Source organism: Paraburkholderia sediminicola (assembly GCF_046030555.1).
GTDB lineage: Bacteria > Pseudomonadota > Gammaproteobacteria > Burkholderiales > Burkholderiaceae > Paraburkholderia > Paraburkholderia sediminicola_E.
Genome location: NZ_JAQQCH010000022.1, coordinates 56327 through 113997, shown reverse-complemented (window position 1 = coordinate 113997; position 57671 = coordinate 56327). Strand labels below are relative to the sequence as shown.

At 60.1% G+C, this 57671-nt stretch carries 53 protein-coding genes (2 of these 53 running past the window's edge); 32 read left to right on the top strand and 21 right to left on the bottom strand.

Annotated features, from left to right (window positions below):
• Positions 1-1069, top strand: the 3' portion of a protein-coding gene (locus PQQ52_RS26880) for an acetyl/propionyl/methylcrotonyl-CoA carboxylase subunit alpha (protein WP_408218125.1). 944 nt of this gene lie to the left of the window's left edge; only the last 1069 of its 2013 coding nucleotides appear in the window; its start codon lies off the left edge, out of view; it ends in the stop codon at positions 1067-1069.
• Positions 1070-1078: 9 nt separating this feature from the next.
• Here the strand turns inward: PQQ52_RS26880 and PQQ52_RS26875 are convergent, their stop codons facing one another.
• The 4 genes from PQQ52_RS26875 to PQQ52_RS26860 form a co-directional block, all read right to left on the bottom strand.
• Positions 1079-1870, bottom strand: a complete 792-nt coding sequence (locus PQQ52_RS26875; protein WP_408218123.1) for a phosphate/phosphite/phosphonate ABC transporter substrate-binding protein — start codon at positions 1868-1870, stop codon at positions 1079-1081.
• 19 nt (positions 1871-1889) lie between these two features.
• On the bottom strand, positions 1890-2168 hold the full coding sequence (locus tag PQQ52_RS26870; RefSeq protein ID WP_408218147.1) for a hypothetical protein: 279 nt from the start codon (positions 2166-2168) through the stop codon (positions 1890-1892).
• A 183-nt stretch (positions 2169-2351) separates the two neighbouring features.
• The gene (locus tag PQQ52_RS26865) at positions 2352-4523 is read right to left on the bottom strand and encodes a 2Fe-2S iron-sulfur cluster-binding protein (protein WP_408218120.1); all 2172 of its coding nucleotides are present in this window, start codon (positions 4521-4523) and stop codon (positions 2352-2354) included.
• A 39-nt stretch (positions 4524-4562) separates the two neighbouring features.
• Complete coding sequence (locus PQQ52_RS26860) at positions 4563-5204, bottom strand: glutathione S-transferase family protein (protein ID WP_408218117.1); 642 nt, start codon at positions 5202-5204, stop codon at positions 4563-4565.
• Between the two features lie 128 nt (positions 5205-5332).
• Here PQQ52_RS26860 and PQQ52_RS26855 point away from each other — a divergent pair, with 128 nt between their 5' ends.
• Both PQQ52_RS26855 and PQQ52_RS26850 read left to right on the top strand, forming a co-directional pair.
• Positions 5333-6247 (top strand): LysR family transcriptional regulator, encoded by a 915-nt coding sequence (locus PQQ52_RS26855; protein WP_408218115.1) that lies wholly within the window; start codon positions 5333-5335, stop codon positions 6245-6247.
• 352 nt (positions 6248-6599) lie between these two features.
• A complete protein-coding gene (locus tag PQQ52_RS26850; protein ID WP_408218113.1) occupies positions 6600-7391 on the top strand; it encodes an SDR family NAD(P)-dependent oxidoreductase in 792 nt (263 codons plus the stop codon).
• Positions 7392-7469: 78 nt separating this feature from the next.
• On the opposite strand, the gene PQQ52_RS26845 is transcribed toward PQQ52_RS26850, so the two are convergent.
• From PQQ52_RS26845 to PQQ52_RS26825, 5 genes are all read right to left on the bottom strand, one after another.
• On the bottom strand, positions 7470-8558 hold the full coding sequence (locus PQQ52_RS26845) for a fatty acid desaturase (protein ID WP_408218110.1): 1089 nt from the start codon (positions 8556-8558) through the stop codon (positions 7470-7472).
• 212 nt (positions 8559-8770) lie between these two features.
• Positions 8771-9547: a CDP-diacylglycerol diphosphatase gene (locus PQQ52_RS26840; protein ID WP_408218107.1), complete on the bottom strand. Its 777-nt coding sequence runs from the start codon at positions 9545-9547 to the stop codon at positions 8771-8773.
• Between the two features lie 67 nt (positions 9548-9614).
• Entirely contained in the window at positions 9615-11069 is a 1455-nt protein-coding gene (gene iaaH, locus PQQ52_RS26835; protein ID WP_408218104.1) for an indoleacetamide hydrolase, read from the bottom strand.
• A gap of 244 nt (positions 11070-11313) precedes the next feature.
• Positions 11314-11529, bottom strand: a complete 216-nt coding sequence (locus tag PQQ52_RS26830; RefSeq protein ID WP_408218102.1) for a DUF6566 family protein — start codon at positions 11527-11529, stop codon at positions 11314-11316.
• Positions 11530-11884: 355 nt separating this feature from the next.
• On the bottom strand, positions 11885-12544 hold the full coding sequence (locus PQQ52_RS26825; protein ID WP_408218099.1) for an NADPH-dependent FMN reductase: 660 nt from the start codon (positions 12542-12544) through the stop codon (positions 11885-11887).
• A 461-nt stretch (positions 12545-13005) separates the two neighbouring features.
• On the opposite strand from PQQ52_RS26825, the gene PQQ52_RS26820 reads away from it, so the two are divergent.
• Together PQQ52_RS26820 and PQQ52_RS26815 are read left to right on the top strand one after the other, a co-directional pair.
• A complete protein-coding gene (locus PQQ52_RS26820; RefSeq protein WP_408218096.1) occupies positions 13006-13686 on the top strand; it encodes a J domain-containing protein in 681 nt (226 codons plus the stop codon).
• Positions 13687-13899: 213 nt separating this feature from the next.
• Positions 13900-14400 (top strand): arsenate-mycothiol transferase ArsC, encoded by a 501-nt coding sequence (locus PQQ52_RS26815; RefSeq protein WP_408218093.1) that lies wholly within the window; start codon positions 13900-13902, stop codon positions 14398-14400.
• Positions 14401-14459: 59 nt separating this feature from the next.
• Here the strand turns inward: PQQ52_RS26815 and PQQ52_RS26810 are convergent, their stop codons facing one another.
• From PQQ52_RS26810 to PQQ52_RS26795, 4 genes are all read right to left on the bottom strand, one after another.
• Entirely contained in the window at positions 14460-14738 is a 279-nt protein-coding gene (locus tag PQQ52_RS26810) for a hypothetical protein (RefSeq protein ID WP_408218090.1), read from the bottom strand.
• A 45-nt stretch (positions 14739-14783) separates the two neighbouring features.
• Complete coding sequence (locus PQQ52_RS26805) at positions 14784-15338, bottom strand: fasciclin domain-containing protein (RefSeq protein WP_408218089.1); 555 nt, start codon at positions 15336-15338, stop codon at positions 14784-14786.
• A 214-nt stretch (positions 15339-15552) separates the two neighbouring features.
• Positions 15553-15879 (bottom strand): H-NS histone family protein, encoded by a 327-nt coding sequence (locus tag PQQ52_RS26800; protein ID WP_408218087.1) that lies wholly within the window; start codon positions 15877-15879, stop codon positions 15553-15555.
• A 164-nt stretch (positions 15880-16043) separates the two neighbouring features.
• Entirely contained in the window at positions 16044-16202 is a 159-nt protein-coding gene (locus tag PQQ52_RS26795; protein ID WP_408218085.1) for a hypothetical protein, read from the bottom strand.
• Positions 16203-16575: 373 nt separating this feature from the next.
• Between PQQ52_RS26795 and PQQ52_RS26790 the strand changes: the two genes are divergently transcribed.
• The gene (locus tag PQQ52_RS26790) at positions 16576-16935 is read left to right on the top strand and encodes a hypothetical protein (protein ID WP_408218082.1); all 360 of its coding nucleotides are present in this window, start codon (positions 16576-16578) and stop codon (positions 16933-16935) included.
• Positions 16936-17282: 347 nt separating this feature from the next.
• Positions 17283-18530 (top strand): MFS transporter, encoded by a 1248-nt coding sequence (locus PQQ52_RS26785; protein WP_408218079.1) that lies wholly within the window; start codon positions 17283-17285, stop codon positions 18528-18530.
• A gap of 39 nt (positions 18531-18569) precedes the next feature.
• Here the strand turns inward: PQQ52_RS26785 and PQQ52_RS26780 are convergent, their stop codons facing one another.
• From PQQ52_RS26780 to PQQ52_RS26770, 3 genes are all read right to left on the bottom strand, one after another.
• Positions 18570-19727 carry an FAD-binding oxidoreductase gene (locus tag PQQ52_RS26780; protein WP_408218077.1) on the bottom strand — a complete coding sequence of 386 codons (1158 nt, stop codon included), beginning with the start codon at positions 19725-19727 and terminating at the stop codon, positions 18570-18572.
• Between the two features lie 9 nt (positions 19728-19736).
• Positions 19737-20993: an aromatic ring-hydroxylating oxygenase subunit alpha gene (locus tag PQQ52_RS26775; RefSeq protein ID WP_408218075.1), complete on the bottom strand. Its 1257-nt coding sequence runs from the start codon at positions 20991-20993 to the stop codon at positions 19737-19739.
• A gap of 130 nt (positions 20994-21123) precedes the next feature.
• Complete coding sequence (locus PQQ52_RS26770) at positions 21124-22068, bottom strand: LysR substrate-binding domain-containing protein (protein ID WP_408218072.1); 945 nt, start codon at positions 22066-22068, stop codon at positions 21124-21126.
• Positions 22069-22320: 252 nt separating this feature from the next.
• On the opposite strand from PQQ52_RS26770, the gene PQQ52_RS26765 reads away from it, so the two are divergent.
• Together PQQ52_RS26765 and PQQ52_RS26760 are read left to right on the top strand one after the other, a co-directional pair.
• A complete protein-coding gene (locus PQQ52_RS26765) occupies positions 22321-23169 on the top strand; it encodes an N-formylglutamate amidohydrolase (protein ID WP_408218069.1) in 849 nt (282 codons plus the stop codon).
• Between the two features lie 71 nt (positions 23170-23240).
• Positions 23241-24242, top strand: a complete 1002-nt coding sequence (locus PQQ52_RS26760; protein ID WP_408218066.1) for a LysR family transcriptional regulator — start codon at positions 23241-23243, stop codon at positions 24240-24242.
• 14 nt (positions 24243-24256) lie between these two features.
• Here PQQ52_RS26760 and PQQ52_RS26755 read toward each other — a convergent pair whose 3' ends face one another.
• Positions 24257-25138, bottom strand: coding sequence for a TetR family transcriptional regulator C-terminal domain-containing protein (locus PQQ52_RS26755; RefSeq protein ID WP_408218063.1), 882 nt, complete (start codon positions 25136-25138; stop codon positions 24257-24259).
• 584 nt (positions 25139-25722) lie between these two features.
• Here PQQ52_RS26755 and pruA point away from each other — a divergent pair.
• The 14 genes from pruA (at position 25723) to PQQ52_RS26685 (ending at position 43962) form a co-directional block, all read left to right on the top strand.
• Complete coding sequence (gene pruA, locus PQQ52_RS26750) at positions 25723-27333, top strand: L-glutamate gamma-semialdehyde dehydrogenase (RefSeq protein ID WP_408218061.1); 1611 nt, start codon at positions 25723-25725, stop codon at positions 27331-27333.
• A 34-nt stretch (positions 27334-27367) separates the two neighbouring features.
• Positions 27368-28444: an ABC transporter ATP-binding protein gene (locus PQQ52_RS26745; RefSeq protein WP_408218058.1), complete on the top strand. Its 1077-nt coding sequence runs from the start codon at positions 27368-27370 to the stop codon at positions 28442-28444.
• 64 nt (positions 28445-28508) lie between these two features.
• Positions 28509-29573, top strand: coding sequence for an ABC transporter substrate-binding protein (locus tag PQQ52_RS26740; protein ID WP_408218055.1), 1065 nt, complete (start codon positions 28509-28511; stop codon positions 29571-29573).
• A gap of 49 nt (positions 29574-29622) precedes the next feature.
• The gene (locus tag PQQ52_RS26735; protein WP_408218052.1) at positions 29623-30906 is read left to right on the top strand and encodes an ABC transporter permease; all 1284 of its coding nucleotides are present in this window, start codon (positions 29623-29625) and stop codon (positions 30904-30906) included.
• A gap of 4 nt (positions 30907-30910) precedes the next feature.
• Complete coding sequence (locus PQQ52_RS26730; protein ID WP_408218049.1) at positions 30911-31747, top strand: ABC transporter permease; 837 nt, start codon at positions 30911-30913, stop codon at positions 31745-31747.
• Positions 31748-31818: 71 nt separating this feature from the next.
• A complete protein-coding gene (putA, locus tag PQQ52_RS26725) occupies positions 31819-35559 on the top strand; it encodes a bifunctional proline dehydrogenase/L-glutamate gamma-semialdehyde dehydrogenase PutA (RefSeq protein ID WP_408218046.1) in 3741 nt (1246 codons plus the stop codon).
• Positions 35560-35613: 54 nt separating this feature from the next.
• Complete coding sequence (locus tag PQQ52_RS26720) at positions 35614-36015, top strand: cupin domain-containing protein (RefSeq protein ID WP_408218043.1); 402 nt, start codon at positions 35614-35616, stop codon at positions 36013-36015.
• Between the two features lie 383 nt (positions 36016-36398).
• The gene (gene dapA, locus PQQ52_RS26715) at positions 36399-37298 is read left to right on the top strand and encodes a 4-hydroxy-tetrahydrodipicolinate synthase (RefSeq protein WP_408218040.1); all 900 of its coding nucleotides are present in this window, start codon (positions 36399-36401) and stop codon (positions 37296-37298) included.
• A 28-nt stretch (positions 37299-37326) separates the two neighbouring features.
• Positions 37327-38397, top strand: coding sequence for an ABC transporter substrate-binding protein (locus tag PQQ52_RS26710; RefSeq protein WP_408218037.1), 1071 nt, complete (start codon positions 37327-37329; stop codon positions 38395-38397).
• Between the two features lie 58 nt (positions 38398-38455).
• On the top strand, positions 38456-39292 hold the full coding sequence (locus PQQ52_RS26705) for an ABC transporter permease (protein ID WP_408218034.1): 837 nt from the start codon (positions 38456-38458) through the stop codon (positions 39290-39292).
• On the top strand, positions 39289-40143 hold the full coding sequence (locus tag PQQ52_RS26700; protein WP_408218031.1) for an ABC transporter permease: 855 nt from the start codon (positions 39289-39291) through the stop codon (positions 40141-40143). The genes PQQ52_RS26705 and PQQ52_RS26700 overlap by 4 nt, the downstream gene beginning before the upstream one ends.
• A 14-nt stretch (positions 40144-40157) precedes the next feature.
• Positions 40158-41339: an ABC transporter ATP-binding protein gene (locus tag PQQ52_RS26695; RefSeq protein ID WP_408218029.1), complete on the top strand. Its 1182-nt coding sequence runs from the start codon at positions 40158-40160 to the stop codon at positions 41337-41339.
• A 7-nt stretch (positions 41340-41346) separates the two neighbouring features.
• The gene (locus PQQ52_RS26690) at positions 41347-42798 is read left to right on the top strand and encodes an FAD-binding oxidoreductase (RefSeq protein ID WP_408218026.1); all 1452 of its coding nucleotides are present in this window, start codon (positions 41347-41349) and stop codon (positions 42796-42798) included.
• Positions 42799-43962: an alpha-hydroxy acid oxidase gene (locus PQQ52_RS26685; protein ID WP_408218023.1), complete on the top strand. Its 1164-nt coding sequence runs from the start codon at positions 42799-42801 to the stop codon at positions 43960-43962.
• 145 nt (positions 43963-44107) lie between these two features.
• On the opposite strand, the gene PQQ52_RS26680 is transcribed toward PQQ52_RS26685, so the two are convergent.
• The 3 genes from PQQ52_RS26680 to PQQ52_RS26670 form a co-directional block, all read right to left on the bottom strand.
• On the bottom strand, positions 44108-45037 hold the full coding sequence (locus tag PQQ52_RS26680; RefSeq protein WP_408218020.1) for an electron transfer flavoprotein subunit alpha/FixB family protein: 930 nt from the start codon (positions 45035-45037) through the stop codon (positions 44108-44110).
• Positions 45038-45787, bottom strand: coding sequence for an electron transfer flavoprotein subunit beta/FixA family protein (locus tag PQQ52_RS26675; RefSeq protein WP_408218018.1), 750 nt, complete (start codon positions 45785-45787; stop codon positions 45038-45040).
• Positions 45788-45920: 133 nt separating this feature from the next.
• Entirely contained in the window at positions 45921-47108 is a 1188-nt protein-coding gene (locus PQQ52_RS26670; protein WP_408218015.1) for an NAD(P)/FAD-dependent oxidoreductase, read from the bottom strand.
• Between the two features lie 304 nt (positions 47109-47412).
• On the opposite strand from PQQ52_RS26670, the gene PQQ52_RS26665 reads away from it, so the two are divergent.
• From PQQ52_RS26665 to lra1, 4 genes are all read left to right on the top strand, one after another.
• The gene (locus tag PQQ52_RS26665; protein ID WP_408218012.1) at positions 47413-48165 is read left to right on the top strand and encodes an SDR family NAD(P)-dependent oxidoreductase; all 753 of its coding nucleotides are present in this window, start codon (positions 47413-47415) and stop codon (positions 48163-48165) included.
• Positions 48166-48260: 95 nt separating this feature from the next.
• Positions 48261-49589 (top strand): MFS transporter, encoded by a 1329-nt coding sequence (locus PQQ52_RS26660; RefSeq protein ID WP_408218009.1) that lies wholly within the window; start codon positions 48261-48263, stop codon positions 49587-49589.
• Positions 49590-49638: 49 nt separating this feature from the next.
• A complete protein-coding gene (gene rhmD, locus PQQ52_RS26655) occupies positions 49639-50817 on the top strand; it encodes an L-rhamnonate dehydratase (RefSeq protein WP_408218006.1) in 1179 nt (392 codons plus the stop codon).
• Positions 50818-50907: 90 nt separating this feature from the next.
• The gene (lra1, locus tag PQQ52_RS26650) at positions 50908-51690 is read left to right on the top strand and encodes an L-rhamnose 1-dehydrogenase Lra1 (RefSeq protein WP_408218003.1); all 783 of its coding nucleotides are present in this window, start codon (positions 50908-50910) and stop codon (positions 51688-51690) included.
• 29 nt (positions 51691-51719) lie between these two features.
• Here the strand turns inward: lra1 and PQQ52_RS26645 are convergent, their stop codons facing one another.
• A complete protein-coding gene (locus PQQ52_RS26645) occupies positions 51720-52718 on the bottom strand; it encodes a LysR family transcriptional regulator (protein WP_408218001.1) in 999 nt (332 codons plus the stop codon).
• A 140-nt stretch (positions 52719-52858) separates the two neighbouring features.
• Between PQQ52_RS26645 and rhaM the strand changes: the two genes are divergently transcribed.
• The 5 genes in view from rhaM to PQQ52_RS26620 are tightly spaced (at most 49 nt apart) and all read left to right on the top strand, a layout consistent with a single transcriptional unit that may run on beyond the window.
• Positions 52859-53182, top strand: a complete 324-nt coding sequence (rhaM, locus tag PQQ52_RS26640; protein ID WP_408217998.1) for an L-rhamnose mutarotase — start codon at positions 52859-52861, stop codon at positions 53180-53182.
• A 39-nt stretch (positions 53183-53221) separates the two neighbouring features.
• Positions 53222-54115 carry an amidohydrolase family protein gene (locus tag PQQ52_RS26635; protein WP_408217995.1) on the top strand — a complete coding sequence of 298 codons (894 nt, stop codon included), beginning with the start codon at positions 53222-53224 and terminating at the stop codon, positions 54113-54115.
• Positions 54116-54164: 49 nt separating this feature from the next.
• Complete coding sequence (locus PQQ52_RS26630; protein ID WP_408217992.1) at positions 54165-55694, top strand: sugar ABC transporter ATP-binding protein; 1530 nt, start codon at positions 54165-54167, stop codon at positions 55692-55694.
• Positions 55691-56749 (top strand): ABC transporter permease, encoded by a 1059-nt coding sequence (locus PQQ52_RS26625; protein WP_408217989.1) that lies wholly within the window; start codon positions 55691-55693, stop codon positions 56747-56749. The genes PQQ52_RS26630 and PQQ52_RS26625 overlap by 4 nt, the downstream gene beginning before the upstream one ends.
• Positions 56742-57671, top strand: the 5' portion of a protein-coding gene (locus PQQ52_RS26620) for an ABC transporter permease (protein ID WP_408217986.1). It continues 87 nt past the right edge of the window; only the first 930 of its 1017 coding nucleotides appear in the window; the start codon lies at positions 56742-56744; its stop codon lies beyond the right edge, outside the window. Before PQQ52_RS26625 ends, PQQ52_RS26620 begins: the two co-directional genes overlap by 8 nt.

Genomic DNA, 57671 nt, shown 5'->3' with positions numbered 1-57671 from the left:
CGCCGCTGACGAACCGCTGCCGCTCACGCAGCAACAGCTGAAAATCGACGGCCATGCGATCGAGGCGCGACTCTACGCCGAGCATCCGGCGCGTGGCTTCCTGCCGTCCACCGGCACGCTCAAGCATTTGCGCATGCCTGAAGGTGTTGAATTCTCCATCGGCGAGCCGGGCCGCAAAGCGCCGGTACGCATTGACAGCGGCGTGCGCGAAGGCGACACCATCACGCCGTTCTACGATCCGATGATCGCCAAGCTGATCGTCCACGGCGCGACGCGTGAAGAGGCGCTCGCGCGTCTGAATCGCGCGCTGCGTGCCTGTGAAGTTGTCGGTCCGCACACCAACGTCGAGTTCCTGCAACGCATCGTCACGAGCGAACCGTTTGCGACCGGCGATCTCGATACGGGTTTGATCGAGCGTCATCACGATGCCTTGTTCGCGCCCGCGAAAAAACCGTTCAAGGAAGCGTTGGCACTCGCCTGCGCTGCGTTGCTGACGCGCGAAGGTGGTACCGCCCATGGCGCGTCGCCGTGGGACGCACTGTCGCACTGGCGCCTGAACAGCGGCTACACGCAGACGCTCGGCTGGCGTGACGTTGATAACGAAAGCGCCTTCACCGTCACGTTCGCGCGTGACAGCGCCACGCAAACGCTCGAACACGACGGCGTGCGCGAGGACTTCACATGGTCGAGCGGCACAGGCCAGCACGAATACCGCGCGACGATCGGCGATGTGCGGGTAACAGGGCGCGTTTTCATCGAAGGCGATACGTTCCACGTATTCTGCCTCGGCGAGGCGCTGGCGTTCGAGTGGCAGAACCTGCTCGCGCATGCCGCGGATGTTGAAGGCGGCGAAGGTCGTTTGACCGCGCCGATGCCGGGCAAGGTGATTGCCGTGCTGGTCGAACCGGGCACGGTGGTGGAGAAGGGCACGCCGCTGATCGTCATGGAAGCGATGAAGATGGAGCACACGATCGGCGCGCCTGCGGCAGGCACGGTGTCGGAGGTGCTGTATGCAGTCGGTGATCAGGTCGCCGATGGGGCGCAGCTTCTCGTGCTGGACGTGGGGTAATCGCGAAGCTTAAGCGAGGCGCGCGTAGCCTAAGGCGCGCGCTTCGTTTTCGAGTTGCCCGATCCGTTCGTATTCGGTCAGCGGCAACGCGGAAAAGCCCTTCAAACGCAGGCGTTTGGCGCGCTCGGGTTGTGCAAGGTGCGCTTCGTTCAGTGCTTCGCGCAGCGTCTCGATCATCTCGGGCGGCACGCTGTTGGAGGCGATCAAAGGCAAACCCGGCGATGCTGCCGTCACACCGATTTGCCGAACTTTTTGCGCCAGTTCCGGCAACTCATCGCAGACAAAAGCGAACGTCACGCAGTCGATTGCCGCGACGTCCGCGCGATTTTCAGCCACCGCCCGCAACGATCCGAGATGCGAACCGGTGCGCAGGACCGTGCTGAAAAACGCTCCTTCGCGCGCAAGCGGCGCCACCGCATGGCGAAACACGTTCATGCCGCTATTTGAATCGTCCTGATTGTAGGCAGCACGTGCGCCACGGCACGCCGCAAGCGAATCGAATGGCGCCTCGGTTCGCGTGACCACGACGCTCGAATAATCCGCGCCTTCGCAGCCTGGTGCATCGAATCGCGGCGTTGCGATCAACTGAACGTGGTCGTTTAAACCATGCATCAAGGGATAACCGCAGGTTTGCGAGAGCAGTACGTCAGGGCGCCGCCAGAAGGTATGCAGTTCCTCGTCCGGTTCGACGATGCGGCACGCCGGATTCACCATGCGCAAGACGTCGCCCAGAAACGCCCGCCACGCGGTGACAAGCGCGGGCGTCACGTTGTACATCGGCAGGGCGGCGGTCCAGGTCATGGACGCAATTCTGGCATATCTAATGTCTGACCATTCGGAATTCGTCGAGCCCCAACCGTACGGGTTCGGTTTCTCTGAAAGGCCATTTGCACTCCACCACCTTCAATATCTCCAGTTGCGCGTCTTCGAACGCGACAAGGAGGTCACCGCGCCGTTTGCTCGCCGCGCCGCAATAGCTCATCAGGGCCTCGGCGCTGACCTCGAAGATCTGCAGCCGATCGTCAAAGCAGACCCGGAATGCGACGGTCGCGCATTCCGTGACACAGGGCCTGAATCCTTCATCGACATATACCGACATGGCAACCTCCCGCCGCATGCGTGAGTCGTCAGGATGACCGGCTGCAGGCTTTCTGTCTGTGGGAAAACCGGCATTCGGTCTGAAAATGCCCGGCGCGAGTTTTAGCTTGCCGGTCGGAAACAGAACGCATTTGTGTGGAAGCATGCGTAATCGGATTACGCGGCGGGATGTCGGATCCGTCTTTCAGAGTTCTAGTGACAGAGCGTCCGTTGCGGCAACCTCATCGGCAACCGGTCGCGCCATGCAGATGAGCGCATGGTCTTCGTCGACGGTGGCATCGGTGGCTTCCTGGTAAGCGACGCGGCCGTTCAACACGCGCGTGGAGCATGTGCCGCACATTCCCGAGCGACAACTCGACTGTGCAACGATGCCACATGCCTCCGCGAATTCGAGCAGCGTGCCGTCCTTCGGTCGCCATTGAACGGTGCGCTGCGATCGCGCGAACGTGACGGGTATGCCGACTACATCGTTTTCCGCTGCGTTTTCGGACCCCGAGTCTCGCGTGTCCTCCTTAAGTGCCGGTGAGTTCGCAGGCGTGCGTTTGACGGTTGCCGGTCCAAACGCCTCGAAGCGGATTCTGTTATCGGCGACGTCGAGCGCGCGCAATCCTTCATACAGTTCACGCATGAACGACCCGGGACCACACAGATAGAAGTCGTAGTCGTCGAAGGGAAGTGCGCGCTTGATTTCCGCCACGCTCACGCGACCGGCCAACGTGCCCGGAGGCGCGTGGGTGGCCGGGTCGGTGGCGCTGTCGAACAGGTGCATCGAGATCGCGGGATGGCGCGCCGCGAGTTCCCGCAAGTGCGCACTGAACGGCCGCTCGCCGTCGCTGCGCGCGCCATGGATGAAATGCAGCGGCCTGGGCTGCGTCTGCGGCTCGCGCGCTGCGATTGCGTGATGCAGCATCGTGATCATCGGCGTGATGCCGATGCCCGCGGAAATGAACACGGCCGGGCGCGGGCTGGCTGAATCGTAGGTGAATGCGCCTCGCGGTGTCATCGCATCGACCTGCATGCCGGCGGCGAAGCGCTCATGCAGCCAGGTGGAGCCGACGCCGTCGCGCTTTACGGTGATCCGGTACTGCTGCCGGTTGCTCGCGTCAGACAGCGTGTAGGTGCGCATGAGCGGTTTGTCCACGCCGTCGACCGGCACGCGGATCGGCAGGTACTGGCCGGGCTCATAGTCCGGCAATGGCGCGCCGTCCGTTGATTCAAAATAGAACGAGCGGATCGTGGGCGTTTCTTCGTGCACGGCAACGATCCTGAGCTTCTTCCACGGCGACTGGCGCGCCGCAGCAGGCGATGAAGCAGGCGATGAAGCAGGCGATGAAGCGGGCGATGAAGCAGGCGATGAAGCAGGCGATGCGGCGGCCAATGAAGCGGGCCTCACGAACTGCGGGGCATACGCGACGTCAGACCAGCGAAACGGCAACGCCTCGCGGCTGCGCCGCACTTCCGTAATACGAAAGCGCACGAGGCGCTCGGCCAGAGGAAAGTCGGCCAGGTCCGCGCCGTCCCAGACGATCTCGGCGAGGGCGGCGACATAGAGCAGATCGCCGCTCGCGAAGTCCACGAACAGCAAACCCGCGCGTGGATCGTGAAGCAGATTGCCCAGTGTGTTGAAGAAGCGGTTGCCGCTGAAATCGGGTGTTGTCAGAGTAGTGGCGTCATCAATGCGGACGAAACCCGGCATGCCGCCGCGATGTGAAACGTCGGCGCCGCGAGCCGGGCCGGCTTCTTCGCTGACGTTCGCGCTGGCGATAAAAAAAGTATCCGCGTTGGCCAGCATTGCGCGGTCCGCGTCGCTGAGTTCGGTCGTGATCTCAACGGGTGTCCGCGTGCTCGTTTCGCCGCGCGCAACGAAGCTCGGCGTACGGCTCTGAATATACTTCGCGCAGTTGCCGAAGCTTTGCATGACTTCGAGCATGACCGTATCGCCATCTACCGACGACACGACACCGTTGACGCGATTGCGCCGGCGAGTCTGCGCTTGCAGACCCAGGCCACCGATCATCATGCCAGGCTGCCAGTGTCCGGCCAGCGGATCGCCCGGTAAAACGCCGCCGTCGATCCGCAAGGTGCGTGCATCAGGGGACGACACAAACCCGGGTTCGGCCGCGCGCAGGGTCGCCCACGGCTGCCCGTTTGCGTCGAGACCGCCGAACACCATGAACGGCTGCTCGGAGAAAAACTGCCGATGCTGATCCGGCATATAGCGGCGAATGCCTCGACGACCGCTCGACTCCGCCTCCTCGCTCACGCCTGCATGTCGCTGCGCCATGCGCTCGGCGGCGTGAAAGGGCGAGTCGGCGGCGCCCCAACCGCGTGGCGTGCTGGGAGAGTGTTGAGACATGACGGGCTCGGGTTGTTGCTGCGTGCGTTTTGTCTTCGCTCAGTCGGCAAGCCGTCCTGCTTTTGTCGCCGGCATCGGAATGAAGCGCGGCAGCGCTTCGACACGACGAAGCCATGCCCGGATGTTCGGGTACGGTTCGAGCGATACGCCGCCTTCCGGCGCATGGGCGATGTAGGTGTGCGCGGCGATATCGGCAATGCTCACGTGGTCTCCCGCAGCGAACGGTTTGCGGGCCAGTTCCGCGTCGAGCACGTCGAACAGCTTGAGGGCAATCTTCTGCGCGGTGTCGAGATTGAGGGGCGCGCCGAATACCGTCACCAGCCGCGCGGCGCACGGCCCGTAAGCGATCTGCCCGGCCGCGAGCGAAAGCCATCGTTGCACGGCGGCCGCGCCCAGCGCGTCTTCCGGCAGCCATGACGGGTCGCCATAACGTTTCGCCAGATAGACAAGGATGGCATTGGAATCGAACAGTACCGTGTCGCCATCTTCGATTGTCGGCACCTGACCGAACGGGTTGAGCTTCAGGTATTCGGGGCGGCGATTGTCACCGGCACGCATGTCCAGTTCGATCAATTCAAACGGCAGATCGAGTAGCGTCAGGAACAGCTTGACGCGGTGTCCGTGCCCCGAGAGCAGTGTGGTGTGAAGGCGGATCGGTTGGGCGGGTTTAGCGGCAGACATCGAAAGCTCCTGAATCGGGAAAAGCCGACATCCGTCGGCTGGAATGAGGTAAGCCTACCGTCCCGCGGCCCCGCGCAGAAGACTGCTAAGCTAGAAAACATAATCAATCAAAGATGGACAATCGGAAAATGGCAGATATACGGGATGTCAATCTGAACCGCCTTGCAATTTTTATTGCAGTGGTGGAAGCGGGCTCTTTTACCGCGGCCGCGGTGCGTCTCGGACTCACGAAAACCATGGTCAGCACGCATCTTCAGCGGCTCGAGCGCGAGATTGGCGCGGGCCTGCTGGTCCGAACGACGAGGCGGCTCAGCGTGACCGAAAGCGGGCGGACCTTCTACGAGGCGAGTTGCAAGATATTGCGGGCGGCCGAGGAAGCGCTATCGGCCGTGTCGGGCGAATCGGCGCCGCTGCGAGGCACCTTGCGCGTGAGTGCGCCGATTGATTATGGATCGCTGGTGGTGGCGCCGGCGCTCGTCGAGATGCGCAGCGCGTATCCGGAGCTCGATATCGAACTGGTCTGCAACGACCACTATGTGGATCTGATCGCGGAAGGCATCGACGTAGCGATTCGTCTGGGACAACTTGCCGACTCGGGCTATCGGGCTGTGAAAATTGGCGGTTTCGTCAAATGGATCGTCGCGAGTCCGGTATTCATTGATACGTGGGGCAAGCCAAAGACGCCGGCAGCGCTCGCTGCTATGCCGCATATCGCGCTGTCGGTCCTGCCGCATCCGTTGACGCTGGATTTGCAGCGTGTGAAAGGCGCAAAACAAAGCGTACGGTGCGAAAACGCGATGCTGGTGAATGCGGCCGATGCAGCCCGTGCGGCGACGCTCGCGGGCGGTGGCTTCGGATTGCTGACTGATTTCTCGATCTCGGAAGACGTGGCGGCGGGCCGGCTGGTTCGTCTGTTGCCCGATTGGTCGGGCAAGCCCAAGGGCATACACGCGGTGTTTCCGCCCACCCGTTATCCGACGGCAAAGGTACGCGCGTTGATTGACGTGATCAGGAGAAGGCTTGAACCGCAGGTGTTCGGTTAACGCAGGACAGATTTTCGCTTGCTGGATGTAAGGCGGGAATGGTCGGCTTCAGTGTGTGGGCCTTAAGTCAACGGACTTGCCTCTAGCCGGTACGCCTGTTCGTGCGATTTCGATACGCCACCGTGCAAATCCTGAAGCACGCCCGGACGAGCCGCGACACCATGGTCGCAGTCAGCCCGAGGCCGTCGACACACGTGCCTGCACGCCTCGTCTGTCCGATTGACGATCAAGGCGCGGCAAACGGACCAGGCAAGCGGACTATTGTCGCTCCCGTTATCCGTGACGATGTACAGTTAATGGTCCGTCAATCTACTGTTACCTGGATAGTAGCGGGCAGGAAAACGGAGGCGTGATGGGTGAGCTAACAGGGAAGGGCGCGGTCGTCACCGGAGGCGGGCGCGGTATCGGGCTGGCATGTGCACGGTTGATTGCGCATCGCGGTGGATCCGTAGCAGTGTTGGGCGAGGACCGCGAAGTGCTGGAACAGACAGCGGCGACATTACGCACCGAAGGCCTCAATGTCATCGCTATCGCCGCCGATGTTGGCATCGAGGACCAGGTTGCCGCCGCGATGGAACAGTCCGCGGCATTTCTGGGTTCGATCGATATTCTGGTTAATAACGCGGCGATTCAGCCCTATGGCACGGTTGCGTCAATGGGATCGGCCGAGTGGGACCACGTCATCGGGGTCAATCTGCGAGGAACGTATCTGACCTGTCATCACGCATTGCCGCACATGCTCAGGTTACAACGCGGTTCGATCATCAATATCGCCTCAGTGCAGGCGCTTGCCAACCAGACCCGGGTCGCCGCCTATGCGACTTCGAAGGGTGGCATGCTTGCTTTAACGCGCTCTCTCGCAGTCGATTTTGGTCCTTCGGGCATACGTGCAAATGCAGTCTGTCCAGGCTGCATCGATGCGCCGATGACACGTTTTTCGGCCGCCCAAACCGCCCCTGGGCGAGAGGAAGAAATCCTTCGGGAATGGGGTAAGGCACAACCGCTGGGCCGTATCGGGCGTCCAGAAGAAGTCGCCGAGGTCGTCGCCTTTCTGGCCAGCGATCGCGCAAGCTTTTGCACGGGCGCGGAGTTCAGGGTTGACGGAGGGTTGATGGCAAGCCTCGGCGTAGCACTGCCGGAGTGACAACCATGACTGACTTCCAGTTCTTCGGGGTGTGCTGGCTACGAGACCCGCAGATACATGGAATCCCGGTCATAAAGCTTATAGGGCTTGTCTTGCGGTTTGGCGTTCAGCAGTAGCGGATGGATGAGCTTCATGGCGTTCTCCTCGACGGATAATTGCGATGAATTTCGTCCGCAATCTACCCGCAAGGCTAGCGGATGCGGGCGGACTACTCGGGATTAAATTGGATAGCTCTCCATAAACCGGGGGCGCAACCGAAGCGAATGCGTAAAGCCTCAACCATTCGCTGTAACCCCGGATAAGAAAGCCTCCAGACCGCTCTATGTATTCCTGGCGGGACATTTCATAGACGCCTCGCAGCGCAAACCACGGCACATGCGGCAAGTCATGATGAACCAGATGATAGTTGTTGTTCAGAAACAGCAGACGCCAGAACCATCCTGCTTCGTTGATGACAGTACGATGCTCGTGCGCATGTGCGGCCCGATGTTCCTGAAACGAGCGGATCGAGCCCAACGACAGCGCCCCATACCCCGCGCCGACGATAAAAGCCCAAGCAGGAATTCCGCACACGCGTTGAAGCCACGCCGTCAGTGCGGCTAACGCGGCCAGATGCGCGAGCCACATCGGCACATCGCGCCAATCGCCGCGTTTGATCTTATCGAGCGCGTTCGCGCCTGTTGCCGCAATCGCAAAAGCCGGCCCGACTAGCAGGCGCCCGACGAACGTATTGCGGAACGTCAGCAACGCGCGAATCGCAACACCCGCACGTTGCCACACATGCTGACTGACGAAGTAGCTTTCAGGATCGTGCTCGGGAAGCGTCAGATGCGGATCGTCGTGATGCTGAAGATGCGAATCACGGTAGACGCCATACGGAAACCACACCGCGAGCGGCGCGAATCCCAGCAGGGCGTTAAAGAGCGGCGAGCGGGTCGGATGTCCGTGCAGCAGTTCGTGCTGCAGGGACATGTACCACGCACCCAGCAGTGCCAGCAGCGCGGTGGTCAATGGCAGTCCGAGCGCGCGCGCATGCGTCGCTACGCCAAACCATCCACCGTAGATCGTGACGATCAGCAGCCATGTCGGCCATTGGGTGCGCCATGTCAAGCTTGCCGCCTGCCGGGCGAGTGCTGTGCGTTGCGCGTCGTCGAGGTAAATCGCCATCGGCTGGATCGGTCAGAATGCAGGTTTAGACCGATCCTACGGACCAATTCACACGACCAGAACCATTTTGTTCAGCAATGCATCTGAAAAATCGTGCATAGAGCGGGGGACATATCGCGGGCCTTTATACCGCGCCATGCCGCCATCGCCGGACGCTCAGAACGTCCTGCAATATTCTCGCGGATTCTGTCCGGGTGATTGGCAATAGACGCTCAACCACTATCCGCCACACGGCAGGCGTGATCGAGCAGGCCTTCGGCCGTGCCGCTGCCGTTGTCAGCATCCAGGCTGCTATTCACGATGAGCCAGCCGTCCTTCTCTGCCGAGGACCCCGCACCGGTCACGAGGATGGTTTGCGTGGCCATCGCCGCGATGCCTCTGTTGTCGCGTGCGACGATGCGAAACGGATTGTTCGCCTGCGTGAGCGAGGTGACGCGCATGATCCGGTAGCGCTGCCCGTTGAGCGTATCCCAACGCCACTCGTCAGGCGTGTCGTTCGCGTGACGCGCGAGCGCGTCGCTCACGTCGCTGTGCATGCAATCGATATGGATATGCAGCTGGTTTTGCGAGCGGCGGAATTGCGAGTTGATCTCGATGCCGAGTTGATTGTCGGGCAAGGACCGCTTGACGGACTTTTCGACGTAAAGCCGCGACGCCCACGCGTCGTCCCAGTAGTCCTGCGCATTCGGTGCCAGCACGAATGGGCTTTCTATGCCGGTGACACGGTCGGTTGGAATCAGCAGATGCTGTGAGCGGCCGACGATGTCCTTCAGGATCACATAGCGCTTGTCGAGGTTGACGACCGTGCATTGGCCCGGCGTCCCAGTGGTCTGTTGCGACGGCACGCAACGCAGATCGACGATTTTCCAGAGCGCGTTCGAATCGACCGCGGCAAGGCGCGCGCAGGCGGAAGCGGTAAAGGCGACCGTCAGTACGGCGACGGTTCGCAGAAACGCTCGCCGAGGGCGAGATGGTTTTGACACGGTCATCGGCATGCGGATCGGCACTTTTTTTATTGGAGTTTTCACCAGCATCTTTGAGGACATCTTCAAGCCGTCAAAGCACCGGTGCCGGCAGCACGCCGAGCAGTTGCTCGAATGCGACGCCGATCGCCAGCAGCCGCCGGTCCTCGCCGAGCGGTCCATCCAGTTCCAGGCCGACCGGCAAGCCGCTGGCGCTCATCCCCGCTGCCAGCGACAAGCCCGGAATGCCAGCCGTGCTGGCCGGATCCGTATTGCGCAGGAACGCGTCCATCGTATCGATCGACGCCGCACCATCGATCGATACGGTCGACGAGCCGTTCAGCTCGTCGATCGGCACCGCGGTGAGGCGCGTGGTCGGGAACAGCAGCGCGTCGAGACGCTCATCGGCGAACGTGGCGGCCACATACTGCTGCAAGCGCGGGCGCCACTGCTTCAGTGCGGCGTCGTAATGCGAACCGAGTACGTCGGCGAGCACGCCGTCGTAGATCGCGCGCACATCCGGGCTTGCGATGCGGGCCGCCATGTCAGCCACCGTCTTGACCGGTGCATCGTTGGCAACGAGCCATGCGAGTACATCTTCGCGCGGTTCGTGGATCGCGATCGGGCCGCCTATCTGGCCGTTCAAGGTTTCCAGCTCGCTCATCGCGACGGGTACGAAGATGACGCCCGCTGCTTCGAGCCGGCGCAAGGCGGCGCGCGCGACGTCTTCTACCTGCTTTTCGAGTCCTTCCCAGAGCGGCGCGGGCAGACCAATACGCAGGCCGTTCAGCGTGAGCGTGGGCAGCGGGCCTGCTCCGGTAATCACGCCATCGAGCAAAGCAATATCGGCGACCGTGCGCGCCATTGGACCCACGGTGTCGCGCGTGTGGCTGATCGGTACGACGGCATCCGGGTCGTGATAGCGCCGCTCAGCGCCGCCGTTACCGACCGAAGGACGAAACCCCGCGATGCCGGTCAACGCGGCCGGAATGCGGGTTGAACCGCCGGTGTCGGTGCCGAGACCGGCGGGCACGATGCGCGCGGCTATCGCGACGGCAGTGCCGCCCGACGAGCCGCCTGGAATCAGCGAGGGGTCATACGGATTGCGCACCGGTCCGGCATGGGGGGCGAGGTTCGTGCTGGTGATACCGAACGCCAGTTCGTGCATGTTGGCTTTGCCGAGCACGATCGCGCCGGCGTCCAGAAGCCGTTGTACCGAAGGCGCGTTCGTCTTCGGCACGAAGCCCTCCAAAGCGGGGGTGCCCGCCGAGGTCTGCAAGCCGGCCGTATTGATGTTGTCCTTCACGACGATGGGCAAACCGGCGAGTGGCAATTGTGCTTTTGCTTCGGGCGGCAACGCATCGATGCGCTGCGCGGCGGCCAGCGCACCGTCGAGATCGAGCGTGGTGAGTGCATTGAGAGTTGAAAGCGCCGCCGCCCGCGCCAGCAGCGTGGCCACGTAGTCGGCGGCTTGGAGGCGCCCGGACTGGATCGCGGCGACCGCTTCCGTTGCGGTCAGCGCCAACTGTTCATCAACGGTCCATGTCATCGCCAGCGTCCCCTTAACTAAAGTGACGCCTATTCTGGCACAGCCACTTGAAGACCGGCGCCGTGTAGGGCAACGTGACCCGCGTTTGCCGTTTGCCGTTTGCCGTTTGCCGTTTGCCGTTTGCCGGTTGCCGGTTGCCGGCTCGCAGGGCGGCAGGGCGGCAGAGGGCTTCCGGTGCTGCGCGTTTGAGCGGCGTGAGCGCTGCTATGGGTTCTTCAGGTGTTATCGGACGGACCTGGTGCCGTCATTTGCGGCTGTCGATCCACATGCGTCCCCAACGGAACGCATAGGCGAGCGCGTGTTCTTCGTCGAAGAAGTAATCGAGTGCGTCGAATGAGTAGGCCTGACCCTGGCTTGCAGAGGTTTTCTCGATGGTCAGGTTGGCGGCGAACAGGCCGTTGGGCAACTGTTGCGCAGCCGGTGCGACTTCGTAGCCCTTGTAGCGGATATTTGAATTCATGGTCGTGGCAGTGAGGGTGCCCGCGTGTGTTGCTGAGGAGCCGGCGCGCGGGACGCAATCGTGTGCGTCAGGCAACCGGTGAGTGAGCGGGCAGGATCAAGCGTAGGCCGCGCCGCGCAGCGGGTGAACCAATCTTTCGTCGTAAGCAAATCAGCGAGGGTCGGGAACGGTCTTCAGGTGGCCGGATCGGACCATAGTCGATGAGCGTGAAGACACTATCCGGCCATTGCTGGCGAATGGTCTGTTATGTGGCGCACGGTTTGGAACGGGCGGAGCGGCGGCGGCGGGGGGAACCGGCCGGTAAGGAAGGCGCGTGGACCGCAAGCCGCGATCCACGATGCCATGCGGTTCGCGTTTAAACCGCGTGCAGCAACCGGGTAGGGTGTGTTTCCTTGACTGCATTGCCGAGCGGCGCGGCCGCCGGCGTGCGATGCGCGTTGAACGCCAGAGCGAATTGCGCGGCCTGCTGGCCGACCGTGGCGAGCTGATCGACAACCTTGGCGTCGGAGCAGGTGTCGACGGTGTCGAAGCGCGTTTCCAGCGTGTTGATCCCGGCGCCGAACGGCGTGGGCCAACCGCGCAACGCGTGGACGATCGAGCGTAGCGAGGTCAGCACCGAGCCGGCGGCCTGCCAGCCATAAGCCGTGACAATACAGCCGACCGCGCGGCCATCCAGATACGGCCGCTCATCGGCGCGCAGTTCCTCGAGCGTGTCGAGCGCGTTCTTGACGAGACCCGAGACGCCGCCGTGATAGCCGGGCGTCGCGATGATGAGCGCGTCGGCATGGCGCACGGCTTCGATCAATTCGAGCTGTTCGGGGGTGCGTTGAGGGTTTTCCGGGGCATAGTGGGGCAGGCTATGCAGGAAGGTACCGCCAAACAGGCGGGTATTCGCGCCAGCGGCTTCCGCGCCACGCAGTGCAAAGCCAAGCGCGCGCTCGGTCGACGACGCCGCGCGTGTCGTGCCGCCGATGCCGATGACAAGCGGCCGGCGATGATGATCGAAACTGGTCAACGAAATGCTCCTTCGATAGCGGCTCACGGAACGCTGCCGCGGGGCTGCGGGCAGACGAACCGGGGCGAACCGGACTTTGAAGTGTCATCTTAATGACCGCCGCGAGCCGGGCGAAGCGACTTTTTGTTCTAACGATATAACCGCGTGCGGTTATCAACGGGCCAGCGGGTTGTCTGGCGCACGTTTCGATGCCGATACGCCGCCCCGTGCAATGCAGCTGAAGCCGTGCTGGATAAGCATATGGCGATCCATTGGTTGGGGGCGCGACGACGCACGGCTATGATCGAATCGTCTCCTCCATGACATCTCCTTGACATGGGACTCGGCCTCGCTACGTCAGTGGCGGGGCCTTTTTTTTGTCTGGTCTTTCAGTGGCGTAAGCGCTTGCCGCTTCACGATAAAGCCGTTTTTCGCATGCTACGATGGTCCGCGAAGCGATTCCCGGCGAGGTCGAGCACGCAATGGCAACCCTATATGACACGCTCGGTGTGCACGTGCACGCCACCGACGAAGAAATCAAGCGGGCCTACCGCAAGGCCGCGATGAAATGGCATCCGGATCGCAACAACGGCGCCGAAGAAATTGCGCGCGCCACCTTCCAGGAAATCAAGGACGCGTACGCGATCCTCTCCGACGCCGCGCAGCGCAAGGTGTATGACGCGGTCTATACCGAGCAGATGCGTGGCTGGGAGGCGCAGCGTGCACGCCAGCAAAAGGCGCAAGCCGAACGCGAGGCGGCGGCGCGTGCCGCGGACGAAGCGGCCTATGCCGAGATGGTTTCGCTCGCCATGCGTTTCGCCGACGACGGCCACAACCGCGATGTGCTGTTCGGTGTGCTGCTCGGCCGGCGATGCGACGCGCGGCGGGCCGCGCAGATCGCCGATAGTGTCTCTGCATTGCAGGCGTCGCGGCGTGAGGCCGAAAAGGCGGAGGTTGCTGCCGAGGCGGCCGCGAAAGCAGCGGACGTCTCTGAAGTTTCAGCCAACGCGCAGGCGGCAACCGCCAACGAGGATGCCGTCAATCATGGCACGCCAGGTCACCGCGCTCACGCGGGCAAGCGTGAAGAAAATGCAGGGGATGCCCATCCGGCCGGCGTCCTCGGCGGACTCTGGTTTCAGTTCCTGAACGGCTTGCGGTTTTGACGAGGCCCCGGGGTGTGGTTGACAGTAAAATGAAAGATTCGACTTCGCGCTCCCGGACTTCATCGCAACTGTGACGCGCAGTGCCCGTCGGTTGTGCGTCTCGATACACATTCCCGTGGCGCAACACATTAAGTCATCGTAGTGTCACGAGGGCGCAAGAGTGGGCTGGCAGAATTGCGCAGAGGGATAAGAAAAACACGGTACGGGGTGAGCGTGACCAGAAAATACAAGGTGCTGTTTCTCTGTCGCGAGAATTCAGCACGCGGCATCATTGCCGAAGCTTTACTGCGCGAACTGGCAGGACACCGGTTCGACGCGTTCAGCGCGGGGCCGGAGCCGGCCACGCGTGTACATCCCAGCGCGATCGCGCAATTGCGGCCCGGTATTTCGGACCTTGGCGTGCTCAGCCCGAAAAGCTGGCTGGAATTCACGGGCGAATGGGCGCCACGCATGGACCTCGTCGTCGCCATGGACGAGCGCGTTGCCGGGCATCATGCGCCGCGCTTTCCCGGAGAGCCCCCAACGTGCAGCTGGATCTTTGCCGATCCGCTCGCCGATGGAATACTCGAGCCGGAGCGAGTCCGTTCGTTTGAAAAGGTGTTCTGGCAGATCGTCCGGCAGGTCAGCACATTCATCGACTCGCCGCCGTACGCGGCGGCGGGAGGGCTTGCCGCGAGCCTCGAGGCGCCGGCTTGCGCCCGCGACGCGTTGTGAAGCATCCCCGGCGTTTCGTCCGGCTGAGCAATGCCAGACGCGAAACGCGGGGTGCGTTTTCACTGTGCGGTTTTCGGGGGCGTCATCGGGTCGTTGGGCGACATCGCGCGCATGTCGGTGTCGCTCGAGTCCATCATTTTCGACGGATTTCCGGGCCACATCGCTAGCGGGCTCGTGGCCGGGTCGCCGTGATACGTCATCCCTGCCGTGGGGGTGCCGTGCGCGTTACCGCCGCCCGTGCCACCCTGGCCGTTGCCGCCACCTTGTGCGAAGGCCCCACCGTAAGCCATGGAAAGCGCGGCGGTCGCGAGCATGATTTTAAGCATGGAATTGCGCATGATATTTCTCCTTGCGAACTCATCAGGTATTGGGGTTACTGCCCGTTACTTCGGCATCAGCACTTTGTCGACCACCATGATGACGCCGTTGCTTTGATAAACGTCGTACGTGGAGATGTCGGCGGTATGGCCCGCTGCGTCGGCGACGACGATATTGTGCGGTCCGTTTTCCATGAAAGTGAGCGGCTCGCCGTTGACGGTCTTGATTGACGCCTTGCCGCCGCCGGTCCTGATCGCCGTGTCCAGCTTGTTGAAGTCGTAACGGCCGGGGAGCACGTGATAGGTGAGAATGCTGGTAAGCATCGCCTTGTTTTCAGGCTTGACGAGCGTGTCGACCGTGCCGGCCGGCAGTGCCGCAAACGCTTCGTTGGTCGGCGCGAAAACGGTGAACGGGCCCGAACTCTTGAGCGTATCGACGAGACCGGCCGCTTTGACGGCGGCGACGAGCGTGGTGTGATCCGCGGAGTTGACGGCGTTGTCGACGATGTCCTTGCCAGGGACCATCGCCTGTCCGCCTACCATGACGGTTTCACCCGCCGCGAATACGCTGGAGGCGGCAATCGACAAAGCCGCGGCGGCAAAAACCAATTTTCTTTTCATGACCGGTCCCCTCAAGATGCAGCGCGTTATTACGCTGCTCTGACCGGATATACGGTGGGCCCAGGCATCTGGATGCAAATCGCCGGCGCACAACTTCTCTTCGCCAGCATAAGTGGCGCGAGCACGCCCGCGTCGACGAACGTGTCCGACCTGTCGTTGCCGCCAGAAAAGTACGGGCTATGCCTGTGCGCCAGCGGTTTAAGACGCTGGCGGCTTAGCGATTGTTCGGGCGCGCGAGCGGACTTCCCGCGAACGGGTCGTTTAGCCAGTCCACCTGTTTTCTCGGCTGCGGGGCAGGTGCCGGAGTAGCCGACAATTCGAAGTGGTCGATTGATTGACCGGCGCTAATTGCCTGTTTAAGCCATTGGGGCATTTCACCCTGGCCGTCCCAGCTATCTCCCGTTGCGCTGCGGTAGCGCTCGCCGGTTTGCCTCTTCGGTTCGGCCGCCAGCACCGCGGCGAGGTCTTCTGGTTTGATACCAAACTCTTCCATGCGGTGGCGGAGATACGCAATCATGCTATCTCGCTTCCTTTCGTCCATAAGATATTCGTCCTTCTAAAGCGTCCGGCGTTCTGTCAATTACAGATTGCGAGGGAAAGCCGCGAAAGCGTTGAGCCCACGTAAATGGGGTCCGCCCGCGGTAAAGTTATTGATCGAAGGAAATCCTGGTAGCAGCGTCAAAAAACGATGCCTCATAAATCGCGTTACTGCATTTGCCCGGCCAGGCCGCCTATACGGCTGGCCGCGCCAATCAGCGAATATTCAAGCGCTCCGCCACGCGGCAGGTACGGCTGGGTAAGCCCCACGGCCGCTATGGAAAGAACACTGATGATGATGCACTGATTGCGGATGGCCGGTCTCATGCCCACGCTCCGTCTCTCGCCGGTGCTTCGCGCGGGGCTGATTTTGTGCGTTATTCCAACATCATAGCGCACTGTTCGAGTAAAACACGCGCCAGCCGGGCTGATTTTGTTGTTGCATGTCCCTGATTGGCCTGCAGCCGACGCCGCTAGCACAACCTGCGCCGCCGGGATTGAAATCCTGGATGGCCGACCTATAACGGAACTGCGGAGCAACACTCTGTGTTTCCAGCCTGGTGACGACCGGTTCCGGTAAGCCGCGCGTGCATGCCGGACATCGGTTTCAGGTTTGGCAACTATTTACTCGTTTAGTTCGGTGACTCGCCGCAGCAGTCCCGCATAGGTATTCGCCCGTCCGTCAGTTCGATTTGGCGACATGACGTTTTTCGCGAATCAATTCTTTTTGGAGGGAATGAGCGCTGCTGCGCCGGATTCGAGGAGTCTGGACATGAAACTACGTTTATTGATGGCGTTGGCAAGCGCCGCGCTCTTGCTGATGCCGAATACAGCCGGCGCACTGGACAGTCAGCAGGACGACGCTGGGTCGGGCCGGGCGCTGATGCAACAGAATGCAAACGAATCAGCGCAAGACACAACCGACATGTCGTTTGGTGACACTGGGCGCGCCATGATGCCGGGTGCCCAACCGGTGCGGAACATCTCCTATGGCGGCGCGGCCGCAGGCGCGACGGAAGCGGGAGGCCGACAGGAACGGCCGTGCTCTTCCGGGCCGTAATGCAGAATCTATTTCGGTCAGTAATAGACCCGCATAGAGACCGGCATAAACCGGCAGTTCAGGAGGCGGTGGGGGAGCAGCACGCACCGCCTCTAACCAATCCGCGCACGAAATCCCTGTCGAAATACCCACACGCCCGACTGCGTTTTTACGGAGTGGTCAGCGAGCGATTTAATACGATGTTAAGGTGTGTTCTGTTCAGGTCTTCACCGGTTCATTTTCCGGCCACAATCATAAGCAGGCAAATAGCGCCTGCTTTTTTAATTGCGATTGGCTGTCCGTGAATTGACTAGTCCTGCATGACTGCTCCAATCCCACCCGTTGTTTAGTTACTCGCAAACAATACTATGTTGATGGAAGATAATCTGCCAGCGAGCACTGCCTCGCCGGACGATGGCGCCTCGTCGTCTCTGCGTTCGTGGCTCGCTGTTGTGGCCGTTGCAATCGGTGCGTTTGCATTCGTGACCACGGAGTTTTTACCCGTTGGATTGCTGCCGCGCGTCGCGGCGGATCTGGGCGTGCTGCCGGGCACCGCAGGCTTGATGGTCACGGTGCCGGGTGTGATTGCCGCCGTCTCCGCGCCTGGTTTGATGCTGGTAGCCGGGCGGATGGATCGCCGGCGTGTATTTCTATTGCTCACGGCCTTGCTGCTGGCGTCGAATCTGATTTCGGCTTTTGCGCCCGATTTTCTATCCATGCTGCTCGGACGCGCGCTGCTCGGGGCGGCGTTGGGCGGATTCTGGACCCTGGCGACGGCCGCATCGGGCCGCCTCGTGAAGCCGAAGGATTCGGCCAAAGCCATGGCAACGATCCTGACCGGCGTGACCTGTGCGACCGTGATCGGTGTGCCGCTCGGCACATTTATCGCCAGCTTCGCGTCGTGGCGTGCTTCGTTTATGGCAACCGGCGTGCTTGTCGCGATCGCGCTCGTCGCTCAGTTTGTCTTCGTGCCGTCCTTGCCGTCGACAGCCGCATTGCGGATGCACGATCTCGTGGCGCTGCTGCGCCGTTCGCATCCGCGTAGAAGCATGCTGATGGTCGCGCTCGTATTCGGCGCGCATTTCTCCTCGTACACGTACATCACACCGTTTCTGCTGCGTAACGCGAATCTCACGATGTCGACGATTACGTTGCTGTTGCTCGGCTTCGGCATGATTGGGTTCGTCTCGAACTTCGCCGTTTCGTCGACAGTGACGCATAACCTGAAAATATCCGTGGGCGCGATGGTTTCTCTGCTCATGTTCGCGCTGTTCGCCATGCCGCTGCTGCAACAATCACCGATCGGCGTCGCCGCGCTCGTACTCGCGTGGGGTGTTTCGTTCGGGGCGCTGCCACTATGTTTCAGCATCTGGATTCAACGCGCTACGCCGGATTCGCCGGAAGCGGGCTCGGCGCTGTTTGTCAGCATCATTCAGGTGGCGATTGCGCTGGGGTCGCTCATTGGCGGCATGGTGGTCGACCACGTCGGCATTCCTGCCGACTTTCTCTTCGGCAGCGGTTTGGCGCTGCTGGGGCTCGCGGCGCTTATGAGTTTTGGGCGGCGCGAGCAGGTCGTGGCTGCGGAATCGATAGCGTGTCCGGCGTGTACGGATTAGCGTTATCTGCTTGCGTCATACGGGTTCGATAGCGGCTGGCTAGAGGTCAAGCACAAGGTCCGATTTCGGGCGGCTGCAGCAAAGTAGCCGCAATCCTTTATCGATTTCGCGTTGCCTGATGCCGCCGTTATGCTGCATATCAACGTCGCCCTGCAGAAGAGCGGTTTTGCAGGTTCCACACAGACCTTGCCCGCAGGAAGACGGAACAGGCACGCCGGCTTTGCGAGCCGCGGCGAGCACGGTCTCGGTACTCTCCATCGAGAATATTTTCCCGGAGCGTGCAAGCCGGATGCTGAACGACTGCCGGCCATTGCCCGTTATGCTGCAAGGCTGGGCAGGAGCGGCCTTAACGCCGCCTTCGGCAATGCCGGCGCCGATGTCGAAGCTCTCCTGGTGATATCGGGCCGGGTCATGACCGCCTTGACGCAGGATTTCTTTGACTGAGTGCATGTAGCCCGCGGGGCCACACGTGAATACTTCCCGCTCGCGGAAGTCGGGTACAGAACGCTCCAGCAACTCAAGTGACAACCTGCCAATGGATCCGCTCCAGTCGGGTTCGATGCCAGGACTTTCGCATATGTGAATGACCTTGAGTTGGTCCGCTGACGCGCTGAGTTGAGATAGCTCGTTTCGAAAGACAATGTCCGCGGGCGTTCTCGCGCTGTGCATGAACACGATGTCACGGTTGAGTCCAAGATCATGACCCGCGCGCGTCATCGACATCAGCGGTGTCACGCCTGATCCGGCGGAAAGATAGAGCGATTTCTTCGCCGGATACGATGAAGGCGTGAACACCCCCGAAGGGCCGTAGGCCTGCAACGTGCTCCCCGGGATGAGGTTGTCGTGCAGCCAGTTCGATACGACCCCTCCCGGTACGCGCTTGACCGAGATGGACATCGTGTACGGGCGTGTGGGGGGCGAGGATATCGTGTAGCAGCGTGACAGCGATTGGCTGTTGATGTCGACTGATATCGTAATGAATTGGCCCGGCTCGAAGCTGAACGGCACACCATTGTCGGCACTGAAAATAAACGTTTTGACGTCGTGTGTTTCGTCAATGTTGCGGCAACATACCAGCATGCTCTTCTCGGAGCTGGTCCATTGCGTGCCGGCGCGCTCCCACATGGCACTGTCGGTCAAGCGGTCTTCGAAAACCTTCGGCGAGCGCGTGTTGGCGTGTGTGTCTGCAAGGATCATGGCCGACACTTAAATCCCGTGTGCTGTGAGGCGGGCCGCGTACCACTGAGCAAACAGGTCCACATAGGTCTCTGTAAAAGGAGAGAAGGGGCCGGGCTCATAGGCCGGGTCCTGTGTCCCACGGTAGTTGATTGCAACGAGGCTGGCATCCTGGCTATTTGTCGCAACCCAAACTTCGGTCAAGGTATTCAGGTCGTAATCAACGCCTTCCACTGCATCCTGATGGACCAGCCACTTGGTACGAACGAGCGTCTTATCCGGTGCCAGCGGGATGATGTAGGAGATGACCGCATGGTCGCTCATCACATGCGTCCACGAATTGTGGGTCCACATATGCACATCGCCGAGGTCACGGCGCTGCAACTCGCCGAAGAGCTTCTTGCTCGCCACCCTGGTGTCCATTGTTTGCGATTCGCCATTTCCGGCGATAACCAGGCGCTGCGTCCGGAAGCTGGTGGCGGCATCGGGGTCAAGTCGTTCGAACGCGTTGCAAACCCATCCATCCTTTTCCCAACTGGAAACGCTCGCGGCGTTGCGCGCGTGGTATGCGTCGAGTGCGCGTTGGGACTCCTCGCTTAAGCCCTGCGGACAGAATCCAAAATCTTCCGGAAGGAAGGACGCTGTCAGTTCCGGGTGCGTCGCACCGCAGTGATAGCACTCCCGGTTGTTCTCGATCACGAGCTTCCAGTTGCCGTTCTCGATAATTTCGGCCTCGTAGGCAATTTTTGTTCGTGTCAGGTCGTACGGTGCGAACCTTGGGACCATCGTTTCGTCGAGGATATCGATGTCGCCGGGCGCGTCGTCCGATAAGCACACGAAGATATGCGTGCCGACAATCAGTGTCTTCACCGGAATGAGACTGCGGCATGAGCGGTCGAAATCCATGCCCATGTGGGTCGTGTGCTTCAAGCTGCCGTCGAGTGCGTATGTCCATTGGTGGTAAGGGCAAACGAGCATGCCGACCGTGGATTTCCCTGCATCTTTGAGTCGGGCTCCGCGGTGTCGGCACACGTTCCGATACGCACGGATATTTTCGTCGTCGTCGCGCAGAATCAGAATCGATGCCTTTCCGATGTCGACGGTAGACACGTCGCCTGGCTCCGGAATGTCGGCGGTGACGCCAACGAGAATCCAGTGCTTATGGAAGAACACATCGACGTCGGTTTCGAACACGTCATGCCGTCCGAACAATTCCCCGGGCATGCCGTGGCCAGGTTTGCGACTGTGCGTCAGTTCACTATGAGCTTTAATATTTGCCACCGACATCGATTGCCCCTTACTGGATTGACAGTCGTGATGCCGCAGCATCAACGTGATGAATCCAGTATTGGATCGACGATATTGACCGTCAATGCGCTTTATTCTCGCTCAGGCATTACTTTAAGTTATGCGAAGACTACCCACTTTGCCGCTCGGAGGGCGCTACACTGCCGCGTAGCCATTCAATCACGAGATTCGTTGTGGGTGTAATCGCGCGACCGTGAGGGATGACGACGAAATACGAATCGCTGACCTTAACCGTCGCCTCTGTGAGACGCACCAGCGCGCCGGACTCAAGCTGTTGGGTCAGCAGTCTGTGCCAGCCCAGCGCAACACCTTGCCCATGCAGCGCAGCTTGAATTGTGTCCGTGTACAAGCTGCAGCGTAGCGCGTACTGCAAGCGGGGTGGTCGCAAGCCGACGGCTTCAAACCAGGTCTCCCAACCCATCCACCCTTCGGAAGTCGAATCGGAGTCGATTAACTGTGCCTTCGCGAGCGCCGCGAGAGATTGGGGAGCCCCGTTCTCCTGCAACCAGGCAGGCGAGCAGACCGGGAATACTTCTTCATCGAACAACAGCGACGATGTGCCGTCACGCCATTTACCGTTGCCGAAGCGGACGGCGATGTCCACTTCATTGTGTCGCAGGTCGGCAGTAAACATCTGGGTCGTCAAACGAAGCTTCAATTGCGGTTGAAGGCGTTTCAACTCGGGCAGCCTGGGTAGGACCCGGAACTGGGAGAAGGCCGCCGTGGTGGCAAGTATCAACTCCTGTTGCGCGGTTCCGTCCAACAATCGGTCGAAGACTCCCGCAATCCGTTGCATCGACTCCGCCACCACGACGTAGAGCGCTTCACCTTCGCTCGTGAGCTTGATTGAGCGGTGCAGACGATGGAAAAGGCGAACACCAAGGGACTCCTCGAGGAGTCGCACCTGTCTGCTCACGGCGGCTTGCGTGACCCCAAGCTCGTTTGCGGCCAGGGTGAAGCTACTCAATCGGGCAACAGCTTCAAATTCGACGAGGGCGGTCAGCGACGGTATCAGTCGTCGATATCCCTTTGCACCTTGGGTGACCAATTTCATGTTCTCGTTGTAGGGAAAAGGCTGGCACGAAAAACGGCAGGGCCGACACCGCCTGCCGTCGATGATATTCGAGAATTGCCGGCCACTCCCCAACTTCGTAAGAGCCGCTTATGAACAGATAAACCGGGGCTTACGGAGGCTCGCCCCGAATTCTGTCTGGGTACCGTCATTAACATCGCGTCACATCCAGATACGCCAGCGCGCGAAAAACGCACATTCAAGGTGCGTCGCTGCGAACCTGAGGGTACCAACATGCAGAACCTGCCTTATGGCCAGATTTCCCGAGGTGACTCGCCCGTCCTGGTCGTCACGCCGCATACCGGGACGTCGCTGCCGAATGAGTTATTGCTCAATCAGGCCTGGTTGCCCGTCAACGGGCGCCAGGCGGACCCTTTCGGAGCGATTCTGCAAACGGCCGCGTCGAAAAGGGGGATGACGCGCATGTCCGCTTTATATCACCCGTGCGTAATTGACTTCAACGTCGCGCTCGATAGTCGGCCGCTTTCCTCAAGGCTCAATCGCGTCGGACTATGTAGAACCCATACGTCGAGAGGTGAGGCGCTGTACGCGCAAGGGCGGGAGCCTTCCGAGGCGGATGTGAACGCGCGTGTGGACGAGTTCTGGAAGCCGTTCCACGCGGCGCTCTCGAAAGAGGTGCTGCGACTGCGCAGCATGCACGACAATGTCCTTCTTCTTGTCTCGCATGCCAGCTCGTGGCTGTCGCCCTATCCGGAACAACCCGGTGCCGCGGAATGTAATATAGGAACCAACCGTGGCGCATCGTGTGACAGACGTCTTGTGGCCGCAATGACGGAGTCGGTGCAAGCGGTCAACCGCTCCTGGGTGGTCAATGGCAAGCTTGCGGATGCTTTTGCCGCGCAACATTATGGAATCCCCGCGGCGGGTGTTCATGCGATCGAGGTCGAGGTGGCTGGCCGCTGGCGATTGGATTGCGAACAGCAAGCTATTGCCCTGCAGGGAATCAGCGCGGATGATGTTGCCCTGGGCAACGCACTGGATGCGCTCGAAGTTGTCTTGAGAGCGATGCCCAGCAACGAACAAACCACTCAGGCCGGTTTGGCGCCTGAGGGGCGACTTTAAAAGTACGTCAGGGAAGTTGCTTTGCCCGGGCGGCTACCTAATTACATTTCGCTGCCACTTCGCCGCCGACCATGAAAGAGAGCGTACCTGAACAGTATCCCGACTGGGACCTGCTAGCCAGCTGGGTGGCAGTGGTGGAGGCGGGTTCCATTTCAGACGCAGCAAGCCGGCTCGCCATTTCGCAGGCCGGGGTTTCCCAGCGCATCAAGGCATTGGAGACGATTCTGGACACCACGCTTCTGGACCGTGCGACGCGGCCGGCTCGTCCCACGGCTGCAGGCCAGCGGCTCTTCGAACATGCGACCGTTCTGTTGCAGGGGGCGGACCAGATGGTCGAGAGCGTGCGCAACGTGACCCGAGCGAAACGCGTCGTCGTTCGACTGGGTTGCGTTGATTCGTTCGCGGCCACGATCGGTCCAATCATCATCAAGGCCCTGACGGGCACCTCGCATCAGATCCGCCTGTGGTCCGGCATTACACCGACGCTTGACGGTCAGCTTGAAGCGCGTCAGCTCGACATGGCGGTCACAACCACAGGCCTTGCGCACGCGCCCGGTATTCGCCGACAAAAGCTGTTCTCTGAGCCTTACTTTGTTGTCTTGCCGAAAAGTTTCGAGGTTGACCACTTCACGACACTGGCGGACCTGAGCCGACATCTTCAGTTCATTCGCTACAGTGCCCGGTCGATAATCGGACAACACATCGACGCGTATCTTGCCGCGAACTCGGAAAACGTCGAGCGAACCTGTGAATTCGATGCGACCGACCCCATGCTCAGTCTGGTGGCTGCGGGCCTTGGCTTTGCCATCACCACGCCGCTGTGTGTATGGCAGTCCCGGCATTACGTGCCGGAATTGCGCGTTGTTCCGTTGTCGGCCTTCTCGCGGCACGGTCGTCCTTATACGGGCCTCAGCCGCTCGTTCTTCCTCGCGTTCCGGGAAAACGAACTTGGTCATCTCCCAACAGACTTATACGACCTGCTTCGACGGGCCTATGAGCGCCAGGTTTCGCGCGACATCGCGAAGGCGCTTTCCCTGCAGCCTGAAGATGTTTGTCTGCCGGAAGAGCAGTAGTGCAAAGGGGCTTGCTACTGGCCGCGTCTGAAAGACTGGCTCATGTTCAATGTCCAGATCTGCCCGGTGGCGCTATCAATCACGCCGTGAAACACACCTAGCACCTCTTCAATGGAAATCGTCGCGGCAACGCGATGCTCGATCCACAGGCCGTGAACCAGGGCCATCGCCTGGATTGCGTAGATATTCGCGATCGCCGGGGCGCATCCCGCCTGCCTTAAATCATGCATGAAGTTTGAGCGAAGCCGCCGTGAAAAGGCCGCACAGAGCCGCTGGACCTCCTGATCGTGAGCGGATGAACTCCACATATGCGGCCAGACATTGGCCGCGCCGGGACTCATCACCTCGTCGCTAAAGCACATGTCCGCGGTGAATTTCATGCGTTCAACCGGATCCGCAATCCCGCGTCTCCCGGCAGTCAACTGCTCCCGAACTCGCCGGATGAGGTGGACAAACGTCTTGTAGACAAGGTTGTCCTTATTCTCGAAGTGATGGTGCACGAGGCCGACCGAAACGCCGGCGTGCTCGCTGACCTTGCGAATGGTGAGGTTCTCAAGTCCAAACAGCCCCACGACTTCGAGCGTCGAATCGATGAGCTTGAGCGGCATTCCTTCGTACTGAGCCGAGTCTTCCCTGCGAGCATCGCTCACGGCTGTCCTGGTTTTCGCGTCCTGCATGCTCAATTCATCCTTCATAGGGTGATGCCCAAGCCGGCCGTTCCTGGGTGACTCGAAATTGCTTGCCGAAACGCGTGGTTTGCCGGCGACGCTTTCTCGTTCGCGATGGTACATCCGATGGAATCTGGTTGAACACCCGTTCAACCAGAAATGGAGGCCCGTCAAATCATGAGTATCTTCGATGTTGAACGATTGTTCATTTGTGGCGTGTGTTTTCATGCCGGTGTTTACCCGAAAAATCAGTAAATACGCTCAAAAACGCGCCGACAACCCTCAAAAAGTATTTTTGACCGGCTAAATTTCGGATATATAGTGACATTCGTGATGTTTGTGCTGAACGATCGTTCAATATATTTGGCGTTCCGAAGCCGCCTTACCGTGGAGTCCCGTGATGTCTGCCACTGTTCCGTCATATGTCGGCTACCCGGATTGAACCGATGCTTAGCCCGGGTCGCCTTAAACATCCCAACGTCAACGCTCTATCGGTGTGGGGCGCGGAGTGGGCATCGGCGACCACGGTGGTGCTCAGGAAGGCAGCAGCTTGCAGCGGCGTCTACCCGTACCTCGCGCGAGCCGTACGGTGGTCGATCGTAACGGTGAGCATGACGCTTCCATAACCATGGCAGATTCAATCCATAACTGCGGGTTGATTAAAAAGCGCTTCATTTTGCTGCGACTACGCTCGAAAGTGTAGTTCTCCATCGCAGCGAGTTAGCCGCATAGCCCCGTCTGATAAGGGGAAACCCGTGATAGACGCCAGCCTGGCCTGCGGCTCATTGAATAGCTTTTCTAAAGGAGTAGGCGTGATTTCAGGTCCTCAATTCCCGCTGCCGGCTAACGAGCCGGAAGTGCACTTCGGTCGCGGAACGTCGGCGGCCAGCGAACTGACCAAGGCACTCGAACAACGCGATGTCGTTGAGATCCCGACTGTCATCGGTGGCAAGCGCTATTTCTCGAATGACGTCGTGGAAGTGCGTGCGCCGCATGACCATCAACGATTGCTCGCCCGCATTCACCGGCCGTCCGAAGCTCAAATCAACGAAGCCATCGCCAGCTCAAAGGCGGTTGCGCGTGATTGGGCGAATCTGACGCACGCAAGTCGCGCAACCATTCTTCATCGGGCGGCGGAAATCGTCGCGACGCGCTCGCGTATGAAGATCAACGCAGCAACGATGCTGGGCCAGAGCAAGACCGTTGAAGAGGCCGAGCCGGATAGCGCCTGCGAGCTCATCGATTTCCTGCGATTCAACGCCTGTAACGCGCAGCGCGTTTACGCGGAGCAGCCGATGTCGGTTTCGACCGCGGCGAACCGTATCGACTGGCGCCCTCTGGAGGGCTTCGTTTACGCCGTATCGCCGTTCAACTTCACGGCCATCGGCGCAAATCTGACGACCGCACCTGCAATCATGGGGAATCCGGTGCTCTGGAAGCCGTCTGAGAAGTCGGCGTTGGCCAACTACATCTTCTTCGAGGCACTCGAGGAAGCCGGCCTGCCGCCAGGCGTGATCAACTTTGTCCCAGGTGAAGCTGAATTGACCACACGCCTCGCGCTGTCGTCGCGCGATCTCGCAGGTATTCACTTTACGGGTTCGTCGGCAGTGTTCCAGTCGCTGTGGAAGGGCGTCGCGTCGAAGGTAGATTCGTTCCGGACGATTCCGCGTCTTGTCGGCGAGACCGGTGGCAAGGACTTCGTTCTGGCGCACCCATCCGCCAACGCTTCCGAAGTCGCCATTGCCTTGATTCGTGGCGCCTTTGGATATCAAGGCCAGAAGTGCAGTGCGGCATCCCGCGCGTACCTGCCGAGAAGCCTGTGGGGCGCTGTCGAGCGGGCATTGCGTGACCGTCTTGCGGAACTCAAGGTCGGCGATGTCGCCGATTTCAGCACCTTCATGGGGGCAGTGATTTCGCAGGCGTCCCATCAAAAGCTCAGTCGTGTCATTTCCGCGGCGAAGGAAGACTCCGCGGTCAAGGTTGTCTCGGGTGGCAAGACCTGGTCCGAGCCGGGTTACTTCGTCGAGCCGACCGTGCTTCGGGTGACGGACCCGAAACATGCATTGATGACCGAGGAACTCTTTGGACCGGTTTTGTCGGTCTTCGTGTACGAAGACAACGCCTGGTCGGAAACCCTGGAACTCATCGATGCGACGAGTCCGTATGCGCTGACAGGTTCGATTTTCTGCACTGACCGCTTCGCCCTGCATCAGGCAGAAGAGGCACTCGTCAACGCAGCGGGCAACCTGTACCTGAACGACAAACCGACTGGCGCCATGATCGGTCAGCAGCCGTTCGGCGGTGGCCGGGCAAGTGGCACCAATGACAAGGCCGGCTCGTATCTGAATCTGCTTCGTTGGGCATCACCGCGAACCGTTAAGGAAACGTACCTGCCGACACGCGACTGGCAGTTCGGCGCGTAGGCGTGTCTTACGGTTTCCTCTGAGGAGAATTTCGATGTCGATCATAGTCTCTTTCAAAAACGTCCAGAAGACCTACGACGGCGAAACGCTGGTCGTGAAGAATCTCAATCTCGAGATTGAACAGGGCGAGTTTCTGACGATGCTCGGACCGTCGGGGTCTGGCAAGACGACCTGTCTGATGATGCTGGCCGGCTTCGAAACGGCCACTCACGGCGAGATTCTTCTTCAGGGAAAGCCGATAAACCGCATCCCGCCGGAGCGACGCAACATCGGCATGGTTTTCCAAAGTTACGCGCTTTTCCCGCACAAGTCGGTTACTGAGAATCTGGCCTTTCCGCTGAAGGTGCGGAAAGTGCCGAAGGACGAAATCGCCCGGAAGGTGAAGAGGGCGTTGAACATGGTGAACATGGAGAAGTTCGCCAGCCGGATGCCTGCGCAGCTTTCCGGCGGCCAGCAACAGCGGATCGCCGTTGCGAGAGCGCTTGTTTTCGAGCCGGCGCTTGTGTTGATGGACGAGCCGCTCGGCGCGCTGGACAAGCAACTTCGTGAGCAGATGCAATATGAAATCAAGCAGATTCACGAGCAGAGCGGTTTGACTGTGGTCTACGTGACGCACGACCAAAGCGAAGCGATGACCATGTCAGATCGCATTGCCGTGTTTAACAACGGCGTCATCCAGCAACTCGCCTCGCCATCCGAGCTGTATGAGAAACCGGAGAATGCGTTTGTCGCGCGCTTTATCGGCGAAAGCAACGAGTTGAAAGGCGTCGTGTCGGCCGTGGACAGTCATCGCTGCACGGTCAGTATCGACGGCGGACACGAGATTCGCGCGAGCACCGGTGCGGCGCTTCGCGCGGCCGGCAGCGCCAGCATCTCGTTGCGCCCCGAGCGCATCGCTGTGGGCGAACAGGCGCGGGGCTGCGACAACGTCTTCAAGGGCGGAGTGAAAGACCTCATCTATTACGGTGACCATCTTCGCGTTGTGATGCAGGTGTGTGGTCGGAATGACTTTATCGTGAAGCTCCCCAACGACGGAGACGCGCGTCGCTTGCGAGTGGGCGATTCCGTTGAAGTCGGATGGATGACCGAGGCGTGCCGGGCATTGCAATAACGGTCAAGTAGCAAAAGTAGTCCCACTTATTTTCTCAGCAACCTGATCTTCCTGGAGTCGGCGAATGAACACGAACAGAATGTTAGTTATCCTTATAGCGACCGGATTCGTCAGTACCGCTGCGTCGGCGGCACAGATGACCTTTGCGTCGTGGGGCGGGTCCTATCAGGACGCGCAGGAAGCCACGGCCGCCAAACCGTTTGCCGCCCAGTCCGGCGTCCAGGTAAAGACAGACACCTACAACGGCGGAATCGCCCAGCTTCGCAGCCAGGTTCAGGCCAACAACGTCACTTGGGACGTTGTCGACATGCAACTTGCTGATGCAACCCGCGCGTGTGACGAGGGTCTGCTCGAGAAAGTGAACGTAGGGGCGCTCGCGCCGGCGAAGGATGGCACGCCGGCAAAGGGAGACTTTCTGCCGGGCGGCGTCTCCGATTGCCTCGTGGGCAGCATCGCGTGGTCGACGCTGATCACGTTCAATACCGACAAATTCAAGGGCAACGAGCCGACGAAAATCGCCGACTTCTTCGATCTGAAAAAATTCCCCGGCAAGCGCGGCCTGCGCAAATCACCGGAAGGCGCACTCGAGTGGGCGCTTCTCGCCGATGGCGTGGCTCCTGCTGACGTGTACAAAACGCTGGGTACGCCGGCTGGCCTCAACAGGGCCTTCAAGAAGCTCGACACGATCAAGCCGTCCATCGTCTGGTGGGAAACGGGCGCGCAGCCTGCGCAGCTGCTCGCGGACGGTGAGGTCACGATGAGCAGCGCGTACAACGGTCGCATCTACGCCGCTATGGTCACCGACAAAAAGCCCTTCGGGTTTCTCTGGGACGGCCAGGTCAAGAATGTCGAAGGCTACGCGATCGTGAAGGGCGCGAAGAACGCGAAGGAAGCGCAGCAGTTCGTTCGTTACGCAACCCAGGCGGATGTTCTCGCGAAGATGGCGCCGCTGACGGCCTACGGTCCGATGCGCAAATCGTCCGTGCCGATGGTCGATGGGAAGGTGGCCCCGTATCTGCCGACAGCGCCGGCTAATCAGAAAGGCTCCGTCGATGTTGACGTGGCCTTCTGGGCGGACCACTCCGATGACCTGAACCAGAAGTTCGCGGTTTGGCTCAGCCAGAAGTAATTGTTTCTGACGTTGCATAGACGAGGAGGGCGGTAGCCGCCGCCGAACCATGATGATTCTTCCGACTGATTATCCGGTATCCGCGGCAGAAGCCGAACAGGACACCATCACCGATTCGAAAGGCCTGAAAGCGGAGCTTCGTGGTGCGGAGCGCGCAGAGCGAATCAGGGCGATGTTGCTGATCTTTCCGCTGCTGGCGTTCCTTCTCGTCACGTTTCTGGTCCCCATTGGCAGCCTGTTGATGAAAAGCCTTCGGGATCCGACTCTCTCTCAGGAGATGCCTCATGCGGCAGCACTGCTGCGCAATTGGGAGCCGGGCGCCGGAAAGCTGCCGTCCGAACAGATCTATGGCGCGTTTGCCCGGGACCTGCTCGCGGCCAAAGACAATGAAGGCGTGAGTCGCGTAGGGGCGCGACTCAACTACGACGAGGCGGGCATGCGCAGCCTCATCATGAAAACCGCTCGACGTTTGGGTGAGAGCGAGCCAGGTACCTGGCACGAACGCATGACCGCCATCGATTCGCGGTGGGACGACGTAGGGACCTGGTCGACCGTGAAATACGCGTCATCGACGTGGACACTGGGTTATTACATCAAGGCTTTTGATTTCAGGCGGGCGAGCGACGGGGCCATCGTGCGCCAGCCCGAAAGCGAACGGCTGTACGTCAACGTGTTCCTGCGCACGGCGTGGGTGAGTCTCTCAGTGAGCGCGCTTTGTCTGCTGTTCGGATACCCGGTAGCGTATTTTCTCGCGAACATTCCGGCCCGCTATAGCAACATCTTCATGATTGCGGTGCTGCTGCCGTTCTGGACTTCGATTCTCGTGCGAACCACCGCGTGGGTGGTCGTGCTGCAGACGAACGGTGTCCTGAACGACCTGTTCATCCATCTCGGGCTGACGAAGACAGGCTTCGCACTGATCTACAACCGCTACGGGGTGCTCATTGCGATGACGCACATTCTTCTTCCCTACGCGATTCTGTCGCTGTACAGCGTGATGAAGGGCGTGCCCAATATTTACGTGAAGGCCGCCAGATCACTGGGGGCGGGGCCGATCCGGTCTTTCCTCCAGGCCTACTTCCCACAAACGCTGCCAGGCGTTGGCGCGGCCGGGATGCTCACGTTCATCCTCGCGGTCGGCTACTACATCACGCCTGCCATCGTTGGTGGTCCGGACGACCAGTTGGCGAGTTACTACATCGCGAATCACGTGAACGCCACGTTGAACTGGGGACTGGCAAGCGCGCTCGCTTCTATCCTCCTTGCCGGCGTGCTGCTTGTGTATGCAATTTTTGTCCGGATGACCGGCGGCGCCGGCGTCCAACTGGGGTGATGCGATGTTCGACTTTCCAGCGTATGTGACGGTTTGGGGGCGGCTCGGCAGGCTCGCGCACGTGGGGCTTTCACTCGCGGTGCTGCTGTTTCTGATTTCACCGGTGCTGGTTGTGATACCGCTTTCGTTCAATTCACAGCCTTATTTCACCTACCCGATGCCAGGGGTAAGCCTGCGGTGGTACCACGACTTTATCAACAGCCCCGATTGGATGCTCGCGCTCAGGAACACCGCGATTGTCGGGGTGGCGTCGACTTTCCTCGCGACGGTTCTGGGTGTGACAGCGTCGTTGGGCCTGATGCATCCGCGACTTAAGGGACGGGCGCTGATTACGGGTGTGCTGGTCTCGCCGATGATCGTGCCCGTCATCATCACCGCAGTTGGCGTTTACTTTGCTTTCAGCCCGTTTGGCCTCACCAACAGTCTGACTGGCCTGACGCTCGCACATGCCGCGCTTGGCGTGCCGTTTGTCGTGGTGACGGTGACCGCAACGCTGGCTGGATTCAACGAAACCCTGACGCGAGCCGGCAGAAGCATGGGGGCGTCTCCGGTGCGGGTCTTTCTGCAGGTCAAATTGCCCATCATTGCGCCGGGTGTCATCTCGGGCGCGCTGTTCGCGTTTGCGACGTCATTCGACGAGATTGTCGTTGCGCTGTTTCTCACGGGCCCCGACCAACGCACCGTGCCACGGCAAATGTGGTCGGGAATCAGAGAGCAACTCAGTCCAACCATTCTGGCCGTCGCCACCGTCCTGGTTGTCATCTCGACACTGCTTCTCCTGACGTTAGAAATGCTGCGCCGTAGAACTGAACGGCTGCGTGGAAGTGCGGGCGCACTTTAACCACGGGCTAGCGGCGCTTCTCGAGCCTTTCTTTACTGGGTCATCTCAACATGCTGTTGGAAATCAAAGCAATGCCGAACGTTACGACGAGCCTCAGCGTCTTGCGTCAGACGATTACGGATGCGTCTGCGCTCAGCGAAGAGGTCGCCGTTCAGGCAATGATGCAGGCCGCGCGAATGGACGTGCATACGCTCAAGACGGCTCAGGAACTTGCGGCGCGGCTCGCCCAAGGTGTGCGCGACGCGCGCATCGATGCAGGGGGCGTCGACCTGTTGACGCAAGAATTCTCACTCGATAGCCGTGAAGGCATCGCGCTGATGTGCCTCGCGGAAGCGATGCTGCGTATTCCGGACACCGAGACCCGCAACCAGCTGATTCGGGACAAGATTGTCGACGCGGACTGGCGGGCCCATATTGGCAAATCACCGTCATTGTTTGTCAATGCCACGGCGTGGGGGCTGCTCATCACGGGGAAAATGTTGAAGCAACCCGACGAGAAGGCGCTGACGGAAGCGTTGACGAACGTTCTGCGCAAGGGGGGGGAAGCAGTTGTGCGTGCGGGAGTGGCATACGCCATGCGGATGCTCGGCAAGCAGTTCGTGACGGGCCAGACCATCGAAGAGGCAATCGATGCCGCCAAGGGGCGCGAGTCCGGCGGTTATCGCTACTCGTACGACATGCTCGGCGAAGCCGCACTGACGGACGAGGATGCGCAAGCCTATTTCGAATCGTACCGGCACGCCATCGAGGCGATCGGCGAAAACGCGAAAGGCCGTGGCCCGATTGACGGGCCGGGCGTTTCAGTCAAGATCTCCGGGCTGCATTCGCGCTATGAGCTTGCGCAGCGTGAGCGCATCCTGGTCGAGCTCTATCCGCGCCTGCTACAGCTTGCCGAACTCGCCAGGAAATATGGCATCGGCTTTCACCTCGACCAGGAAGAGTCTGCGCGTTTCGAGCTCACGCTCGAGATGCTCGAGCGTCTTTGCAATGAACCGGGTCTGCGTGGCTGGAATGGCCTGGGAATCTCGCTGCAGGCCTATCAGAAACGGGGTCGCGCCGTTGCCGACTGGATTATCGCGCTCGCCCGGTCTACCGGCCGCCGTATCAACGTCCGGTTGGTGAAGGGTGCGTACTGGGACACGGAAATCAAACTAGCCCAGGATGCCGGCGCGGTTGGCTACCCGGTCTTCACGCGCAAGGTTCATTCCGACGTGAGCTACATTGCGTGCGCCAAGGCACTCCTCGACGCGCCGGACGCCATCTTCCCGCAGTTTGCCACGCACAACGCCTTCACCATCGCAGCCGTCCATACGCTCGCTGGCGGCAAGGAATATGAATTCCAATGCCTCCACGGCATGGGCGAAACCGTGTATAACCAGGTCGTTGGAAAATCAAAGCTGGGACGTCCGTGCCGGATCTATGCGCCGGTTGGGCCGCATGCCACCTTGCTGGCATACCTTGTCCGCCGATTGCTTGAGAATGGGGCGAACTCGTCCTTTGTGAACCAGATCGTCGACCCGGCCGTCAGCATTGCTGATATCGTCGAAGATCCGATTGCAAAAGCTGCACGCACCGGTGGAAAGCCACATGCGGGTATCATTTCGCCGTCGGGGGTATTGCCCGGTCGGATCAATGCAGCAGCACTGAGCTTCGGCAACTCTGCCGAGTTTGCGTCGGCGCTTGGCGACCTGCGTGCAAATCGAATCGCGGCGGCATCCATCATTGCCGGCGTCCAGCAACAGGTAGCCGACGCAACCACGCTTGTCTACAGCGCGGCGGACAATTCGGAAGTCGTCGGCACGGTAGCGAATTCGAAACTTGCCGCGGTCACAGACGTGCTTGCGTCGGCAACGTTCGCGAGCGCGACCTGGAGCCGCACGCCTGTCAACATGCGCGCGTCTATCCTGGCGTCTGTCGCAAGCGAACTTGAAAGAAAGGCGTCCCGTCTGGGCGCGCTGCTGGTTCTCGAGAATGGAGCAACCCTCGTCGACGCAGCCGAGGAAGTGCGAACTGCCGTCAATCTGTGCCGCCTGTACGCGTATCAGATCAACGCGGACACCCGGATGCAGTCGACCGAAGGGCTGGGAATCGTCGTGAGCCTGACGCCCGTCTGTTCCCCGCTGTCCACGCTAGTTGGGCAGGTTGCCAGTGCGCTCGCTGCGGGTAACGTAGCGATCGCGAAGCCGTCATCGGGCGCAAATCTGATTGCATATGAAACGGTCAGGTTGTTCCTCGCCAGCGGTATTCCTGACGGTGCATTGCAGCTGCTGTTGGGCGAGGGCGTGACCATAGGCAGCGCGTTGGTGTCGGATAGACGCGTGGCGGCAGTGCTCTTTTCGGGCTCGGTTGAAACTTCCAGATCTCTAGCTGTCCAGCTTGCGGAATTGCCGCATTCGCCGAAGTTGCTGAGCTCGATACCGAGTGCGAACTCAATGATCGTCGATAGCTCCGCGTTGCCCGAGCAGGTGATTTCGGACGCGATGGTCTCCGCTTTCAAAGGCGCGGGTCAGACGGCTTCGTCATTGCGAATTCTTTGCTTGCAGGACTCCACCGCGGAGAAAGTCCTGCGCATGCTCAAGGGCATGCTGAGCGAGCGCGTAACGGGAAACCCACTGGATGTCGCGAGCGATGTCGGTCCCGTCGCGACGCGCCGGATTCAGGAGCGCGTGGAAAAGTATCTGGAACACATGAAGCGTTGTGGGTTCACCGTCACGCGCGGCAAGCTCTCGGGGGATGACGGAAAGGGGAATTTCGTTACCCCGGCGATCGTGGATATCAAGGACATGGCTTCGCTGTCGAACATCTGCCTGACGGTAGCAGGACCAGTCTTGCACGTAGTGCGCTGGAAGACAGGGGAAATGGATGCATTGGTCGAACGGCTGAACGAACTGGGGTGTGGCGTTCAAGGGTTGCACACGCGTATCAATGAGGCGGTGGGCAAACTGCTGTCCAGAACGCACGCCAACAGTGTTTGCATCAACCGCTCGATGCACAGCGCGTTTGCGGGCATGCAACCTTATGGCGGTGTTGGGGCGTGCGGCACAGGGCCGATGGCAGGCGGACCGCTCACACTATGGGCCCTCACGCGAAACGTGCCGGCTTCGTTCACGTCGGCAAGCGGCCCGTTCGCTGCATCGAAATCACTCACTAGCGAGAAGTTTTACGAGTTTCCATTTGAAGCCGCTGACGGAAAGCTGCGAAATCGAAGAGACGCTTTGCAACTGTCGCGTACGGCATGCAAGAAGAAACTGGATGCTCTGTTTGCGCTCGCATCCGAGAAGCGCCTGACGACGGATAGCGATGCAGCAACGACCACGAACCGGCAACTGACAAGCGTTCTTGATGCGATTGAACCGCTCACGCTTCCCGCGCTCACTGGCGAAGAAAATACCGTGGAGTTGCTGCCGCGAGGCCAGATCTTCTGTGCCGGAGAAACCGCGAGTTCGATTGTGACGCAAGCGATGGTGGCATCGGCCTTCGGCAATGAGGTGGTTCTGCTCAAGTCCTCAATTTCCGACGACGTGGCGAAAATATTGTCGAACGGGTGTCGCATTGTCGATTCGACGGATGCGGGTCGAGTTATCCGCGGCGAAATCGATGGAATTCGCCCAGTTGTTGTGTTGGCGGAGCGGCAGCAGGAGAACGCTGCCTTCATTCGGGCGGCGGCGCGGAGTCTTGTTGCGACGGTCTTCGCCGCCGCTTCGGGTCATTACGACTGGACGCAAGTCGTTCGTGAACGGGTTACGACGGTGAATGCGAGCGCGGCGGGTGGCAATACGCAGCTGATGGTGCTGAGCGAGGATGCATTTTGAGTGTGTGCATCGATGTGATTGCCAGCCCTCGATGGCAGAAAAGGGACCGTTGAGATGACCGCCGGGTACAACAATGATGCAGCACACCCGCTCAATGGCCTGAAGGTCGCGAACGGCCGTCGCTGGTACGCCATTGATGCGCGGGACTGGCGACCCATGTCAATCGGGGGTCAGGTGCTTCCTGGCTACTTCTGGATACCTGTAGCCGATGACGAGAACGGAGCGTGGTCCAGCTACTGGATGCGCGTGGAAGCGGGAGCGTGCTCCCCCGAGCACCAGCATGACTCGACGGAGTTGGTGATGGTCCTGGAAGGGGTGTTCACGGACGACGATGGCACTGACTTCTTGCCAGGTCAAACCGTGACCTATCCCGCGGGCTCGCGGCACAGTACTTCTTCGAAAGTTGGATGCACAGTACTTGTGGTCGCCCACACCGGGTCGAAAATCGTTTCGTGAGGCCGTTAGCGTAGGTCAGGCGGGTAGCGGTTGCTTGCCCTTTCCCATTGCGCGCGCGGCACAGCAGGCCACCATCGCACAAGAACGCCGTTCCGCCGGTCCGGAGCGATGCCCGTTTTTGTCCGACCCATCAGGCGGGCGCAACACCCTATCCATCAAACCCTCGGATATCCTTGCAACGCCAGTCAGGCGAGGGTTTGTCCTGGTGCACGAATCGCTCGATGGCGCGGGGATGCCGATTAGATAACCACCTCTTATGAAGATGGTAACCAGCGCTGATGGTGCCACACCCTTGTTTTTTGTCTTTCTATCGTGTCAGGCATGCGAATTTCAGCGACTCGCCGGCGATCGAAGCGAATTTTCATCAGAAGAAGGGCGTACAGATGAGCATGAAGCACAAATACGCGGGCATTCTGACCGCGGTTCCCACGCCGCTAGATAGGGAAGACCGGTTCCAGCCAGCGCCGCTGTATCAGCACATCCAGCGTTTGGCGTCCGCGGGGGCTGACGGCGTTGTGCCGCTGGGCGGCACCGGCGAATACACGTCGCTCTCGGCAAGCGAACGTCTGCGTGTCGTCGAAACCTCGATTGAGGCTGGCGGGGACAAGCTTCATGTCGTGCCGGGCATTCTGTCGCCAGGCATCGGCGACGCCGTCGATAACGCGAAGGCCTTTGTCGCCGCCGGCGCGAAGGCGCTGATGGTCGTCACGCCATACTATTTTCGTCCCACCCAGGACGGCATCGTCGACTACTACAAGAAATTTGCCGATGAAGTCGATGCGGACATCATCCTGTATGAGATCCCGTATCGCACCGGTGTGTCGCTTCACTATGAAACTGTCGCGCGACTCGCGGAGCTGACCCGAGTCGTCGGCATCAAGGCGTGCAATCCGGACCTCGCGCAGCAGATGCGGGCAGCAGAACTGGCGGCGACCAGGATCGCGATCCTGAGCGGCGAGGAGGACGTTTTGCCGCTACATGTGGCGATGGGCGCGGTCGGCGGGATTATTTCGAGCTCCAACCTGATTCCCAGGCAATGGGCGAAGGTGTTGTCGCTTGCGTCAAGCGGGCATCTTCAGGAAGCGGTTGCGCTGCATGCGACGTTGCGCCCCCTTATCGACGCGATTTTTGCCGAGCCGAATCCCGCCCCCATTAAGGCGGCGCTCGCCCTGCAGGGATTCGATTTCGGCGACGTCCTGCTGCCGATGCTACCGGCTTCGGAGGCGCTGCGGCAACGCCTCGCGACCGTCATTCCGCCCATCCTGGCGCGTGAAACCGAGTAGATCACTCATCACATTGAAGGCCAAAGCCATGTCCGCTGATTCCAGAATCATCCTGCCTCGACGCCGATTCCTGCAAGCTGCTGGCACGACGCTGCTCTCGAGCGCCATCGCGGCACCGATGGTCATCACCTCGCGCAAGGCCATGGCGGCCAGCAATCTCACGGTTGTGAGCTGGGGCGGAAACTATCATGCGGGTGTGGAAGAGGCTCTTGCCAAGCCGTTCGAGAAAGAGTTCGGCGTTCACGTGACCCTGGTGGACACTCCGGACCTCGCGAAGGTGAAAGCTCAGGTGATGACGAATAACGTCCAATGGGACGTGTTCGACGCGGTAGGTCCGATGGCGATGACCGGCTCGAAAAACGGCTACTGGGAGCCGCTTGACCCGGCCCTGTTCAATCGTGGCGATCTCATTGCGCCGATGACGAAAGACGCCGTTCCACTCTATGGCTATACGGGCGGCATCTGCTGGGACAACAGCAAATTCCCCGACGGCAAGCACCCGCAGACCTTTGCGGAGTACTTTGACGTCAAGAAGTTTCCCGGACAGCGGACGCTGCGCAACCGTGCAAGCGAAACGCTGGAAATTGCATTGCTCGCCGACGGGGTCGCGCCGGACAAGTTGTACCCGCTTGACGTCGAGCGTGCGTTCAAATCGCTCAACAGTATCAAGCCGTTCATCGGTAACTGGGTCGACCAGACGCCGCAAACCGTGACGCTTGTCGAGACCGGCCAGGTTGACTTCAGCTACACCTACTCGACGCGCGTCAAGGCGGCTCAGGAGGCCAACAAACCGATCAACTTCTCGTTCAGGCAGAACCTGATTGGTCTTGAGTATCTGGTGGTGCTGAAAAACTCGCCGAACAAGGCGAATGCCATCAAATTCGTGCAATTCGCGCTGCGTCCGGACCGGCAGGCTGCGTTGATGAATGCGCTCGGCAATACGCCTGCGAGTCGTAGCGCCTTGCCCATGGTGAAACCGGAAGTGCGTAAGTGGCTGTCGGACCCCTCCAACAAGATGAACGTCGTCAGCAATGACGTATGGTGGGCTGACCACTACGATGAGTTGACTTTGCGATTCAAGGAGTGGGTGCTTAGCTGATTGAGCACTTTTCCCAATGTCCGTCGGTGTGCATCGGGGTCTGGGTTAAGGAGGGGTGATGAAATCACGTGTTGACGGACTGCTGTACGTTGGCCCAGCGGCTGTATTCCTGTTTTTCGTATTGTTCGTGCCGCTCGCCTATGTCGTCTATACGAGTTTCTGGATTGCGGGCGGCCCCTCGCTGTCGGCATATCAACGACTCCTGGGAAGCGAGCTGTTTCTTCGCACGCTGTGGTCAACCTTCCAGATCAGCATCACCGCCTCGTTGGCCAGTCTGCTGATGGGCTATCCGATCGCGATGCATCTGGCGAAGCAAACACCGCGTAAACGCGCCGTTTACATGGTGTTGGTACTCGTACCATTCTGGACAAGCATTCTCGTCAAAAGCTATGCCTTCACCATCCTGCTGGGCCGGGACGGACTGGTGAACCAGCTGCTATCGGCTGCGTTTCATACCCGGGTGCAACTGCCTTTGCTATTCAACCGGTTCGGCGTGATGGTGGGGATGACCAACTACCTGATTCCCTTCATCGTGTTCCCCGTCCTCGCGAGTCTTATGTCGATTGATAAGTCGTTGTATCGCGCGTCCGAGATCATGGGCGCGAAGCCGCCGCGTATCTTCTTTCGCATTACCTTGCCGTTGAGTCTTCCGGGTGTCGCAGCCGCAACATTGAGCACGACCGTGATGTCGATGGGATTCTTCGTCATACCGGCGCTGCTGGGAGGGCGCAAGGACGCGATGATGTCGAACCTCGTCGACTTCTATACCCGGGAGACGATGGACTGGAACATGGCATCCGCAATCGGTGTGATTCTCCTCGCCATCGTCACGCTGGCCGCGATGGGCGCCGACCAGTTTCAGCGGCGCGACGCGAAGAAAAGGGCGATGGCATGACAACCTCTATTGATATGGCGCTTCCGGCTGCTGTGGCTGCTGGAAAGGTGATCGATACGCAGGAACGGCGCTATGGAAGACTTCGCAATGTCATAGCGTTTGCGGTCTATGCGTTCATCCTTGTGCCGACCTTGATCGTCATTCCGATTTCGTTTGGGGGAAACGGCGAACTGAGCTTTCCACCGCGGGTCTGGTCGCTTGAATTGTATGAGCAGTTATTCAGTTCGTCTTCGTGGGTCGGGCCCATCCTGCAGAGCGTCAAGGTTGCCGGATTGACGATGGTCATTTCGGTACTGATCGGTGTTCCGGCGTCGTATGGCCTCGTGCGCTTTGATTTCCCAGGAAAGCGGCTTGTGATGCTGCTTCTTATGAGCCCAATCCTCGTGCCGGTTATCGTTATCTCGCTCGGCTTGTACCTCTATCTGTCGAGACTCCATCTCGTCGGGACAACGGCGGGTCTGGTTGCCAGTCATGTTGCGTACGTGACGCCGTTCATGATGATGACTGTAATGGCCGGCGTGAAAAAGCTGGACCCCGCTCTGGAGTTTGCGACAACTATCATGGGCGCGAATCGCCGGACTGTCTTTTTCAAGGTTGTCTTGCCGCAGTTGAGACCCTCGATTTTCGCTGGTGCATTGTTCGCGTTCCTCGTGTCATTCGATGAAGTCGTCATCGCATGGTTTCTCACAAGTCCGACGACGACGACGCTGCCAGTCAAGATGTACAGCAGCATTCAGTGGGATATTTCGCCAGTAATTGCTGCGGTGTCGGCGCTTCTTACGGTGCTCTCGCTGGTGTTTTGCTGTATTTCGGTGTTTCTGCAGCCAGCAGCAACCGAGTCGTCACATTGAGGTCGGAGAAAAGCATGTCACACGTACTGCTCGAGAAAAATGGACGATCCTCGGCCCAAACGAATCCATCGGTCAGCGGGAATTCGAATACCACGTCGACCTCAATCGACGCTGGCGAGAACATGATTGTTTTCCGTGGTATCAGCAAGCGTTACGGGAGTTCGGTAGCGTTGCACGCCACTGATTTCACGGTGCGCAAAGGCGAGTTTCTTAGCCTGCTCGGCCCGAGCGGCTCAGGCAAAAGTACCATCCTCAACATCATCGCCGGGGCTGTGGCGCCTTCCACAGGAAGCATCGTGCTGGACGGGAAGGACGTATCGACAGTCCCGCCGCGTGAGCGCGGACTCGGTATGGTTTTTCAAAACTATGCCCTGTTGCCGCATCTGAACGTATTCGACAATGTTGCCTTTCCGTTGCGCATCCGCGGAATGAGCAAGTCGGAGATCCAGCAACGTGTTCGCAACGCGCTGGAAAGGGTCGGTCTGACGGGCTACGAAAACCGGAAACCGCGTGAAATGTCAGGCGGCCAGCAACAGCGGGTTGGCATTTCCCGTTGTATTGTCTACTCCCCGTCAGTCATCTTGATGGACGAGCCACTGGGCGCCCTGGACAAGAAGCTCCGTGATCAGCTTCAGGGCGAAATCAAGCGGCTGCACCGCGACCTGGGCACCACGCTGGTATACGTTACGCACGATCAGGAAGAAGCGCTGAATTTATCCGACCGGGTGTGCCTGATGAATGGCGGACGCATTGCGCAGCTTGGTACGCCCGATGAGCTCTACTTCGAGCCGACCAACGAATTTGTTGCCGACTTCGTCGGGGAATCCAACCTGCTCGAAGGTGTCGTGCAATCCGGCGACACGGTCCTGGTAGATAGCAACTGGGCGGTCAAAGTCCGAAGTACCGAGGGGCATGCCGCTGGTTCAAAGGTGAAGGTGCTGGTACGCCCGGAAAAAATTTCAGTACTAGAGAGCGAAGAATTCGTAGCGTCGGGAGCGGATGGGGTAAATGAGTGCACCGGTGTCATTTCCCAGATTTCGTTTGCCGGCGGCATGACGCGATTCGAGTTGACTATCCAGACGGGCTCGACGCTCCTGATCAAGACAATTTCCGCGCGAGCGACCGAGCGCTCGCCGATGGGGCGCCCGCTTACCGTTCGGTGGTCGGCGCGCGATAGCGCGGTTCTGAAAAAATAATCCCGATATGAATTCGAATAGCCTCGTCGCCGCAATGCGAGAGTTGGTGGGCAACGCCAATGTGGTAGACACGCCGTCCGACATGGAACCGCATCTGATTGACTGGCGCAAGCGTCATTCCGGAAAGGCTGCCTGCGTGGTGTTTCCCCGAACGACGGAGCAGGTGTCGAAGGTGCTCGCATTCTGTAATAACAACGCCATGAAGGTGTTTCCGCAGGGGGGCAACACCAGTGTGTGCGGTGGCTCGGTGCCGGACAACAGCGGCCAGAGTGTGCTGCTGAACATGCGCAAGATGAATCGCATCATCGAGTTGAACCCTCGGAACAATTCAATGACCGTCGAGGCTGGCTGCGTGCTCGCGGACGTACAGGCAGCGGCAGTCGAAGCCGATCGGCTGTTCCCGCTGACGCTCGGCGCTGAAGGCTCCTGCCAGATTGGTGGAAACATTGCGACGAATGCCGGCGGCACCAACGTGCTCCGTTTCGGTAACACCCGTGATCTGATTCTGGGTATCGAGGTGGTTCTCGCCGATGGTCGCATCTGGAATGGTTTGCGCTCGTTAAGAAAGAACAATAGCGGTTACGACCTGAAGAATCTCTTTATCGGCTCGGAAGGGACGCTCGGCGTTGTGACAGCAGCGACGCTGAAGCTATTTCCGCGGCCGCACGCGATCGCAACGGCGATGCTAGGCGTAGAAACCGTTTCCGCCGCGGTGGATGAAGGCCTCAAGCTTCAGGCCGCGTTCCCTGGCGAACTCGTTGGCCTTGAACTGATTTCGCAAAGCGAGTTCGACATTTCGCTGCGACATGCTGCCAATACGCGAAACCCATTTCAGAAGACACCCAATTGGACTGTTCTCGTTGAACTCGCCGCAGCGACTGGGACAAGTGAGTCACTCGCTGACAAGTTGACGGACGCACTGGGCAACTCATTCAGCGACGGCGCAGTCCAGGACGCTGTGATTGCCTCAAGCGAGCAGCAGCGCGAGGACATCTGGCGCATCCGCCACAGCGTCACCGAGGCAAATGGCCGCGAAGGGATGGGGCTCACTCATGACATCGCTGTGCCCACGTACCGCATTCCGGATTTCGTTGAGCTTGCAGGGCGTGCACTGGCGGAACACTATCCGGCGGCTGTGCCTGTGGTTGTCGGACACATGGGAGATGGGAATCTTCACTACATCGCCATGTTCACGCACGAATACTGGGCGAGCATCGAGGACAAAGCGGCCGTTCAACTGAAGCTTAGCCATCTGCTCTATGACATCGCGGCGGAAATGGGGGGCACCTTCAGTGCCGAACATGGAATCGGCTCGCTGCACGTTTCGGAGATGGGGGTATACAAAGATGCGGCCGAAATTGCGCTGATGCAGGAATTCAAGCAGCTACTTGACCCAAAAGACACGATGAATCCAGGCCGTGTGCTCCCTAAAGTCGCTGCTGCGTTCCAGAGTGACTGAATGGCATTCGCCAACATCGCTGACTATCGTTCTGCTGCGAGACGATTCCTGCCGAATTTCGCATTCAGTTACCTTGAAGGTGGGGCGGAAGATGAGATAACCATGCGGCGCAACCGGCTCGCTTTCGAGCGTGTCATGCTTGCGCCACGGGTGTTGATTGACGTTACCTCGGTCAACACACAGGTGACAGTCGCCGGCGCCGCTGCAGCCTGGCCAGCGGTCGTTGGCCCGACGGGCCTCAACGGACTCTACCGCCGTGAAGCGGAGGAGATCCTGGCTCGGTCTGCGCATGCCGCAGGTCTACCGTTCGTTCTGTCGACCGCATCCACGAGTCTCCTTGAAGACGTTCGGAAAGCATCAGACGGAGATATTTGGCTGCAACTCTACGTACAGCAGAACAGAAGAATCGCGGAAGACATGATGGCGCGCGCCAGGGCGTCCGGTTTTTCGACGCTTCTGTTGACGGTCGATACACCGGTTACTGGTCAACGCGACCACTACACCCGAACGGATTTCACGCTACCGCTTCGGTGGACCTCAAAACTGTTGTGGGACATTGCCACCCATCCACGCTGGACGGCGTCGGTCGGCGTGCACGGTGTCCCAGAACTGGTCAATCTTGCCCGCAGTGCTCGACTGGGTCCCGGGATTGAGGCGCAGGCCGCAGCCCTGAGCCGGCAAATGGATATGTCGCTTAACTGGAGCGACCTTGCCTGGGTGCGTCGTCATTGGCCAGGAAAGCTACTCGTCAAAGGCATACAAACTGTCGCCGACGCGGTGATGGCTTCGCGACATTGTGTCGACGGTGTGGTGCTCTCGAACCATGGTGGCCGCCAGCTCGACGGGGCGCTCAGCCCGCTCGAAATTCTGGCGGACACGGTGTCCGCCACCCCGAAGGGATTCATTGTTCTGATCGATGGCGGTATCCGTCGTGGCAGTGACATCGCGAAAGCGGTGGCGCTGGGCGCCAACGGGGTACTACTGGGGCGTGCTCCGCTTTACGGCCTCGCTGCGTCTGGCTCGAACGGCGTAAGTGACGTCCTTGCCATGCTGAAGAAGGAACTTGAGATTTGCTTGCGGCTTCTTGGCTGTCCCGACATCGCCTCACTCGACGCGAGTTATCTCGCTGCTGCGCGTAATTCGTGTCATTCCAGGAAGCGCTAGTTCCGTTGCAGTCACGTCGTCGATCACGGCGGCGTGATTGAGTCCTTTCTCGCTTTCAAAAAAAGCCGTTTCAGCGATGGCTTCGCAGAGACGGCTCAAGTTCCAGCTCCAGGAGATGTGAAGGGTGGTGCCTTTCCGCGAACGCTTACAGCGACTGTGTCAACGCGGGTAGAACCTCGAACAGGTCGCCGACAAGACCGTAGTCGGCAACGCTAAAGATAGGCGCGTCAGCATCTTTATTGACTGCGACGATGACCTTTGAGTCTTTCATGCCGGCCAGATGCTGGATGGCGCCCGAAATGCCGACAGCGAAATAGAGTTCCGGAGCAACGATTTTCCCGGTTTGGCCGACTTGCCAGTCGTTCGGTGCAAAGCCCGAATCGACCGCTGCGCGAGATGCACCGACGGCAGCACCGAGCTTCTCCGCCAACGGATCGAGAAGGGCGAAGTTTTCCTTGCTGCCCAGACCACGGCCACCTGATACAACGACACGCGCTGCGGTGAGTTCAGGCCGGTCGCTCGTTGCGACTTCGCGACGAATGAAAGTTGACAGGCCCGAATCCGCGACAGCCGGTACCGTTTCGATAACCGCACTCCCACCCTCGGCCAGGGCTGCATCGAACGCCGTCGTACGGATGGTGGCGACTTTCACCGGGTCGCTCGATTGCACCGTTGCGATAGCGTTGCCCGCATAGACGGGGCGCTGAAACGTGTCGGCGGAGTCAATAGCAATGACGTCGGAAATCTGCGATGCATCGAGCTTCGCTGCCACGCGCGGCGCAGTGTTCTTGCCGGCGGCCGTGGCGGGGAAGAAAATATGCGAGTAGTCGCTTGCGAGAGCCAGCACCTGTGCAGTGAGGTTTTCCGCCAAACCATCCGCGAATTGAGGCGCGTCGACGAGAATGACCTTATCCACGCCGTCGATCCTGCTCGCTGCTTGCGCGGCAGGTTGCGCGTCGCTGCCAGCGACGAGGACATGGACGCCATTCGAAAGCTGTTTCGCGGCGGCAACGGCATGAAGCGTCGAACTCCTGATTTGAGCGTTGTTGTGTTCGGCAATAACAAGCGTCGTCATTTAAATTACCCCTGCTTCAGTTTTCAGTTTCGCGACGAGCGTCGCAACGTCCGGCACCATCACGCCTGCCTTGCGTACCGGAGGTTCGACGACTTTCAGCGTCTTGAGGCGCGGCGACGGGTCGATACCAAAGTCAGAGGGTTTGATCACCTCAATGGGCTTCTTCCTGGCCTTCATGATGTTCGGCAAGGTCACGTAGCGCGGCTCATTCAGGCGCAGATCGGTCGTCACAATCGCCGGCAGACGCAATGAAATCACCTCAAGGCCGCCGTCGACTTCACGTGTCACCGTGGCGGTGCCATCGTTGATTTCAATGTTGCTGGCGAAGGTGGCTTGCGGCCAGTCGAGCAGCGCAGCGAGCAATTGGCCCGTTTGCCCAGCGTCGTCGTCAATTGCCTGCTTGCCGAGAATAACCAGTAGAGGTTGCTCTTTTTCAACGACGGCCTTGAGCAGCTTTGCTACGGCAAGCGGTTGCAATTCCGCGTCTGTCTCAACCAGCACGCCGCGATCCGCGCCGATGGCCAGCGCTGTACGCAGCGTCTCCTGACTTTGCGACACGCCGCATGACACGGCGATGATCTCCGTGGCCTTGCCGGCTTCCTTCAGACGCGTCGCCGCTTCCACAGCGATTTCGTCAAAGGGATTCATGGACATCTTGACGTTGCCAATGTCCACACCGCTTTCGTCAGCTTTTACCCGCACCTTCACGTTGTAATCGACGACGCGCTTTACTGCGGTGATAACCTTCATCTCATCTTCCTCATCATTTCAATCGTTTATCCTGACGCCGGACGGCTCGATCGTCACCAGCACCGCCGTTGCGCCAGGCATCTATCGGAACCGATGCAATGGAGCGCACGTCGATTGCAGACATGACTTGACCTCAGGACACTGCGCCGAGACCGTATTTGCCGGTCAACAGCTCGCCAGTCGTAAAGCGTTCAATGGAGTACGGCTTGAGCGGCACGTCCGTCGGCAGGCCCAGCGCTTCCTGCGCAAGTACGCGTCCCACTGTCGGCGAAAGTTTGAAGCCGTGACCGGAAAAACCATAACCAACCACCAGGCCTTCAATGCCGGGCAATTTGCCGAGAACAGGATTCCAGTCCGGCGTCACGTCGTAGACGCCCGTCCACGACGAAGCAATGCCTGCAGTCTCGTATGCCGGGAAGCGCTCGGCGACCTGGGCGCCGACTTCGACGATGTAGTCCATCGGGATGTCGCCTTGCTCCACTTCGTTCGTGTTGAGCTTTTCGCCCACCACGCCTTCACTGACGAGCATCTGGTTACCGCCGTAGCTGCGGTAATAGAGCATCCCCGGCGATGCGAGGTCCTTGAAAACCGGCATCGAGAACGTGTACTTTGCAGCTTCGCATTCGAGCGCCAGTACGGCATGACGTTCGGGTGCGACGGGAAGAGTTTTGCCGGTCCAGCCAGCCAGTTCCGGCGTCCAGATGTTCTGGGTGCTGATGACCATCGACGTGCTGAAGTCGCCAATGCTGGTGGAGACGCCGACGACCTTGCCGTTTTCGATCAGGATCTTGTTGACCGAAGCGTTCTCGCGAATGGTCACGCCGCCGCGGCGTGCTGCACGGGCGAAGCTGGTCGCGACAAGGTAAGCGTCGGCAAAACCGGCCTCGGGCTCGTAGCCGATCAGGGCTGCATCGTCAAACCGCGCGATGGGAAGCAGTTCGCTTGCCTGTTTTGCATCGAGCAGTGCGAGCGGAATGCCTTGCTCCTTCTGCTGATTCAGGGACGCCCGCAGCGGCTCGAGTTTGTCGCCTTCAGCCGCAACAATCATGTAGCCACACTTGACCAGCCCGCACGACGCTTCGTCATCGCCCAGATAGGACGCGAAATTGTTGAAGACGTCCCACGATTTACGCGCCAGCTCGACGTTTTCCTTCACCGAGTAATGGGTGCGCAGAATGCCGGAAGATTGCGACGTGGTTCCGGCCCCAATCGTGCCGCGATCAAGCACGAGGACGTTTTTTGCGCCCAGCTTTGCAAGCTGGAATGCGACTGAACTGCCGATAACGCCTGCCCCAATGACAACCACATCATATGTATTCACGTTCAGCTTCCGTTGAGCAAGGTGTGAATGAAGTGTGATGCGGCAAAAACGAGGGTCCGCAAATATAAGCGGATACGATTTTTAGCAGAAGCGCCTGTCAGGGTGCGGGTACAAACCAGATCACCCGCGGGCCCATCAAACGCTCCGCTCGCCGATCCACTTTTGTTATCGCCCCCTCCAATACACGGATTGTTAGCGCATCGCACCGCTCGTATATTGGCTGAACGAATGCAGAGACAGCACGGACAGCAGAAAATACAACAACTGAAAGGCAAGCCGCCGGGCCTGCCACAGGAGCAAAGCGATGAATCGAATCGATCTGGAGGGGCGTGTTGTCGCCATCACTGGCGGCGCGCGCGGCATTGGTTACGCGGTGGCCCAACGGGCGCTGAACTCGGGCGCGTCGGTTGCCCTATGGGACATCGACGCCGAGCGCCTCGCGCGCAGCGAGCGCGAGCTCGGCGAACTCGGCAAGGTAACGGCCGTCACGGTCGAACTCACGCAGGAAGCCTCGGTTGTTCAAGCGGTGGCACAAACCGTCGCCGCCCACGGCGCGATCGACGTGCTGATTAACTGCGCCGGCATCACCGGCGGCAACGGCACGACGTGGGAGCTGGACCCCGAGGTCTGGCGTCGCGTGATCGACGTGAATCTGATCGGCCCATATCTCACCTGCCGCGCGGTCGTGCCGCAAATGCTCAAGCAAGGCTATGGCCGGATCGTCAATATCGCGTCCGTGGCCGGCAAAGAGGGCAATCCGAATGCCTCGCACTACAGCGCCTCCAAAGCCGGGCTCATCGGTCTGACCAAGTCCCTCGGCAAAGAGCTTGCGACGAAGAACATCCTCGTCAACGCGGTCACGCCCGCAGCGGCCAAAACGGAGATCTTCGATTCGATGTCGCAGGAGCATATCGATTACATGCTCTCGAAGATTCCGATGAACCGGTTCCTGTTGCCGGAAGAAGCGGCGTCGCTGATTCTCTGGCTCTCATCCGAAGATTGCGCGTTCAGCACCGGCTCGGTATTCGACCTGTCCGGCGGCCGCGCTACTTACTGATTTGTCACAGCGTCACCTGAGCCATAGAAGTAGCGGTAGCAGTGAAAAAGGTAAAAAAGCAGGGCGCGACCCGCGATCTCTGCGAAGGAGACAAGATGAATCCGCATTCGCCCGCGTCACTGGAGGCGATCAACAGCAAGGTCATGCGCCGGCTGCTGCCGTTTCTTTTGCTGATGTATGTGCTGGCGTTTCTCGATCGCGCCAACATCGGCTTCGCGCAGAAGGCGTTGCAGCACGATACGGGTTTGTCTAATGTGGCTTTTGCCTTCGGCGCGGGCGTGTTCTTCGTTGGCTATGCATTGTTCGAGGTACCGAGCAATCTGCTGCTGCATCGGGTCGGCGCGCGTGCGTGGATGTGTCGGATCATGGTGACTTGGGGACTTGTCTCGGCGGCGATGTGTCTCGCGCATACACCGACTGCTTTTTACTCACTGCGTTTTCTGCTGGGTGTCGCTGAAGCCGGGTTCTTCCCCGGCGTGATCTATTACCTGACCCACTGGTTTCCGCAGGCAGCGCGAGCTCGCGCGGTGGGTGTGTTTTATTTCGGTGCTCCGCTGGCGTTCATCTTCGGCAGTCCGTTGTCGGGTTCCCTGCTCGAGTTGCATGGCGCAATGGGGTTGGCGGGCTGGCAGTGGCTGTTCCTGATCGAAGGGACGTTGGCCTCGTTAGTTGGCGTGTGGGCGTTCTGGTATCTCGACAATCGCCCTGAAGACGCGCGCTGGCTCGACGCGCAGGAGCGCAGCACCTTGCGCGGCGCGCTCGATGACGATGCGCGCGCCGCATCGGCTCATGGGCCGCGTCACATTCTCGCGGCGCTAGTGGACCGCCGCGTATTGCTGATGTCGGCGATCTATCTGCTGATTCAGATGAGTGTCTACGGCGTGATCTTCTATTTGCCGCAGCAAGTGGCCGCGTTACTCGGCACGACAGTCGGTATGCGCGTGGGCCTTGTCGCCGCTCTGCCGTGGCTGTGTGCGCTGGCCGTGACGTGGTACGTGCCGCGTCGCGCGGATCGAACGGGCGGACACCGACGGTGGGCGGTCGCGCTGCTGGTGCTCGCAGGGCTCGGTATCGGCGCCTCGGGGCTTGCGCATAACCCATCGGTCGGTTTGATCGCGCTGTGCTGCGCGGCCAGCGGTTTCATCGCGGCGCAACCGCTGTTCTGGACATTCCCAACGCGCTACCTCACGGGTGCCGCGGCCGCGGGCGGGATCGCGCTGATCAATTCACTTGGCGGCCTCGGCGGATTTATTGCGCCGAGCCTGCGCATCGCGGCGGAGCGAACGTTTTCGTCGACCTCGGCAGGGCTGCTCGTATTGGGCGTGTCGAGTCTGCTCGCGGCGCTCATGATCGGCACGCTGTTGCGTCGTGACGGCGCACATTCAAGCTGGTCTTTCCAACACTTACTGCACCGCGCCCGTTAGGCGCATTGTCGGATGCACGTTCGACGTATCAACAACGGAGCCCTTTTTTATGGCCATGCCTACTATCCGGCACGTGCGTGCCTTCATCGTCCGCGGTGGCGGTGCGGATTATCACGATCAACCCGACGGACACTGGATCGACGATCACATCTCCACGCCGATGGCGCGTTATCCGGAGTATCGCCAGAGTCGCCAGTCGTTCGGTATCAATGTGCTTGGCACGCTGGTGGTGGAGATCGAAGCAAGTGACGGCACGGTCGGTTTTGCGGTGACGACGGGCGGTGAGATTGGCGCGTTCATCGTCGAGAAACATCTCGCGCGCTTTCTCGAAGGCCAGCTCGTCACTGACATCGAGAAAATGTGGGATCAGATGTATTTCGCGACGCTGTACTACGGCCGCAAAGGCGTGGTGCTGAACACGATCTCGGGCGTCGATCTCGCGTTGTGGGATCTGCTCGCTAAAGTCCGCAAGGAGCCCGTGTACCAACTATTGGGTGGTCCGGTGCGCGATGAACTCGTGTTCTACGCGACCGGCGCGCGTCCCGACCTCGCGAAGGAGATGGGTTTCATCGGTGGCAAATTGCCTTTGCAGCATGGTCCTGCTGAAGGCGAGGCAGGGCTCAGGAAGAATCTGGAGAAGCTTGCCGAGATGCGTAGCCGTGTCGGCGATGACTTCTGGCTAATGTACGACTGCTGGATGAGTCTCGACGTACCGTATGCAACGCGGCTCGCGCAAGCGGCGCATGAATACGGTTTGAAATGGATCGAGGAGTGCCTGCCGCCGGACGACTACTGGGGTTACGCCGAACTGCGGCGCAACGTGCCACGCGGCATGATGGTGTCGACTGGCGAGCATGAAGCGACACGCTGGGGTTTTCGCATGCTGCTGGAGATGCAGTGCTGCGATCTGATTCAGCCGGATGTGGGCTGGTGCGGCGGCATTACCGAACTCATCAAGATCTCCGCACTCGCCGACGCCCACAACGTGATGGTGGTGCCGCACGGTTCGTCGGTGTATAGCTACCACTTCGTCGTCACGCGGCACAACTCGCCGTTCGCCGAGTTTCTGATGATGGCGCCGAAAGCGGATGAAGTGGTGCCGATGTTTACGCCGCTGCTGCTCGATGAACCGGTCCCCGTGAATGGACGGATGAAGGTGCCGGACACGCCGGGGTTCGGTGTGCGGCTCAATCCGGAATGCGCGCTGGTGCGGCCCTATCCGCGCTGAGTGCGTACTGAGTGCGTGCTGAAGGTCGGGTAAGACAAACAGGGTTCTATGCGCAAGACATCGCATCGATCCAGCCAACAGGAGAATGACGTGTTGCTCAAGGACAAGGTTGTGATCGTCACCGGCGGCTCGCGTGGCATTGGCCGCGCGATAGCGGTTGCGTGCGCAACCGAAGGCGCGGATGTGGCGATCAACTACTGGGGCGATAACGACGCATCTTATGGACGCCGTTCGGCCGTCGCCGAAGTGGTCGCTGAAATCGAAGCGTTGGGGCGGCGCGTGATCGCGATCGAAGGCAACGTAGCCGCGCGCGAAACTGGGCAGGAACTGGTTCGCCAAACCGTCGAAGCCTTTGGCAAAGTCGACGTGCTCGCGAGCAATGCCGGTATCTGCCCATTCCACGCTTTTCTCGACATGCCGCCCGACATATTGGAATCGACGGTAGCAGTCAATCTGAACGGTGCGTTCTACGTCACGCAAGCCGCCGCGCAGCAGATGAAAGCGCAGGGCACGGGCGGCGCGATCGTGGCAACGAGTTCGATCAGCGCGCTGGTAGGCGGCGGCATGCAGACGCACTACACGCCGACCAAAGCGGGTGTGCATTCGCTGATGCAGTCGTGCGCGGTTGCATTGGGGCCGTACGGTATTCGCTGCAATTCGGTGATGCCCGGCACCATCGCGACCGACCTGAACGCGGAAGATCTCGCCGACGAAGCGAAGAAAGCTTACTTCGAAAAGCGCATTCCACTGGGCAGATTGGGCCGCCCGGAGGACGTCGCCGATTGCGTGGTATTCCTTGCTTCCGATCGCGCGCGCTATGTCACTGGCGCCGCGCTGCTGGTGGATGGCGGTCTGTTCGTCAACTTGCAATAACGCGCGATGCCGACGTCACGATGGTGCCATCAACTCACCGGTGCGGATACGATCACGGGCGCAGCCACTGTGGCGGCGGAATCGTCGCGCGCGAGCTTGCGCGAGAAGCCACGCAGCAAATCGATAAAGCGCAGCGCCGGTTCGGCGAGGGGTTCTTCCTTGCGCGTGAGAATGCCGAAGCCGGCGAGGCTCTTGCCGATTTCAAGCGGCAGCGCGACCAGCAGCTTGCCGCGCACATGATCGCGCACGACCGACTCGGGCAGCATGGCCACGGCGTCGTAGTTCTCGAGCAATTGCAGTGTGGCGAAGATCGACGCGCATTCGGTCAGGTTGACGGGTGTCGCAAGTCCCGCACGCGCGAGCTCTTCTTCGAACAGCACGCGCGCCGGACTGGTCACCGGTTGTGCCACCCATGGCCAGTCGATCAGCTCCCGCAATGTGATGCGCGAGCGCTGCGCCAGCGGATGCACCGAACGCACGACCAGCAGCAAAGTTTCGCGGGCGAGCGGCTCGAAACTGAAATCGTTGTGTTGCAACGGACTGGTCAGGCGTCCAAGTGCCAGATCGACTTCGCGGCGGTGCAGCAATTGCACGACCTGGTCGCTGGTTTCGCCAAGAATACGCACGTTGAGCAAAGGGCTTTCGGTTTTAAGGGCCGCTACCGCCATGGCCAACAGATCGGGCGCGGCGCCCATGATGGCGCCAACGGTCAACTGTCCGTGCCCGCCGCGGCGTTTGACGTCGAGGTCTTCGGCAAAACGGGTCAACTCGGCGAGTGCGCGCCGCGCATACGCCAGCGTGACCACGCCGAGTGGCGTGGGCGTCATGCCGCGCGCGTTGCGCTCGAACAGCAGGAAGCCGAACGCTTCCTCGATATCGCCGAGCATGCGGCTCGCGCTGGGTTGCGCGACGTTGATCGCCTCGGCCGCTTGATGGAGATTGCGCGCGTCGTCGAGCGCGACGAGCAGCGCGAGGTGCTTGAACTTGAGCCGATTGACGAGTGCGATGGCAGCTGAGTGTTGGCTCATGGTTCCGGTGCGATTCGGTTTGTGGATCGCCCAATCCCAACAACGGATTGAGATGCTATCGACGCAGGAATTATAGTCGTATCAGAACGCTTCTACGCTTGAACGGAAAAGCGCCCCGATACGACGGGAGACAGGCCGCAATGGAAACAATCGCTTTCCGGATGGTGCTCAACCCCGGCATGCGCGAGGAATACGAACGACGTCACGCGCAAATCTGGCCCGAGCTGGTTGATGCATTGCACAACGCCGGTGTGCGTGACTACCGGATTTTCTTCGACGCGGGCACGGACCACCTTTTCGCTATTCTGACGCGCGCCACGAATCACACGATGAATGCGTTGCCGCAACTCGATGTGATGCGCAAATGGTGGGATTACATGGCCGACATCATGCAGACCGCCCCAGATCATATGCCGTCTCAGCAGCCACTCGAGCCGGTCTTTCATCTGAATTCGCTTAGCTGACGTTGCTGACTGCCAGGCCCAATGGGCGGAGGGTATCGCATGCAGGTTGTCGATTCGCATATTCATCTGTGGGATCTGAAGACGCATCGCTATCCGTGGCTGGAAAACCCGGGCGTGTCGTTTGTAGGGGACGCGCGTGACCTGAAGCACGACTATCTGCTCGACGATCTGCTCGGCGAGGCGGGCGATATCGAGGTGCTGAAACTGGTTCACGTGGAAGCGAATCACGATCCCGCCGATCCGGTCGAGGAAACCCGCTGGTTGCAATCGGTTGCGGATCATCCGGCGTCGCGCGGCATGCCGAACGCGATTGTCGCCGCCGTGGATCTGTCCGCGGCAAACGCGCCGGCATTGCTTGAAGCGCACGCGTCGTTCGCCAATACGCGTGGCATCAGGCAGATCCTGAATGTGCACGAGAACAGGCTGTTCGATTACGTCGGCCGTCATGTCATGCGCGAGCCGCAGTGGCGCGAACATTTTGCTTTGCTGCGCCGTTACGACATGTCGTTCGATCTGCAACTGTATCCGTCGCAGATGGAAGAGGCGGCTGCATTGGCGCGCGCGCATAGCGATACGATTTTTATCGTCAACCATGCGGGCATGTTCGTGGATCGCAGTAGCGTCGCCGGTTATCGCGCGTGGCGTGATGGAATGCGAACGCTCGCGGGTTGCGGGAATGTCGCGGTGAAAATCAGCGGACTCGCCATGTTCGACCATCAGTGGACGATCGAAAGCCTGCGGCCTTACGTGCTTGAAACGATCGATACGTTCGGCGTAGAGCGCGCGATGTTCGCGTCGAACTTCCCGGTCGACCGGTTGTTCGGCTCCTACCAGGATTTGTGGCGCGCGTACGCAGCGATTGTCGACGGCGCGAGCGTTGCTGAAAGAGAAGCACTGTTTTGCCGTAACGCCGAGCGCTTTTATCGTATCTGACGTACCGCATCTGACGCATTCCCAAAAGCGAAGAAGAAGGAGACACGTAGTGCCGCAATCCCCATCCGCTGTGCCCAGACTCGAATTACGGCACGCGAGCAAATCATTCGGCCGGGTCCGCGCGTTATCCGACGGCGATCTCGCGTTGTGGCCGGGCGAAGTGCATGCACTGCTCGGCGAAAACGGCGCGGGCAAATCGACGGTCGTGAAGATTCTCGCGGGCGTACACCAACCGGATACCGGCGAGCTGCTGGTTGACGGCGTGGCGCGCGGATTCGCGACACCGGCTGAGGCGCGCGACGCGGGCCTCGCGGTGATCTATCAGGAGCCGACGCTGTTTTTCGATCTCTCGATCGCTGAAAACATTTTCATGGGGCGGCAGCCGGTTGACCGGATTGGCCGCATTCAGTACGACGCCATGCGCCGCGAGGTGGACGGTTTGCTGGCTTCGCTCGGGGTGGATCTGCGTGCGGATCAACTCGTGCGTGGTTTGTCGATTGCCGACCAGCAGGTGATCGAAATTGCGAAGGCGTTGTCGTTGAACGCGAACGTATTGATCATGGACGAGCCAACCGCCGCCTTGTCGCTGCCCGAAGTGGAGCGGCTCTTTGCGATCGTGCGCAAGCTGCGCGAACGCGATGTGGCGATACTGTTCATCACGCACCGGCTGGATGAAGTGTTCACGCTGACGCAACGCGTGACGATCATGCGCGATGGCGCGAAGGTGTTCGACGGGCTCACCGCCGATCTCACCACCGAATCCATCGTCGCGAAGATGGTGGGCCGCGATCTGGAGACGTTCTATCCGAAAGCCGACCGGCCAGCGGGCGAAGTGCGTCTGTCGGTGCGTGGCCTGACGCGCGTGGGCGTCTTCAAGGACATTTCCTTCGACGTCCGCGCAGGCGAGATCGTCGCGCTGGCGGGTCTGGTGGGGGCGGGGCGCAGCGAAGTGGCGCGCGCGATCTTCGGCATCGATCCGCTCGACTCGGGCGAAATTTTGATTGGCGGCAAGCGCCTTGCTGCGGGCAGTCCGGCTGCAGCCGTGCGTGCCGGCCTTGCGCTGGTGCCGGAGGATCGTCGCCAGCAAGGACTGGCACTGGAATTGAGCATCGCGCGTAATGCGTCGATGACGGTGCTCGGACGTCTCGTCAAATATGGCCTGATTTCCACCCGCAGCGAAACGCAACTGGCCAATCAGTGGGGCACGCGTTTGCGTCTCAAAGCGGGGGACCCGAACGCGCCGGTCGGCACACTTTCCGGCGGCAATCAGCAAAAGGTCGTGTTGGGCAAGTGGCTCGCGACCAACCCGAAGGTCCTGATCATCGACGAACCCACGCGCGGCATCGACGTCGGCGCCAAGGCCGAGGTGTATGGCGCGCTCGCGGAGCTGGTGCGTGACGGCATGGCCGTGCTGATGATATCGAGCGAACTGCCGGAAGTACTCGGCATGGCTGATCGCGTACTGGTCATGCACGAGGGGCGTATCAGCGCGGATATCGCGCGCGCCGAAGCCGACGAAGAACGCATTATGGGTGCCGCACTCGGCCAACCGATCCCACCGTTGGGGCATGCGGCATGATGCGCCATTCTTCAACCCATCCCGCGCCCGTTCAGGCACCCGCCCCGAAGCGTTCCGGCAGCGCGCCAGGCGGTTTCATCGCAAGCATTGCGAAGAGCCGCGAGACGACGCTCTTCGTCGTGCTGATTCTGCTGATCGTGGGCACAGGCCTCGCGAAGCCGCAGTTTCTGAATCTGCAGAATCTGCGTGACGTGCTGCTGAATGTGTCGATTATCAGCTTGCTGACAGCCGGCATGACCGTGGTGATCCTGATGCGGCATATCGATCTGTCGGTGGGGTCGACGGTCGGTATCAGCGCCTATGCGGTCGGCAGCCTGTACGTTGCGTTTCCGCAGATGCCGGCGATCGTCGCATTGCTGGCCGGACTGGCGATCGGTCTGGTGGCGGGCGGCATCAATGCGTTGCTCGTTGCAGTGGGGCGCGTGCCGTCACTAGTGGCGACACTTTCCACGCTCTACATCTTCCGAGGCGCGGACTATGCGTGGGTACACGGCGGTCAGATCAATGCGACCAGTTTGCCCGATGCATTTTCCCGTCTTGCTACCGGCACATTCTTCGGCATACCGACGCTCGCGCTCATCGCGATCGTCGTGCTGGCCGCTCTGGCTGTCTATCTGAAGCAGTTTCGCGGCGGACGCGAACACTACGCGATCGGTTCGAATCCCGAGGCGGCACGGCTTGCCGGCGTGAACGTCGAGCGTCGTGTGATGGCGGGCTTTCTGCTGTCCGGCGCGATTGCCGGTTTCGCGGGTGCATTGTGGCTCGCGCGTTTCGGCACCGTCGATGCCAGTACCGCGAAGGGCATCGAATTGCAGGTCGTTGCCGCCGCCGTGGTGGGCAGCGTCGCGATCACGGGAGGGGTGGGCACCATTCTCGGCGCCACGCTCGGCGCGCTCGTGCTGGGCGTGATCAGCATCGCGCTGGTCGTGCTGCACGTCTCGCCGTTCTGGGAACAGGCGATCCAGGGCGCGCTGATCGTCGCTGCGATTACCGCCGATACCTTGCTGGCCCGCTCTGTCGCCAAACGCATGATGAGGAAACGCGATCATGGCTAAACCCGATTCCGCGCTGCTCACGCGCAAACGCGAAACGCCGCTGCAATGGGAGGTGTTGCTGGTTGTTGTGCTGGCGCTGTCGCTCGGGCTCGGGCGCTGGTTGTCGCCGGTGTTTCTCACCAGCGCGAATGTCAGCAATATCCTCGCCGATCTGACCGAGATTGCGTTGATGGCGCTGCCCATGACCTTGATTATCGTCGCCGCGGAAATCGATCTTTCTGTGGCGTCGGTGTTGGGCGCGTCGAGTGCGCTGATGGGCGTCCTGTGGCACATGGGCTTGCCGATGCCGGTCGTGATCGTACTGGTATTGATTGCCGGTGCACTGGCGGGCTTGCTGAACGGCCTGGTAATCGTGAAGCTCAATCTGCCGTCGCTCGCGGTCACCATCGGCACGCTGGCGCTGTTTCGCGGCCTCGCGTATGTGCTGCTCGGTGACCAGGCGGTCGCGGATTTTCCGGCGGGCTATACGGCGTTCGGCATGGATACGCTCGGCTCGACGTTCATTCCGTTGCCGTTTGCGATCGTGATCGTCGGCGCGGTGGTGTTTACCGTGCTGCTGCAGTCCACGGCGTTCGGCCGCAGTCTCTACGCAATCGGGGCCAATCCTACCGCCGCGGCTTTCTCCGGTATTGAGGTGGCGAAGATCCGGTTGCGCCTATTCGTGCTGTCCGGCGCGATGAGCGCACTGGCGGGCATCGTCTATACGTTGCGGTTTACCAGCGCACGCGGCGACAACGGCGAAGGTTTCGAATTGTCGGTAATCGCGGCGGTGCTGTTCGGCGGGGTGAGTATTTTCGGCGGACGCGGCTCGATGTTCGGTGTCCTGCTGTCGCTGCTGATTATCGGTGTGCTGAAAAATGCGTTGACGCTTGATGATGTCTCGAGCGAAACACTCACGATCGTCACCGGCGTGCTGCTGCTG

Bases quoted from the DNA above. Each gene is read 5' to 3' on its own strand.
- PQQ52_RS26875 (WP_408218123.1), bottom strand. From the start codon at position 1,870: ATGACCTGGACCGCCGCCCTGCCGATGTACAACGTGACGCCCGCGCTT.
- PQQ52_RS26870 (WP_408218147.1), bottom strand. From the start codon at position 2,168: ATGTCGGTATATGTCGATGAAGGATTCAGGCCCTGTGTCACGGAATGC.
- PQQ52_RS26865 (WP_408218120.1), bottom strand. From the start codon at position 4,523: ATGTCTCAACACTCTCCCAGCACGCCACGCGGTTGGGGCGCCGCCGAC.
- PQQ52_RS26860 (WP_408218117.1), bottom strand. From the start codon at position 5,204: ATGTCTGCCGCTAAACCCGCCCAACCGATCCGCCTTCACACCACACTG.
- PQQ52_RS26855 (WP_408218115.1), top strand. From the start codon at position 5,333: ATGGCAGATATACGGGATGTCAATCTGAACCGCCTTGCAATTTTTATT.
- PQQ52_RS26850 (WP_408218113.1), top strand. From the start codon at position 6,600: ATGGGTGAGCTAACAGGGAAGGGCGCGGTCGTCACCGGAGGCGGGCGC.
- PQQ52_RS26845 (WP_408218110.1), bottom strand. From the start codon at position 8,558: ATGGCGATTTACCTCGACGACGCGCAACGCACAGCACTCGCCCGGCAG.
- PQQ52_RS26840 (WP_408218107.1), bottom strand. From the start codon at position 9,547: ATGACCGTGTCAAAACCATCTCGCCCTCGGCGAGCGTTTCTGCGAACC.
- iaaH (WP_408218104.1), bottom strand. From the start codon at position 11,069: ATGACATGGACCGTTGATGAACAGTTGGCGCTGACCGCAACGGAAGCG.
- PQQ52_RS26830 (WP_408218102.1), bottom strand. From the start codon at position 11,529: ATGAATTCAAATATCCGCTACAAGGGCTACGAAGTCGCACCGGCTGCG.
- PQQ52_RS26820 (WP_408218096.1), top strand. From the start codon at position 13,006: ATGGCAACCCTATATGACACGCTCGGTGTGCACGTGCACGCCACCGAC.
- PQQ52_RS26810 (WP_408218090.1), bottom strand. From the start codon at position 14,738: ATGCGCAATTCCATGCTTAAAATCATGCTCGCGACCGCCGCGCTTTCC.
- PQQ52_RS26805 (WP_408218089.1), bottom strand. From the start codon at position 15,338: ATGAAAAGAAAATTGGTTTTTGCCGCCGCGGCTTTGTCGATTGCCGCC.
- PQQ52_RS26800 (WP_408218087.1), bottom strand. From the start codon at position 15,879: ATGGACGAAAGGAAGCGAGATAGCATGATTGCGTATCTCCGCCACCGC.
- PQQ52_RS26795 (WP_408218085.1), bottom strand. From the start codon at position 16,202: ATGAGACCGGCCATCCGCAATCAGTGCATCATCATCAGTGTTCTTTCC.
- PQQ52_RS26790 (WP_408218082.1), top strand. From the start codon at position 16,576: ATGACGTTTTTCGCGAATCAATTCTTTTTGGAGGGAATGAGCGCTGCT.
- PQQ52_RS26785 (WP_408218079.1), top strand. From the start codon at position 17,283: ATGTTGATGGAAGATAATCTGCCAGCGAGCACTGCCTCGCCGGACGAT.
- PQQ52_RS26780 (WP_408218077.1), bottom strand. From the start codon at position 19,727: ATGATCCTTGCAGACACACACGCCAACACGCGCTCGCCGAAGGTTTTC.
- PQQ52_RS26775 (WP_408218075.1), bottom strand. From the start codon at position 20,993: ATGTCGGTGGCAAATATTAAAGCTCATAGTGAACTGACGCACAGTCGC.
- PQQ52_RS26770 (WP_408218072.1), bottom strand. From the start codon at position 22,068: ATGAAATTGGTCACCCAAGGTGCAAAGGGATATCGACGACTGATACCG.
- PQQ52_RS26765 (WP_408218069.1), top strand. From the start codon at position 22,321: ATGCAGAACCTGCCTTATGGCCAGATTTCCCGAGGTGACTCGCCCGTC.
- PQQ52_RS26760 (WP_408218066.1), top strand. From the start codon at position 23,241: ATGAAAGAGAGCGTACCTGAACAGTATCCCGACTGGGACCTGCTAGCC.
- PQQ52_RS26755 (WP_408218063.1), bottom strand. From the start codon at position 25,138: ATGAAAACACACGCCACAAATGAACAATCGTTCAACATCGAAGATACT.
- PQQ52_RS26745 (WP_408218058.1), top strand. From the start codon at position 27,368: ATGTCGATCATAGTCTCTTTCAAAAACGTCCAGAAGACCTACGACGGC.
- PQQ52_RS26740 (WP_408218055.1), top strand. From the start codon at position 28,509: ATGAACACGAACAGAATGTTAGTTATCCTTATAGCGACCGGATTCGTC.
- PQQ52_RS26735 (WP_408218052.1), top strand. From the start codon at position 29,623: ATGATGATTCTTCCGACTGATTATCCGGTATCCGCGGCAGAAGCCGAA.
- PQQ52_RS26730 (WP_408218049.1), top strand. From the start codon at position 30,911: ATGTTCGACTTTCCAGCGTATGTGACGGTTTGGGGGCGGCTCGGCAGG.
- putA (WP_408218046.1), top strand. From the start codon at position 31,819: ATGCCGAACGTTACGACGAGCCTCAGCGTCTTGCGTCAGACGATTACG.
- PQQ52_RS26720 (WP_408218043.1), top strand. From the start codon at position 35,614: ATGACCGCCGGGTACAACAATGATGCAGCACACCCGCTCAATGGCCTG.
- dapA (WP_408218040.1), top strand. From the start codon at position 36,399: ATGAGCATGAAGCACAAATACGCGGGCATTCTGACCGCGGTTCCCACG.
- PQQ52_RS26710 (WP_408218037.1), top strand. From the start codon at position 37,327: ATGTCCGCTGATTCCAGAATCATCCTGCCTCGACGCCGATTCCTGCAA.
- PQQ52_RS26705 (WP_408218034.1), top strand. From the start codon at position 38,456: ATGAAATCACGTGTTGACGGACTGCTGTACGTTGGCCCAGCGGCTGTA.
- PQQ52_RS26700 (WP_408218031.1), top strand. From the start codon at position 39,289: ATGACAACCTCTATTGATATGGCGCTTCCGGCTGCTGTGGCTGCTGGA.
- PQQ52_RS26695 (WP_408218029.1), top strand. From the start codon at position 40,158: ATGTCACACGTACTGCTCGAGAAAAATGGACGATCCTCGGCCCAAACG.
- PQQ52_RS26690 (WP_408218026.1), top strand. From the start codon at position 41,347: ATGAATTCGAATAGCCTCGTCGCCGCAATGCGAGAGTTGGTGGGCAAC.
- PQQ52_RS26685 (WP_408218023.1), top strand. From the start codon at position 42,799: ATGGCATTCGCCAACATCGCTGACTATCGTTCTGCTGCGAGACGATTC.
- PQQ52_RS26680 (WP_408218020.1), bottom strand. From the start codon at position 45,037: ATGACGACGCTTGTTATTGCCGAACACAACAACGCTCAAATCAGGAGT.
- PQQ52_RS26675 (WP_408218018.1), bottom strand. From the start codon at position 45,787: ATGAAGGTTATCACCGCAGTAAAGCGCGTCGTCGATTACAACGTGAAG.
- PQQ52_RS26665 (WP_408218012.1), top strand. From the start codon at position 47,413: ATGAATCGAATCGATCTGGAGGGGCGTGTTGTCGCCATCACTGGCGGC.
- PQQ52_RS26660 (WP_408218009.1), top strand. From the start codon at position 48,261: ATGAATCCGCATTCGCCCGCGTCACTGGAGGCGATCAACAGCAAGGTC.
- rhmD (WP_408218006.1), top strand. From the start codon at position 49,639: ATGGCCATGCCTACTATCCGGCACGTGCGTGCCTTCATCGTCCGCGGT.
- PQQ52_RS26645 (WP_408218001.1), bottom strand. From the start codon at position 52,718: ATGAGCCAACACTCAGCTGCCATCGCACTCGTCAATCGGCTCAAGTTC.
- rhaM (WP_408217998.1), top strand. From the start codon at position 52,859: ATGGAAACAATCGCTTTCCGGATGGTGCTCAACCCCGGCATGCGCGAG.
- PQQ52_RS26635 (WP_408217995.1), top strand. From the start codon at position 53,222: ATGCAGGTTGTCGATTCGCATATTCATCTGTGGGATCTGAAGACGCAT.
- PQQ52_RS26625 (WP_408217989.1), top strand. From the start codon at position 55,691: ATGATGCGCCATTCTTCAACCCATCCCGCGCCCGTTCAGGCACCCGCC.